The sequence below is a fragment of the Microbulbifer okhotskensis genome (assembly GCF_023895975.1).
Lineage (GTDB): Bacteria > Pseudomonadota > Gammaproteobacteria > Pseudomonadales > Cellvibrionaceae > Microbulbifer > Microbulbifer okhotskensis.
This window is the reverse complement of record NZ_JALBWM010000007.1, coordinates 1-57,671: the sequence shown is the minus strand read 5'-3', so window position 1 is coordinate 57,671 and position 57,671 is coordinate 1. Positions and strand designations below refer to the sequence as shown.

The 57,671-nt window shown below is 50.4% G+C and carries 52 protein-coding genes and 1 tRNA gene (1 of these 53 running past the window's edge); 16 read left to right on the top strand and 37 right to left on the bottom strand.

Annotation, left to right across the window (positions count from 1 at the left end; translation table 11 throughout):
* Nucleotides 1–398 carry the beginning of an efflux RND transporter periplasmic adaptor subunit gene (locus tag MO867_RS03065; RefSeq protein ID WP_252464505.1) on the bottom strand. It extends 667 nt beyond the left edge of the window, so the window shows 398 of its 1,065 coding nt (coding positions 1–398); it begins with the start codon at nucleotides 396–398; the stop codon falls past the left edge of the window.
* Nucleotides 399–437: 39 nt separating this feature from the next.
* Nucleotides 438–965 carry a TetR/AcrR family transcriptional regulator gene (locus MO867_RS23770; RefSeq protein ID WP_252464503.1) on the bottom strand — a complete coding sequence of 176 codons (528 nt, stop codon included), beginning with the start codon at nucleotides 963–965 and terminating at the stop codon, nucleotides 438–440.
* A gap of 152 nt (nucleotides 966–1,117) precedes the next feature.
* Here MO867_RS23770 and MO867_RS03055 point away from each other — a divergent pair, with 152 nt between their 5' ends.
* Nucleotides 1,118–1,498 carry a YchJ family protein gene (locus tag MO867_RS03055; protein WP_252464501.1) on the top strand — a complete coding sequence of 127 codons (381 nt, stop codon included), beginning with the start codon at nucleotides 1,118–1,120 and terminating at the stop codon, nucleotides 1,496–1,498.
* 358 nt (nucleotides 1,499–1,856) lie between these two features.
* Here MO867_RS03055 and MO867_RS03050 read toward each other — a convergent pair whose 3' ends face one another.
* Nucleotides 1,857–3,065: an RtcB family protein gene (locus tag MO867_RS03050; protein ID WP_252464499.1), complete on the bottom strand. Its 1,209-nt coding sequence runs from the start codon at nucleotides 3,063–3,065 to the stop codon at nucleotides 1,857–1,859.
* 432 nt (nucleotides 3,066–3,497) lie between these two features.
* Between MO867_RS03050 and MO867_RS03045 the strand changes: the two genes are divergently transcribed.
* A complete protein-coding gene (locus tag MO867_RS03045; RefSeq protein WP_252464497.1) occupies nucleotides 3,498–4,229 on the top strand; it encodes a pseudouridine synthase in 732 nt (243 codons plus the stop codon).
* A gap of 63 nt (nucleotides 4,230–4,292) precedes the next feature.
* Here the strand turns inward: MO867_RS03045 and MO867_RS03040 are convergent, their stop codons facing one another.
* The 7 genes from MO867_RS03040 to MO867_RS03010 form a co-directional block, all read right to left on the bottom strand.
* Nucleotides 4,293–5,603 carry a polysaccharide lyase gene (locus MO867_RS03040; protein ID WP_252464496.1) on the bottom strand — a complete coding sequence of 437 codons (1,311 nt, stop codon included), beginning with the start codon at nucleotides 5,601–5,603 and terminating at the stop codon, nucleotides 4,293–4,295.
* A 271-nt stretch (nucleotides 5,604–5,874) separates the two neighbouring features.
* The gene (locus MO867_RS03035; protein WP_252464494.1) at nucleotides 5,875–7,137 is read right to left on the bottom strand and encodes a patatin-like phospholipase family protein; all 1,263 of its coding nucleotides are present in this window, start codon (nucleotides 7,135–7,137) and stop codon (nucleotides 5,875–5,877) included.
* Between the two features lie 159 nt (nucleotides 7,138–7,296).
* The gene (locus MO867_RS03030; RefSeq protein WP_252464493.1) at nucleotides 7,297–8,310 is read right to left on the bottom strand and encodes a YhdH/YhfP family quinone oxidoreductase; all 1,014 of its coding nucleotides are present in this window, start codon (nucleotides 8,308–8,310) and stop codon (nucleotides 7,297–7,299) included.
* Between the two features lie 33 nt (nucleotides 8,311–8,343).
* Nucleotides 8,344–9,489: a protease SohB gene (gene sohB, locus MO867_RS03025; RefSeq protein ID WP_252464491.1), complete on the bottom strand. Its 1,146-nt coding sequence runs from the start codon at nucleotides 9,487–9,489 to the stop codon at nucleotides 8,344–8,346.
* A 49-nt stretch (nucleotides 9,490–9,538) separates the two neighbouring features.
* Complete coding sequence (locus MO867_RS03020; RefSeq protein WP_252464490.1) at nucleotides 9,539–10,189, bottom strand: cation/multidrug efflux pump; 651 nt, start codon at nucleotides 10,187–10,189, stop codon at nucleotides 9,539–9,541.
* Nucleotides 10,190–10,237: 48 nt separating this feature from the next.
* On the bottom strand, nucleotides 10,238–11,050 hold the full coding sequence (nudC, locus tag MO867_RS03015; RefSeq protein WP_252464488.1) for an NAD(+) diphosphatase: 813 nt from the start codon (nucleotides 11,048–11,050) through the stop codon (nucleotides 10,238–10,240).
* A 14-nt stretch (nucleotides 11,051–11,064) separates the two neighbouring features.
* Nucleotides 11,065–12,771 carry a FimL-related protein gene (locus MO867_RS03010; RefSeq protein ID WP_252464486.1) on the bottom strand — a complete coding sequence of 569 codons (1,707 nt, stop codon included), beginning with the start codon at nucleotides 12,769–12,771 and terminating at the stop codon, nucleotides 11,065–11,067.
* Between the two features lie 380 nt (nucleotides 12,772–13,151).
* Between MO867_RS03010 and nhaB the strand changes: the two genes are divergently transcribed.
* Nucleotides 13,152–14,687 (top strand): sodium/proton antiporter NhaB, encoded by a 1,536-nt coding sequence (nhaB, locus tag MO867_RS03005; protein ID WP_252464553.1) that lies wholly within the window; start codon nucleotides 13,152–13,154, stop codon nucleotides 14,685–14,687.
* Between the two features lie 243 nt (nucleotides 14,688–14,930).
* Here the strand turns inward: nhaB and dnaQ are convergent, their stop codons facing one another.
* The 3 genes from dnaQ to MO867_RS02990 are packed head-to-tail and all read right to left on the bottom strand — an operon-like array spanning nucleotide 14,931 to nucleotide 16,951.
* Nucleotides 14,931–15,659 carry a DNA polymerase III subunit epsilon gene (gene dnaQ, locus MO867_RS03000; RefSeq protein WP_252464484.1) on the bottom strand — a complete coding sequence of 243 codons (729 nt, stop codon included), beginning with the start codon at nucleotides 15,657–15,659 and terminating at the stop codon, nucleotides 14,931–14,933.
* A gap of 14 nt (nucleotides 15,660–15,673) precedes the next feature.
* On the bottom strand, nucleotides 15,674–16,111 hold the full coding sequence (gene rnhA / locus MO867_RS02995; protein ID WP_252464482.1) for a ribonuclease HI: 438 nt from the start codon (nucleotides 16,109–16,111) through the stop codon (nucleotides 15,674–15,676).
* Between the two features lie 51 nt (nucleotides 16,112–16,162).
* On the bottom strand, nucleotides 16,163–16,951 hold the full coding sequence (locus MO867_RS02990; protein ID WP_252464480.1) for a class I SAM-dependent methyltransferase: 789 nt from the start codon (nucleotides 16,949–16,951) through the stop codon (nucleotides 16,163–16,165).
* Between the two features lie 134 nt (nucleotides 16,952–17,085).
* On the opposite strand from MO867_RS02990, the gene gloB reads away from it, so the two are divergent.
* Together gloB and MO867_RS02980 are read left to right on the top strand one after the other, a co-directional pair.
* Nucleotides 17,086–17,868, top strand: a complete 783-nt coding sequence (gene gloB / locus MO867_RS02985) for a hydroxyacylglutathione hydrolase (protein ID WP_252464479.1) — start codon at nucleotides 17,086–17,088, stop codon at nucleotides 17,866–17,868.
* Nucleotides 17,869–18,060: 192 nt separating this feature from the next.
* On the top strand, nucleotides 18,061–19,620 hold the full coding sequence (locus tag MO867_RS02980; protein ID WP_252464478.1) for a LysM peptidoglycan-binding domain-containing protein: 1,560 nt from the start codon (nucleotides 18,061–18,063) through the stop codon (nucleotides 19,618–19,620).
* A 75-nt stretch (nucleotides 19,621–19,695) separates the two neighbouring features.
* Here MO867_RS02980 and MO867_RS02975 read toward each other — a convergent pair whose 3' ends face one another.
* The 11 genes from MO867_RS02975 to MO867_RS02925 form a co-directional block, all read right to left on the bottom strand.
* A complete protein-coding gene (locus MO867_RS02975) occupies nucleotides 19,696–21,573 on the bottom strand; it encodes a SurA N-terminal domain-containing protein (protein ID WP_252464476.1) in 1,878 nt (625 codons plus the stop codon).
* Between the two features lie 120 nt (nucleotides 21,574–21,693).
* Nucleotides 21,694–22,023 (bottom strand): non-specific DNA-binding protein Hbs, encoded by a 330-nt coding sequence (hbs, locus tag MO867_RS02970; RefSeq protein ID WP_256473716.1) that lies wholly within the window; start codon nucleotides 22,021–22,023, stop codon nucleotides 21,694–21,696.
* Nucleotides 22,024–22,222: 199 nt separating this feature from the next.
* Nucleotides 22,223–24,628, bottom strand: a complete 2,406-nt coding sequence (gene lon / locus MO867_RS02965; RefSeq protein WP_252464475.1) for an endopeptidase La — start codon at nucleotides 24,626–24,628, stop codon at nucleotides 22,223–22,225.
* Between the two features lie 267 nt (nucleotides 24,629–24,895).
* The gene (clpX, locus tag MO867_RS02960; protein WP_252464473.1) at nucleotides 24,896–26,182 is read right to left on the bottom strand and encodes an ATP-dependent Clp protease ATP-binding subunit ClpX; all 1,287 of its coding nucleotides are present in this window, start codon (nucleotides 26,180–26,182) and stop codon (nucleotides 24,896–24,898) included.
* 159 nt (nucleotides 26,183–26,341) lie between these two features.
* Complete coding sequence (clpP, locus tag MO867_RS02955) at nucleotides 26,342–26,983, bottom strand: ATP-dependent Clp endopeptidase proteolytic subunit ClpP (protein WP_252464472.1); 642 nt, start codon at nucleotides 26,981–26,983, stop codon at nucleotides 26,342–26,344.
* A gap of 186 nt (nucleotides 26,984–27,169) precedes the next feature.
* Nucleotides 27,170–28,483, bottom strand: a complete 1,314-nt coding sequence (gene tig / locus MO867_RS02950; RefSeq protein ID WP_252464470.1) for a trigger factor — start codon at nucleotides 28,481–28,483, stop codon at nucleotides 27,170–27,172.
* A 190-nt stretch (nucleotides 28,484–28,673) separates the two neighbouring features.
* A tRNA-Leu gene (locus MO867_RS02945) sits at nucleotides 28,674–28,758 on the bottom strand.
* A gap of 187 nt (nucleotides 28,759–28,945) precedes the next feature.
* Nucleotides 28,946–30,121, bottom strand: a complete 1,176-nt coding sequence (gene fadA / locus MO867_RS02940) for an acetyl-CoA C-acyltransferase FadA (RefSeq protein ID WP_252464469.1) — start codon at nucleotides 30,119–30,121, stop codon at nucleotides 28,946–28,948.
* An 11-nt stretch (nucleotides 30,122–30,132) separates the two neighbouring features.
* Complete coding sequence (gene fadB / locus MO867_RS02935) at nucleotides 30,133–32,289, bottom strand: fatty acid oxidation complex subunit alpha FadB (protein ID WP_252464468.1); 2,157 nt, start codon at nucleotides 32,287–32,289, stop codon at nucleotides 30,133–30,135.
* Nucleotides 32,290–32,566: 277 nt separating this feature from the next.
* Entirely contained in the window at nucleotides 32,567–33,166 is a 600-nt protein-coding gene (locus MO867_RS02930; protein WP_252464466.1) for a helix-turn-helix domain-containing protein, read from the bottom strand.
* 87 nt (nucleotides 33,167–33,253) lie between these two features.
* Nucleotides 33,254–35,110: a beta-ketoacyl synthase gene (locus MO867_RS02925; RefSeq protein WP_252464464.1), complete on the bottom strand. Its 1,857-nt coding sequence runs from the start codon at nucleotides 35,108–35,110 to the stop codon at nucleotides 33,254–33,256.
* Between the two features lie 140 nt (nucleotides 35,111–35,250).
* Between MO867_RS02925 and MO867_RS02920 the strand changes: the two genes are divergently transcribed.
* On the top strand, nucleotides 35,251–36,237 hold the full coding sequence (locus MO867_RS02920; protein WP_252464463.1) for a GlxA family transcriptional regulator: 987 nt from the start codon (nucleotides 35,251–35,253) through the stop codon (nucleotides 36,235–36,237).
* Here the strand turns inward: MO867_RS02920 and MO867_RS02915 are convergent.
* Together MO867_RS02915 and MO867_RS02910 are read right to left on the bottom strand one after the other, a co-directional pair.
* Nucleotides 36,217–36,870 (bottom strand): class I SAM-dependent methyltransferase, encoded by a 654-nt coding sequence (locus tag MO867_RS02915; RefSeq protein ID WP_252464461.1) that lies wholly within the window; start codon nucleotides 36,868–36,870, stop codon nucleotides 36,217–36,219. The genes MO867_RS02920 and MO867_RS02915 overlap by 21 nt on opposite strands.
* A gap of 1 nt (nucleotide 36,871) precedes the next feature.
* Nucleotides 36,872–37,348 (bottom strand): Hsp20 family protein, encoded by a 477-nt coding sequence (locus tag MO867_RS02910; RefSeq protein ID WP_252464459.1) that lies wholly within the window; start codon nucleotides 37,346–37,348, stop codon nucleotides 36,872–36,874.
* Between the two features lie 145 nt (nucleotides 37,349–37,493).
* Between MO867_RS02910 and thpR the strand changes: the two genes are divergently transcribed.
* Nucleotides 37,494–38,072, top strand: coding sequence for an RNA 2',3'-cyclic phosphodiesterase (gene thpR, locus MO867_RS02905; protein WP_252464458.1), 579 nt, complete (start codon nucleotides 37,494–37,496; stop codon nucleotides 38,070–38,072).
* Nucleotides 38,073–38,241: 169 nt separating this feature from the next.
* Here thpR and MO867_RS02900 read toward each other — a convergent pair whose 3' ends face one another.
* Entirely contained in the window at nucleotides 38,242–39,237 is a 996-nt protein-coding gene (locus MO867_RS02900) for an HlyD family secretion protein (RefSeq protein ID WP_252464456.1), read from the bottom strand.
* A 479-nt stretch (nucleotides 39,238–39,716) separates the two neighbouring features.
* Between MO867_RS02900 and MO867_RS02895 the strand changes: the two genes are divergently transcribed.
* Nucleotides 39,717–40,085 carry an HPF/RaiA family ribosome-associated protein gene (locus tag MO867_RS02895; protein WP_252464455.1) on the top strand — a complete coding sequence of 123 codons (369 nt, stop codon included), beginning with the start codon at nucleotides 39,717–39,719 and terminating at the stop codon, nucleotides 40,083–40,085.
* 101 nt (nucleotides 40,086–40,186) lie between these two features.
* On the opposite strand, the gene gorA is transcribed toward MO867_RS02895, so the two are convergent.
* On the bottom strand, nucleotides 40,187–41,545 hold the full coding sequence (gene gorA, locus MO867_RS02890) for a glutathione-disulfide reductase (RefSeq protein ID WP_252464453.1): 1,359 nt from the start codon (nucleotides 41,543–41,545) through the stop codon (nucleotides 40,187–40,189).
* Between the two features lie 244 nt (nucleotides 41,546–41,789).
* Between gorA and MO867_RS02885 the strand changes: the two genes are divergently transcribed.
* Nucleotides 41,790–42,290, top strand: coding sequence for a hypothetical protein (locus MO867_RS02885; protein WP_252464452.1), 501 nt, complete (start codon nucleotides 41,790–41,792; stop codon nucleotides 42,288–42,290).
* Between the two features lie 35 nt (nucleotides 42,291–42,325).
* On the opposite strand, the gene MO867_RS02880 is transcribed toward MO867_RS02885, so the two are convergent.
* The 4 genes from MO867_RS02880 to MO867_RS02865 form a co-directional block, all read right to left on the bottom strand.
* Complete coding sequence (locus tag MO867_RS02880; protein ID WP_252464450.1) at nucleotides 42,326–43,450, bottom strand: YcjF family protein; 1,125 nt, start codon at nucleotides 43,448–43,450, stop codon at nucleotides 42,326–42,328.
* The gene (locus MO867_RS02875; RefSeq protein WP_252464448.1) at nucleotides 43,447–44,916 is read right to left on the bottom strand and encodes a YcjX family protein; all 1,470 of its coding nucleotides are present in this window, start codon (nucleotides 44,914–44,916) and stop codon (nucleotides 43,447–43,449) included. The genes MO867_RS02880 and MO867_RS02875 overlap by 4 nt, the downstream gene beginning before the upstream one ends.
* Nucleotides 44,917–45,030: 114 nt before the next feature.
* Nucleotides 45,031–45,840, bottom strand: a complete 810-nt coding sequence (locus tag MO867_RS02870) for a GIN domain-containing protein (protein WP_252464446.1) — start codon at nucleotides 45,838–45,840, stop codon at nucleotides 45,031–45,033.
* A gap of 135 nt (nucleotides 45,841–45,975) precedes the next feature.
* Nucleotides 45,976–46,398: an HIT family protein gene (locus MO867_RS02865; protein ID WP_252464444.1), complete on the bottom strand. Its 423-nt coding sequence runs from the start codon at nucleotides 46,396–46,398 to the stop codon at nucleotides 45,976–45,978.
* A 337-nt stretch (nucleotides 46,399–46,735) separates the two neighbouring features.
* Between MO867_RS02865 and MO867_RS02860 the strand changes: the two genes are divergently transcribed.
* From MO867_RS02860 to tcdA, 4 genes are all read left to right on the top strand, one after another.
* On the top strand, nucleotides 46,736–47,095 hold the full coding sequence (locus MO867_RS02860) for a hypothetical protein (protein WP_252464443.1): 360 nt from the start codon (nucleotides 46,736–46,738) through the stop codon (nucleotides 47,093–47,095).
* A gap of 135 nt (nucleotides 47,096–47,230) precedes the next feature.
* On the top strand, nucleotides 47,231–47,695 hold the full coding sequence (locus MO867_RS02855; RefSeq protein WP_252464441.1) for an FKBP-type peptidyl-prolyl cis-trans isomerase: 465 nt from the start codon (nucleotides 47,231–47,233) through the stop codon (nucleotides 47,693–47,695).
* Nucleotides 47,696–47,743: 48 nt separating this feature from the next.
* A complete protein-coding gene (locus MO867_RS02850) occupies nucleotides 47,744–48,205 on the top strand; it encodes a thiol-disulfide oxidoreductase DCC family protein (protein WP_252464439.1) in 462 nt (153 codons plus the stop codon).
* Nucleotides 48,192–48,992 (top strand): tRNA cyclic N6-threonylcarbamoyladenosine(37) synthase TcdA, encoded by an 801-nt coding sequence (gene tcdA, locus MO867_RS02845; protein ID WP_252464438.1) that lies wholly within the window; start codon nucleotides 48,192–48,194, stop codon nucleotides 48,990–48,992. Before MO867_RS02850 ends, tcdA begins: the two co-directional genes overlap by 14 nt.
* Here the strand turns inward: tcdA and MO867_RS02840 are convergent.
* Entirely contained in the window at nucleotides 48,989–49,846 is an 858-nt protein-coding gene (locus MO867_RS02840) for a LytR/AlgR family response regulator transcription factor (protein ID WP_252464437.1), read from the bottom strand. The two genes, tcdA and MO867_RS02840, sit on opposite strands and share 4 nt — an antisense overlap.
* A gap of 166 nt (nucleotides 49,847–50,012) precedes the next feature.
* Between MO867_RS02840 and MO867_RS02835 the strand changes: the two genes are divergently transcribed.
* Nucleotides 50,013–51,206 (top strand): acyltransferase family protein, encoded by a 1,194-nt coding sequence (locus MO867_RS02835; protein ID WP_252464436.1) that lies wholly within the window; start codon nucleotides 50,013–50,015, stop codon nucleotides 51,204–51,206.
* 1 nt (nucleotide 51,207) lies between these two features.
* On the opposite strand, the gene MO867_RS02830 is transcribed toward MO867_RS02835, so the two are convergent.
* Entirely contained in the window at nucleotides 51,208–52,878 is a 1,671-nt protein-coding gene (locus MO867_RS02830) for an aminotransferase class V-fold PLP-dependent enzyme (RefSeq protein WP_252464435.1), read from the bottom strand.
* Entirely contained in the window at nucleotides 52,875–53,663 is a 789-nt protein-coding gene (locus MO867_RS02825; protein WP_252464434.1) for a TatD family hydrolase, read from the bottom strand. The genes MO867_RS02830 and MO867_RS02825 overlap by 4 nt, the downstream gene beginning before the upstream one ends.
* A 60-nt stretch (nucleotides 53,664–53,723) precedes the next feature.
* On the opposite strand from MO867_RS02825, the gene MO867_RS02820 reads away from it, so the two are divergent.
* Nucleotides 53,724–54,323: a LysE family translocator gene (locus MO867_RS02820; protein ID WP_252464433.1), complete on the top strand. Its 600-nt coding sequence runs from the start codon at nucleotides 53,724–53,726 to the stop codon at nucleotides 54,321–54,323.
* A gap of 119 nt (nucleotides 54,324–54,442) precedes the next feature.
* On the opposite strand, the gene MO867_RS02815 is transcribed toward MO867_RS02820, so the two are convergent.
* The gene (locus MO867_RS02815) at nucleotides 54,443–54,925 is read right to left on the bottom strand and encodes a hypothetical protein (protein WP_252464432.1); all 483 of its coding nucleotides are present in this window, start codon (nucleotides 54,923–54,925) and stop codon (nucleotides 54,443–54,445) included.
* A 508-nt stretch (nucleotides 54,926–55,433) separates the two neighbouring features.
* Here MO867_RS02815 and MO867_RS02810 point away from each other — a divergent pair.
* Nucleotides 55,434–56,558 carry a M14 family metallopeptidase gene (locus MO867_RS02810; protein WP_252464431.1) on the top strand — a complete coding sequence of 375 codons (1,125 nt, stop codon included), beginning with the start codon at nucleotides 55,434–55,436 and terminating at the stop codon, nucleotides 56,556–56,558.
* A gap of 372 nt (nucleotides 56,559–56,930) precedes the next feature.
* On the opposite strand, the gene MO867_RS02805 is transcribed toward MO867_RS02810, so the two are convergent.
* Entirely contained in the window at nucleotides 56,931–57,527 is a 597-nt protein-coding gene (locus MO867_RS02805) for a hypothetical protein (RefSeq protein ID WP_252464430.1), read from the bottom strand.
* Nucleotides 57,528–57,671 lie beyond the last annotated feature (144 nt).

The following is a 57,671-nucleotide window of genomic DNA, read 5'->3' as shown; positions in this document are numbered from 1 at the left end:
TGTGAAATCACCTTTGAGCCTGCAAGGGAGCTCTGGCGACTCAGGGTTTTCTCCAGTAGCTCCACATTTACCCGAGCCTCTTTTACTCTACGCTGGTAATCCCGATCATCAAGCTCAGCGATCAATGTTCCTTTAGGAATAATCTCACCTTCACGAATACTGAGCTTGGCGAGCTTGCCCCCGACCTGGAATGACAGGTCGACACTCTGAACCGCTTTAACGCGACCGGCAAACTGACGATCTTTTATTTCACCGCTGTTAACAACGCTAGCAACCTTTACCGGCCACTGGCGCTCTGCCTTCTGTTGCTCCGGCGTCGACTCGGAGCAACCAACAAGAATCGTGACTGCAGCCACCAAAAAAGCCAGTGATAAACGGGGACTTACCGATTGTTTCATTTTCATCATCCACAAAATTGATTAACTGGAGGCCAACATTCACGCGAGATCGGCGGAGAGCGCCAGTAAACGTCCCTGCAAACGTTCAATGATGGGATCTTCAGGCTCAACGACACCCAACACACGCCCCAGGAACATGCCCTGTGCCGCCAGAATCAGCAGCTCAGCCATTTCCGGGTCACTGTACACATCGCATATGTTACGACGTCGCTGTACCTCTTTATCTTTTACGGGTTCCAGCAGTGCAGGATCTTCAGCTACCGCCGCAATCAGCGAACGGGGTAGACCTTCGTCATCTTCCATCAACTCAAAAATACACTTGAGGCGGGAAACCAAAAGACTATCTCCCAATGAAACGTATGCTGAGACGCTGCCATCCTCTCGAGCGATCGCAGCCTCCAACATGGCTTTCAGGAGTGACTGCTTGGTTCTAAAGTGGTGGATCAAACCGCCCTTACTCAACCCACACTGCGCCGCAACAGCATCTAGGGTGAGCTTATGCGCCCCCCTATCTCTAACCACCTCTTCTGCTGCACGCACAATGGCAGCTTTATCGACTCTCGACACATGACCTCCCGGACTTCACCCAGCAAAACCAACCAGTTGGTCGGTATACTAACGCGAGCAGATAAAACGTCAAGCTATGCTACGATTCTTCGGCGCAAAGTTCGGTTAAAAAGTGTTACGTGAGCGCTTAGCTCAACCTATAGGAATGATTTATGACGGATCAACTGTGTCCCTGCGGCTCTGGCAAGCCTCTTAACAGCTGTTGCGGACTCTACTTGTCAGGAAAAACCTACCCAACTACCGCCGAACGAGTGATGCGCAGTCGATACACCGCTTTTGCAATGGGCAATATTCAGTACCTGCACAAAACCTGGCACCCAGACACCTGTCCCGATCTACAAGCCGAGGATATCGAGACTCAGTGGACACGTTTGGAAGTGGTTAAAAGCAAGGCTGGCTTGAAGAGATCCGTGGTCGAATTTAAGGCGTGGTATACGGAAAATAATCAGGAGCACCTGATTCATGAGGTTTCACTGTTTAAACTCTATAAGAGACGCTGGGTATACGTGGAAGCCCTTCCCAGCTGGCCGTAAAGGTGTAAGCGGAACCAAGGAGTGGGGCTGATTAGCAGAAGACGGGCAATACAAAAGCCATAAAGATAGACCCACCGGAGCGAGAGTCTTTCAACTCCCGCACCTCTTTGCGAAGCTTCTGCTTACTTGAAAATCGAACAGAAGACTTGGCCTTTACGTGAGGCCCACCTTTCCTGAGCAACGGATTCCTTGCTACATAACTACGCAGCTTTTCATTCTTTGTCTCTCTCTTCACCTGAGATTACCTGATCATTGTTAATAAAGGGTTGATTTGCCAAAACACGACGCTTTAGTCAAAAATTACATTGATGCCTCCCCCCGCACAATTGGCTAGTAGCATTGTAATTGAAATAATAAATCAGCCCTTAATACAGACTACCTGGCGTAGGGTATGCACAACCTCCACTAGATCAGACTGATTTTCCATTACTGTATCGATGTCTTTATAAGCAGCTGGAATTTCATCTAAAACCCCACTGTCTTTTCTGCACTGAATGCCTCGAGTTTGCTCCTCAAGATCTCTCCGCGAAAACCTCTGGCGCGCTGCCGAGCGGCTCATTTTACGCCCGGCTCCGTGAGCACAAGAGCAAAAAGATTCCGGATTACCGAGACCCCGCACCACAAATGACTTAGCCCCCATTGAGCCTGGAATGATTCCCAGTTGATCCCTCTGAGCACTGATTGCCCCTTTCCGTGTTACAAACACATCCCGAGCAAAGTGGTTCTCACGAACTACATAATTGTGATGGCAGTTAATAGCCTCAGAAGTCAGCGTAAATGCTGGCAATTGCACCCTCAAGCACGCGAGAACTAACTTCATCATTTCCTGACGATTCAGTCTCGCATACTCCTGCGCCCAATTAACTGCTTCAATATACTCTTCAAAGTTTTCACACCCCTCAGAAAAATAGGCCAGATCCTTATCCGGAAGATTGTGCATATGGCCCGACATATCACGGCGAGCCTTTTGAATAAAATACTGCCCAATAGCATTGCCAATACCTCGACTTCCCGAGTGTAACATCACCCATACCGCACCACTTTCATCAAGGCAAAGTTCGATAAAATGATTACCGCCACCCAGAGTACCCATTTGGGTTACCCAGGTTTTTTGTGGCTGACGTAGCTTTTTCATCAGCCCGGGATGCTTTGAAAACAACCTATCCACACCGGGAGCTAAATTTTTGCAGGCAGATTCCCTGGCGCTGATCAGTTTATGTCGTCTCTGACCAACCGGCACTTTCACCTCAATGGCATCCCGCAATGCTCTTAGATTGTCTGGCAACTGATGGGCAAATAACGATGTACGCACCGCATTCATTCCGCAACCGATATCCACCCCAACGGCGGCAGGAATAATCGCACTGACCGTTGGAATTACAGAACCTACTGTCGCCCCCTTACCCAAATGCACATCAGGCATTGCGGCAATATGGGAATGCACAATAGGTAGCTGCGCTATGTTTTTTAACTGCTGAAGCGCTGCAGGCTCAATATCCTCAGCGTAAATTTTCACTGGGACTGTACCAGGCGGCGCATTTCCATTTAGCAAAGTCTTTACAGGCATAATAAATCCCTGGATTAATCCACTAGATTAAAACGGCATTCCAAGCCCCGAAACGAAAAAGCCCCGGCAATTGCCAGGGCTTTAAAGAGGTCTGGCTTGGAAAGCAAATTCACTCTCCAAGCGCAAGCACATGAAAAGCGACTAAACGAACAATGTCTTAGTATTTACACTTCGCATTTCACGGCTCCTTAGTGGGTGCGACCCATATCGAAAAATCTTACCAGTTAGAATGTTACTCCAAAAAATGGAGCAACAATGAAATTCACATGCAGTTTATGCTTCTACCACATCATGTCAAGCCAATTCTAACGGGATCCTTAAAAAAATATACTGACAGCAACCGGATATTTTTTTATCTCGAATATAGCCCCAGTTCATTCCATGCAATAAAATCCCCCTCAGCAACATCAAACTGGCGACGAACACAACATAATGACGACCAATGAGCCACGAATTCTCTTTGAAGACGACTACCTACTTGCAGCCTACAAACCAGAGGGATGGCTAGTCCATCGCTCAGACATCGATCGCCATGAACAGAAAATTCTTCTGCAATATCTGCGCAACCAGTGTGGAGGTTTTCTATATCCGGTACACCGGTTAGACAAACCAACCTCGGGCGTTATTATATTTGCTAAGAGTGGAGATATCGCCGCCCAACTCCAGAAACAACTTGAAAGTGATTTATCGGTTAAAAAATACATTGCCGTATGCAGGGGCTATTGCTCAGAGGGGGGAACCATAGACCATGCATTAGCGCCAGTAGCAGACTTTAAACATCAGAGAAAGCGCCCAAAAGCAGACTTGCCTCGGCAACCAGCCACGACCCTTTTTAAGAGACTAAAAACGATTGAACTTCCCTATGAAGTTGATCGCTACCCGACAAGTAGATATTCATTAGTCGAAGTACAACTAAAAACCGGACGGCGACATCAGATTAGAAGGCACTTCAAACATATACAGCACCCACTAATCGGATGCCCTAAATACGGAAAATCCACGCACAATCGTTTTTTTGCCAACCGTCTGGGGTGTTCCCGTCTACTGCTACATGCCTTGGAGTTGGTACTAAAGCACCCCAAATACAATACTAAGCTGAGAATTGAAAGTGCTATTCGTGGTGAATTTTCACTACTATTAAAGCAGCTCAAGTGGGAATTGTAGCTAGATTAATTTTGAAACAACCACAATCTGACGCAACTCTTCTGGCCGCCACCTTGAAAAAGCCTACAGAACGCAGGGCGCCATTTGGTCGGGATAAGAACACAGAGGCGCTGAATTAAGGATTTCAGAGGTACAACAAGCTTCACTCTCACCATTCAATTGGCCGCACCCCGCTCCTCCGCAGGCACCACATAGACTGGAACAACAGGCCCCAACTCCACTATAAATACCATTATTCTTACTCTCACACTCAAATCCTTTCAGTCCATATATTTTTCGCCCTTCACGCACAGAGATATTATCAAAGTAGGCATAAACATTTTTTGTGGGAGACCACAGTGTAGAACTGCCCCCATGAAAAGTATTAAACTTAAATTTATTAATGGCTACTCGGTTATCACCGGTGAGTCGCAACCCACTCTTCTCAACGACTTTGGCTCCATTAATAAACAATTCAATATAGCCATCTGCATTATTGGAGTCACTATTCAATTTCACAAACAACTCCACTCTATACCAGGTATCCAACTCAAATTTGAAACTGCTATCCCCCCGATATCCATCACCACAGCGCTCCACTCTATCCTGATGATAAGCATAAAGGCTTACACTACCTTCGACCCCAAAAATAACTCGAACACTCCAGCTTTTGGGATCAACTGGCAGACATCCAGAAGCCTGCCCCCCTCCCCCAAGGCCATGCAGTTTCCCTCCATATACAAACTCAAAATCATGATCAAATTTAACATCATATGACAGCGTCGCCTCGGCTACCGACCTGGACAACTGGACAGATTTAACAATTCGCTCAGAACCTTTCACAAAAGGGATATATCTCGCTTTTAATGCATAATTCCCTGCGGACAATGAAACAAGATTTAAGTAATTATCATCGAATGTAACAGCGGGTTTTGTATTAAGGTTTCTACGCAGCAACGTGCTGTCCGTATACCTCATATAGGGAATTCCCACTCTGTATTTTCCTGAGCGCATAAGTCGGCGACCTGTGCCTTCAGTAACAGAAATGCCATAAACATAAATTTTTTTTCTTACATAACGCTGCATCTCCTCATAATTCAAGTAGAAATGATAGCGATGAGAAGTTATATGGGTGCCGCACAAATTTCTGATGGAATCCCCAGAAACTCGACTTGCTTTTGTTCTTTTAACTGGGTATTGACCTCTCTCCATTGACCCACCCAGATAAAGACTGACACTAAGTGGCTTATTATAACCTTTTTGACAAGCCCACCCTGAAATTACCAGCCCTCCACCGGAATATTCAACTCGGTCAATCTCGCCAACCACTCGGCCTAAATCATGGCTGCTCGCGCCAAACGAAAAAAAAGTCACGAGTACTAACGCTGAAAACATCTCGTATAAACGCCCAGTAAAACTAATACCTCTATCAAATATAGAGCCTCACTCCATTAAGGCAAAAAAATCAACTAATTTCTTAAATCTGTCGTTCTGATAAATAGCGCTATAAAAATTACTTTTTATTCATATTCAAATGACATGAAAATGCAGCATCCTGCAGTATTTCACGCCCCGCGAGGAATCTGCATTGGACGGAAACGGCAGCACCCCGCACAACACGTGTGACTGGATTTTTTAAGACAGATTCCAACAAGAACCGGCATATTCAGCTTTGCGAATTATCCTGAGACGCCTCTTCCTGAGATTTACCGCGCATCCCAAATAGCCCTCTGCGCTCAACTTTACCTTCTGGTGCCGGCTGCAGGAAACTACGCAACTTATCCTTCTCCCACATAGCATCTTGATAGCCGAGATCAATAAGCTCTTCAATATAAGGTTTTTCAAACAATAGATAACTGGCGGCTGATGCACCACCTTCTGGATTAGTTGCACCCGTTGAACGAAACAACCAGCGAAGTGCCGGGGGAAGGTGGCCAAGCTTGCGACCACTAAGGCGCCCCAAGCTCTGCGAAGGCTCAATTACTACAGATTCGACAGGGCGCAAGAGTTTAAGGTCAGCGTGATCTGACTGATCGGCGTAATCGAGTAGCATATTGACTCGATCCAAATGCTCCAAATCAGCTTCCAAGCTATCAATAAATGCCGCATTAAAAAGCTGAGCCGCAATCTGTGCCATGGAAGGAGAGCGCATCGGTGCAGGACTGTTACGGCTCCCCCAGTGCACAGGGGAGCGATTGTCGGAAACACCCACCACAAAAACACGCTTGGCCCCCAAGTGCAAAGCGGGGCTGATTGGCGCCATCAGGCGGATAGCACCATCACAGAAATAGGCTCCATCCAACTTCACTGCCGGAAAAATTGCCGGAATAGCTGCAGACGCCAGCAGATGATCGGATGTCAGTCGAGTCGGAACACCAAAACGACGAAATCGTTGCCACCCATTCACATCTTCAGCACCTTGAAAAAAGCTAACTGACTGACCTTCGCTATAGGAGAGCGCATTCACACTGGTTGCGCGTAAATGTCCTGCGTCTATATTTTTTTGGATATTATTAAAATCAATAACCCCCTCTACCAATTCGCGCAAAGGGCTATTATCCAACAGAGCTAACGGTTTCTGCCGGCCAACACCCTGATTTAATAACGATCGGCTGATGGAAAACAAATTCCCCAGCAGGCTGCGCCAGCTAGTGCAATACACCTGCTCCACACTGAGACCCAACCAAACCGAGCACATCCTGTCGACAGCTTCTTTAAAAGTGCCAGTATGAGAAGCGAGAAGCATCGCATTCATAGCTCCGGCGGAAGTACCGCAGATTATTTGAAATGGGCGCGGATTATCTTCCGGTACTAATTCAGAAAGGGCCCGCAATACTCCTGCCTGATACGCCGCACGCGCACCCCCTCCAGAAAGCACCAGAGCGTTACGCTGGTCTGAGATCGTACTTTCGTCATTACCTGTCGACAAAGTCTTCTTCCAATACAACAAGCCCGCAAACAGCAGAGTCCGTTTAAAGGCTACTGAGAAAAATGCCCATGCACAAATACGTTTTTAAATAGCGAGGGCTCTTTGATATGGTGATATAAATCTATCAATTAGGTTTATTATTCTAAAATAAAGAACGCACTAGAGTGACATATCAACTACATAGCGGCCAATTCCATGGCCTCGATTCAGGCGAGCGAGGAATTCAGGGGCCTGCTCAAGGCCAATATTCTCAGCGATAATGCCGAGCTTGTTACCGATATACCATTGACCTGCAAGTTTTCTCCATATCTCCGCCTTTTTATCAATAGGCAAAACGGCACTGTCCACGCCCAGCAGACTGATACCTCGAAGTATAAAAGGGAACACATTGGCATGAAATTGCGCGCCTGAGGCCATTCCACAAGCGGCAACCCCTCCACCATAGCGGAGCGACTTGATGACATTAAACAGCGTCTCCCCGCCAACCGTATCTATCGCCCAGGCCCATAGCGGTTTTGCCATTGCCTTACTGGCAAAAGGTGCCAAGGTATCCCGGTCCAACACCTTCCAGGCCCCCAAACTAGCCAAATAATCTGCAGACTCAAGCTTTCCCGTGACTGCAGCAACGCGAAAACCAAGCTTGGCCAGCAAAGCAACGGCTATTGACCCTACACCACCGGTAGATCCCGTCACCACAACCTCGCCGTCTTCCGGCAATGCGCCTGACTCCAGCAGTTTTTCAACACATAGCGCTGCGGTAAATCCCGCTGTACCGAGAGCCATAGATTCCCATGCAGTTAACCCCTCAGGCAGCGGTAGGGCCCACTCCGAGGGTACTGCAATGCGCTCGGCCAGGCCGCCGGCAGTATTCATCCCCAGATCGTAGCCATTGACTAACAATTCAGCGCCGGGAATGAAGGTTTTAGTTCGGTCAAAAACCACTCTGCCCACAGCATCGATCCCGGGTGTGTGAGGATAATCGCTAGTGATGCCACGGTTACCAAAGGCAGAAAGTGAATCCTTAAAGTTAAGGGATGAATAACTGACATCGAGTAACAACGGGTTATCAGGAAGCTCTGAGAGGTAACGCTCAACTATAGATTGGTCGAACTTTCCCGAAGCCACTTCCCTAACCTGAATTGCACGAAACAGCTCATCCTTAACAATTTCCATGATTCACTCCACGCAACACTGTCAATTTTTTACTTATTGAGCTTGGTGTCGAAGAGCGGCCAAGCGGGAAAAGAGACGAGTGATTGCCGATTCCACACTGGCCTCAGCTGCCAGCCCTATTTTCTTCGCGATATTTTTCCGCTCTTTATACTCCACTTGATAAAGATCCGAATCCTGAGCGCAGCTCGTCAGGTATTCATCTGAGGTCATAAGCTCGTCAACCAGCCCCATGGTCAGCGCTTTTTGTCCAAACCATACCTCACCGGTGGCCACTTTATCTGTATCTAGTCCCGGTCGATATTCACCAACAAAATGCTGAAATAAAACATGAATTTCATTCAGGTCGTCTTGAAACTTCTGCTTACCTTCCTCTGTATTCTCTCCGAACATAGTAACTGTGCGCTTGTATTGACCAGCGGTAAACAGTTCATAATCTATATCGTTGCGCTTGAGCAAACGATTAAAATTGGGTATCTGGGCTAGAACTCCTATCGAGCCCAACATGGCGAAAGGTGCCGCTAGAATACGATCGGCAACGCAAGCCATCATGTAGCCGCCGCTCGCTGCTACCTTGTCAACAGCGATAGTCAATTGGATACCAGCGCTGCGAATACGGGTTAATTGACTGGCGGCAAGACCATAGTTTGCAACCATGCCACCAGGGCTTTCGAGACAGAGCAAGACCTCATCATCGGCCTTGGCCACTTGAAGAATAGCGGTGACCTCCTCGCGCAGATGAGAGAGAGCACTGGCTTTAATATCCCCATTAAACTGCATCACAAATACACGCTTACGCTCGGAGCTTGTTGCTGCGACGGCACTTTTTCCTTTGGCCTGCTCATCAGCCTGAGAGGCATTTTCAGAATTGTCAGAATTTTTCTCAGGCTTCTTTTTGGCTTCGGCTTTGTATTTTTTGGCCAGGGCCTTTTCCTGGGATTTTTTCTCTTTAGCCTGCTGTTTTTTGCGTTTGGCAAATTCGTGTTTGTCCATCACCACTTCAAGTAATGTTTCCTTGAACAGCTCATAACGGTCGTTGAGATGAGTAACTGTGATATGCCCTTGAACCCGCTCTTTGAGCTGCTCTCTATTTGCAAAAATAAAACCAATCAGCACCATCAAGGCTACGACGACCGTAACAATCTTCGCTAGAAACAGGCCGTATTCAATTAGAAATTCCACTTAAACTCCAGTTTGCCGTCTTAATTGCTTTTGTTAGTTTGATTTCACACTATTGCCAACCATCAAGGGCCGTGGTGGCCTGCTGATTGAGAGGGCGCGCCAACAAGCCACTTTGACTCATACGTACATCATAAACAGCCCCATCTTCCATGGGTAGGAAAGTCGCACTTCCATAAACTGCGTCAACAAAGGGCAACCTCTGCTCTATATTGCGTACAAATCGCCACACATCCACACCGTAATTGGCTCCACTTATCTCATGCACGGAACGCTCGCGAGTTCTCTCATCCTGCAGCGTCAGGTAACGACCGCTCAGCCGATCCAAGCGGTACGCAGGTTGGATACCCCAACGGGCCAAGGGCCCTTGCCACTTCAACATACGTGCATCCAATTGCCATTGATCGCCGAGCAATTCGAATTTTTGCGCTATTCCATCTTCATCTGCAAACTTTACTTCAAACTGTTGTTCAGTAATTTTGCGGAAGGATACCACTCCCACGCTGTGTTCTACTGCCAGGTTTCTGTAGCTGTAAACATCCGCCGCCACCAAGACAACCCATAGGGCAGCAGCAAAAAGCAAAAGCCCCATAGAACCGCGGAGAAAACCCAGGAACCAACTTCCCCCCAGCAGTACACGCGCCCCCCAAAATACGAACAATAAGGCCAAAATTGCTATAAAAAAAGTAATAGCTATGTACATATTAATTTCAACTCCCTGATACTACCTGACCTCTATGAACTCAGCCGGCTAACGACGTTTCGCTGCCACCATCTCGGCAAAAGTATGAATCAAACGACCGGACAGGGTTTGCACCGGGGGTATGGCCGGCAGGGAGAGATAGTGAAACCACTCCGCCTCTTCAATTTCATTCGGATCGAGGCACAAGTCCCCGCCTTGCCACTCCGCCAAATACCCTATCATCAGTTGCCCGGGAAAAGGCCAGGACTGACTACCAACGTATTTAAGCTCCCCCACACTCAGGCCTACCTCCTCTTGTACCTCACGTGCCAGCGCCTGCTCCGCACTCTCACCAGGCTCAATAAACCCAGCCAAAGCGGTATACATTGCGTTACGGTGAGACGCATGACGAGCCAAAAGACATTCTTGCCCTCTGGTTACCAGCATGATTACACAGGGAGAGATTCGAGGGTAAACGGTGAGATCACAGGCGGAGCAAGTGCGAGCGCGATCACTGGGGTGATAAATTGTTGGTGTGCCACAGCGGCCACAAAACTGGTGCTGACCATCCCAGTGGGATATCTGCAGTGCGCGCCCCGCCAGTGCAAATAGAGACTCTTCAACCCGCGTGAGCAAACTGCGTAAGTTGCGCCACTCGTATCCGACAATTTCAATCTGTCGAGAAACAACATGCACGCCGCAGGCTTGACCACTCAACTCCCCCAAGTAATGGCTGGACCGAACGGCTTCAGAGGCCAAGACCTCGGTATTATGTAAAAAAAGATCGTCACGGCAGAGTATCAGCCCCTCAGCAATAATAATATGCTGCGCAAACTCTGGGACGGCCCAAACATTCCCTGCTGGGACAAATCTGTCGGCCAAGTGGCTCTCCTTAATTACGCTGCCTCTACCGGGTAGCCGAGAGCGGCCAAACTTTCTACTGCCAAACTCAGAGACTGAATATCTGTCTGCCGGTGCAATTTAACCTCTCCAAGATAGTACTCGAGGCTGATAATGGCATCGGCAAAAATATCCAGCGATTGCTCAACTTCGGGGCCGGCATCATGCCGCTCAATGACCCTCTCGACAAAACTCAACAGCCCCTCGACCACCGACGCCGCACGGCTGAGATTGAGAACAATCAAACCTCCGCGCACAGAGTTCAATGTGGTCGAAACATTACGAATATGACCATGATCAAAATCTGACTCAGCATAGGCCGCCAAAGCTCTCTTGATCAGAGCCAAGCCTGCCTCCGCCTCCTTGAGCACAGCGACTTCTGCTTCAGCCAACTGACTGTGCTCAAATGCGATGTCCGCATGACCATATTCGTCCAAGTCGATCGAGGTGCTCTGCTTGAGCGCCCGAATAGTGCTGTCCACCATGAGTACCTGGCCGGTCAATTTCTGTAGTGCATTATCAGCAATAGAGCCGCCGGCACCAGCGGCACTTTGGTATTCGGCCACTGCAGTTCGCAAACTTTCTCCTACCCGCTTGAAATTGAGCATTTGCAAAGTGCCGGCAACTTTTTGCAGAGATGACCCCAGGCCATCTTCATCCCCAAGACTGGAGACTCCGATCAACTCAACATCATCCAGCATCCGGCGCACCCCCGATAGCTCATCTTCAAGAGCATTAGCCACCGCAGTAATCGCCGTAGCTCCGGGACCACCAAGACTAGTACGCTCGCGCTCAAGCTCCTCCTCGCTGTAATCCAGAGGTTCAGCAGAGAAGGCCTCCAATAATTTTGCTCCAAAACCTTCCGGGCGTGAGAGGGCTAGCCAGTAAATACACTCCTTCAGCAAAATTGGCGGCGCGGGTTGATCCAATGCCGTATCACATTCTTTCTGCAAAGCCCGCAACCAGCGATCAAACATGCTAAAAACCATCACTCGCGAACGGCTGATGCGCATTTCCCGGGTCGCCATACCAGCAAGAGCAGCACCTGCTACCACCCATAAACGGCCATTTGGGCGGCCCATGGTGATGCTCGCGATTCGCTCAAGAGCCCGTGACATCATGGTGTAGGCGGGACTACGAGGTTTGCCGCGCAACAGAGCCAGTAAACCGACCTGGTACATATGACGAAAACGGCGCACAAAACTTTTCAAATCTTCGGACATTACTGCAGAGGCGCCAGTTCCTGGTACGCTGGCGTCTAAATTACAACGGAAAAAGTGGCTTTCAGGCACTGGAGGCTGCGAACGCGCGGCCCGCAAATTATTGATGTAGGGGATTAGCAATTCCGGGCGGGCAATCGCGCGGCTCTGTACAAAGTCCAGATAGCGCCCCATCACATAGAAGCCCATCCCTAACGCCTCCATCAACTCCTCGGAAGCCTGTTGACGCTCCTCTAAAACCTCAGTCAGTGCTTTAATTTTTTCTTGGGCGAGGAGTTCGGCAGCGTGTAATTGAACCATCTGTAACACCCCGCTCACCTGCCTAAGTGCCATTAAGCATTGTTCAAGAGGCTGCTTTTGAGCGATATCCGCAGCAAATTTATCCAAATGCGATGCGGCATTATCTATGGTAGCTACCAACTCATCCTTCACTACATTGACAGAAGTGATATTGATCTTGCGCAATTCAGTCTTTGCCTGCACCGCTGCACTCTTCCTATATTCGAACAAAAAACAACCAGATCGGGATGATACTGGCCTTATAAAGGGCAATTTACCCCAATATCTAAAAGAGTCCACCTTTCGGCAAACAATTTCCACCGAATAATCGACAAATCAACTGCCCACAACCCGGAACCCCCTAAATTACTTGAATTTTCCGGAAAACCCAGTAGCGTTTGCTACTTTCAAGTTTAAAGCTGTACTTTTTTTGTGTTATCGAACAAAAACCAATCGATCAGTACACAATAAACCCGGGGAAGCACCGCTGCGATATTGCATTCAAGTAGCCATTTCGCACATACCGCTTGATTCCCAAGATTCCATTTTGACCCACCTTGATGGGTTAACCAGGGAAGTAAATGATGAACACCTACAACAATACAATGGCCACTTCCGGCAATGGCTTTGGTCGGGCCTTTGCCGAGAATTTTTTAGGCGAAGCGCCAGATTGGTACAAATTAACCATTGCCGCCTTTCTACTCCTCAACCCACTGGTACTCTATGTCAGTGGACCTTTCGTAACAGGCTGGGTACTTATTGGGGAGTTTATTTTTACACTGGCCATGGCTCTTAAGTGCTACCCACTGCAACCTGGCGGACTGCTCGCAATCGAAGCCGTCCTGATGGGAATGACAAGCACTGATGCGGTGTATCACGAAGTCGTAGAGAACATTGAAGTTATCCTGCTTCTTATGTTTATGGTGGCAGGCATTTACTTTATGAAGAGCCTGCTACTGTTTGTGTTCACTAAAATTCTGCTCAATGTGAACTCTAAAATACTGCTATCAATGTTATTTTGTGCAGTGGCTGCAGTTCTCTCCGCCTTTTTGGATGCCTTGACTGTTACTGCCGTACTTATCGCTGTGGCGGTTGGATTTTACTCTGTTTATCATCGGGTCGCCTCTCAGCAATCCCACCATCACCACGACCATGACCACTCCAACGATGAGCAGGTTGTAGAGTATCATCGGGAGGATCTGGATCAGTTCAGGGCCTACCTGCGCAGCCTGATAATGCACGGTGCCATTGGCACCGCTCTCGGTGGCGTCTGTACCCTGGTTGGCGAACCTCAAAACCTTCTGATTGCAGAGAAGGCTGGATGGGAGTTTGTCCAATTCTTTCTACAGATGGCCCCAGTCACTATCCCAACTCTTTTTGCTGGACTAGCTACCTGCGCCCTTCTGGAAAAAATAAAACTGTTTGGCTACGGTGCTCAATTGCCCGTCGCGGTTCGCGAAGTGCTGGTCAAATTCTCAAAGGAAGAAGAAAAAAAGCGCACTTCCGCACAAATTGCCGAACTTTGGGTTCAGGGTATCGTGGCCTTGCTCCTGGTGCTGGCGCTGGCATTTCACGTTGCCGAAGTAGGCATTATTGGCCTAATGATTATTGTACTGCTGACTTCTTTTAACGGCATCGTCCAAGAAGCGCGCATCGGCCACGCATTTGAGGAAGCTCTCCCCTTTACGGCATTGCTGGTGGTTTTCTTCGCGATTGTTGCGGTTATTCATCAGCAACATCTTTTTGAGCCAGTAACCAATTTCGTACTCTCACAAAAACCAGAGCAGCAACCCGGATTACTTTTCCTGGCTAACGGTATTTTGTCGATGATCAGCGATAACGTATTTGTGGCGACTGTTTATATCAATGAAATCAAAGCAGCCCTCACCGCCGGTGACATCACCAGAGAGCATTTCGACAAGTTGGCCATCGCCATTAACACCGGGACAAACCTGCCCAGCGTTGCTACCCCCAATGGCCAGGCTGCGTTTCTATTCCTGCTGACATCGGCCCTTGCCCCCTTGATACGCTTGTCTTACGGCCGCATGGTTATTATGGCTCTGCCTTACACCATAGTCCTGAGTATTGTGGCTCTGATTTGCGTGGTGTATGCGATCTAGAGAAAGGTAAGCAAAAGAAAGTCCTGGGTGGGGGGGAGGCAACCCCAGTCGCACCCAGGGCGTGGTTTGGCAGGCAGCTGAATCAATGTTTTTCGAGGGCCTGATAACATAGGCAAAGATATTCAGGCCGTAGATCAAGCCTTTGGGCGCTCGATCTGTATTGAAGGGTTTGTGGGCATGGACAGTAAAACAGGCTGATAAAGACCCGACAAGGCCATTGCCAGCAACCTGTTAGCGCAGCCACTACCAGAAGTGCTTACCCGCAGACTTTTCCAGCAGTTCCAGCATAGATTGGTGAGCCTCCCTCTCCAGTGGAGTAGCCCGGGGCACAACAAGGGGTTTTCTGCTAGCAGCCAACCGGCGAATAGCCGTAGTAGCCACCTCGCTCTGTGCCTTCTCACCGTCTTCACCGCCCTGCCCGTCGCTACCTTGAGCCAGAACCAAATCGGTCTGACCACCGGTCATCATCAAGTAGACGTCGGAGAGAATCTCCGCATCCAACAAGGCCCCGTGCAAATCCCGCTGTGAGTTATCTACGAAATAACGCTTACACAACGCATCGAGGTTATTCTTCTGTCCCGGGTGCTTCCCCCGTGCAAGTGCCAGGGTATCAAGCACGCTGCAGTGAGCGCTCACACTGCGCCAACGCGGACTACCCAATAACCTTAATTCGGCATTAATAAACCCAACATCAAAAGGCGCATTATGAATAACAAGCTCAGCCCCTTCACAAAAGCTCATAAAGTCATCGGCGATTTGAGCAAATACCGGCTTGTCAACGAGAAATTCATTGGTAATCCCATGAACTTCCATTGCACCATCTTCAACCTGTCGTTGCGGGTTGATGTACTGGTGGTAATGTCTTCCGGTCAGCTTGCGGTTAACCAGCTCTACGCATCCGATTTCAATAATTCTATGGCCGCTTTTCGGGTCGAGACCTGTGGTCTCAGTATCGAGAACTACCTGTCGCACTATGTATTTCCCCTTCAGGATTCCAGTTCATCAACACCGCGGTTTGCCAGCTGATCGGCCCTCTCATTGCCCGGGTGGCCCGCATGCCCTTTCACCCAGTGCCATTGCACTTCATGAGAGCCAATACTCTCATCCAGCTGCCGCCATAGATCCGCATTCTTGACGGGTTTCTTACTGGCTGTCTTCCAGCCATTCTTCTTCCAATTATTAATCCAGCCGGTGATACCCTGCCGCAAGTATTGTGAGTCGGTATGGAGGTCAATGTTACAGGGCTGCTTCAATGCCTCTAGTGCCTTTATCGCAGCGAGTAATTCCATACGGTTATTGGTGGTATGAGACTCTCCACCAAATAGTTCTTTCTCCGTATCACCATAAACCAAAAGAGCACCCCAGCCCCCCGGGCCTGGGTTTCCGCGACAAGCGCCATCTGTGTAGATAGTAATTTGTTTCAAAACTAACGCCAAAAATAGAAATTGGACCGACCCCCGGGGCTCCCGGTGAAATCAGCGTTTTTGATGTCTCCCGCGCGCAGCAACGCGGGGACTCGAAGGGGTGGCGATCAGAGAGGGCTTTCTCTCAGTACGCCAGTTAATTTTAATAGTGCGAACACGCGCCACTTCTTTGCGCGCGACTATGATGTAAAAGCCCCCCCAAGGCAAGTGCAAGCGGGAGCCCAGACGTTCCATCCAGGCGGTCTTGGAGAGAAGGTCCTGCTGCTGTAAAGGCAGGCGGAAGAACCCCCTATCAACCCTGCCTGCCTGCAAATCGAGCAAATTCATCCAGTCAGCGACACGCGCTGCGCGCAGCTGATTACCACGTTGATAAACCCCCCTGGAAAATAAAAACCGGGACAGACCGAGCATGGAAAACGGATTGAAACCGATCAACAACATATGACCCCCAGGTATTAATACCCTTGCCGCTTCTCGCAACACCTGATGAGGGTGGCTGGCGAAATCCAGGAGATGATGTAGCAGCACCACATCGATTGACTCTGATGGTAGAGGCAACTGTTCGAATTCTACGATCGCAGCTCCACCCTGCTCTTGACTGGCCCCCAGACGGAAACGGTGATTGATCCTACTGGAAGCAGCAAAGTCCACTTTTTGGGTGACACTGGCCTGAAGCAGGTGATAGCCGAAAAAGCCTTCGATCATTGGTTGAGCGAGTGCCAATTGCTGAGAGAGTATTTCTTCTCCCAAAGCACTCGAGAACCAGTGGGACAGCGCTGGACAGGCCTTCCCCAGAGGAGATAACTCTTCTTCACTCGCGGACCTGAACTTACCGGTCATCGTATCTCCTAAGTCAATTTGACTGAGCCGCTCCAATTCTACACTCAGGCAAGCGCGCTTTCTTAACCCCAACCCATACCACGCCATACCTTACATGATATTGTTCTCCCAACCAGCAAGAAGACACGTCGATTATGCTTTCCATTACGCCAATACCAGCCTTCAATGACAACTACATTTGGCACCTGCAGGAAGGCGGGCAACATTGGGTCGTCGACCCGGGTGATTTCACTCCCGTGGAGCGAGCCCTGAAGGGAAAAAAGTTGTCGGGCATCCTCATCACCCATCACCATCTCGATCATACCGGCGGTATCGATGCCCTCTATCAGCGATATCAATGCCCGGTCTACGGCCCGCGAGGCATTGCTGGAATCACACATCCACTTGCCGATGGAGACTCCGTGAAAGTCCTCGGCATGTCCCTCACCGTGCAGGCTGTTCCAGGCCACACTCTAGACCACCTAGCTTTTGTTTTGAATGAAACCACAGCCAGCACCGAGGAACAATTACACCTATTTTGTGGTGACACCCTTTTTGCGGCTGGTTGTGGGCGACTATTCGAAGGTACACCTGAACAGATGTACCTCTCGCTGTTAAAACTCAGTAAACTGCCACCTTCAACCCACGTTTACTGCACCCATGAATATACCCTTGCCAATCTGAGGTTTGCGCAAACTGTGGAAGCAACAAATCCTATAATTGCTGAAAGAATCGCTCACTGTGAAAAATTAAGAGCTGACAACAAGGCGACTCTGCCATCTACGATTGGACTGGAGCTCGATAGCAACCCCTTCTTGCGCTGTCACCTTCCACAAATCGCAAAAAGCGTTGCTGCCCATGGCGCGCACAGCAAGCAGCAGAGAGACAGTGCTGTGAATGTTTTTGCCGGCCTGCGCGGCTGGAAAGATCAGTGCTGAACAACGAACTTCACCAGCGCCGTTAAGTTAGCAGGTGACAAATTGTCTGTTTTTCACCCAGCCACATTGACCGAAACTAATTAGCTTAATTAGAATCAAAGACTATCTATCAAATGCTTGGCGCGTTCATTAATAATAGTTCTGGTATGCGCCAGGGACAGGAATTACAAAAAAGACTCGCGGATATCTAACATGGTTCACAAGAATTTTGCCGTAGCGTTGTTAGCGGCTACGGTTGGAGCCTGCTCACAACTCCCAGAACAAGGTTCAGCGCCGGAAAGTGAAAACATCCAAGCGGAGGAAATTTCTCCCGCGAGCGATCCTGCTGCCAAAAGCCACGAACCTGCTGAAGCGCCCCCCACACCCGTTGATATTTGGGGTCGCCTGCACCAAGGATTCGCACTTGACCACCGTACTAGCGACCCCAAGGTAAAGGAATATATTGCCTACTTTGCCCGAAATGAAGGCTATATGGCGCGAGTAACTGAGCGCTCACGCCGCTATATTTTTCATGTGACCGAGCAGCTGGAGCAAGCAAACCTGCCCCTCGAGTTGGCCCTACTGCCGATAGTGGAAAGTGCCTACGATCCGTTCGCCTACTCTCATGCACGTGCATCCGGTATGTGGCAATTTATACCCGCCACTGGCCGCTCATTCGGTCTTCAGCAAAACTGGTGGTATGACGGCCGACGGGATGTCCATGAATCCACCCAAGCTGCGGTGAAATATTTCAACTATCTCCACGATCGCTTTGACGGGGACTGGGAGCTGGCGCTAGCGGCATATAATGCCGGGGAAGGCACAGTGCGCAGGGCCGTGGAACGAAACCGTCGCAAAGGTCTTGGCACCAGTTACTGGGACCTCAAGCTTCCCAGGGAAACTAAAAGCTACATTCCCCAATTGCTGGCTCTGGCTGAAGTTGTCTCACGTCCCGACCACTACAAGATCCCTCTGCACGATGTCGCCAATGAGCCCTATTACGCTCGCGTTGATGTCGGTAGCCAAATAGACCTGGCTCAAGCAGCAGATCTCGCCGAAATCGAAATCGAAGAGCTTTACCTGCTCAATCCGGGCTACAACCGCTGGGCAACAGACCCGAACGGCAACCATAAGCTGCTCATACCAGTGGGGACCCAGGAAAAATTCGAGAGTGCTTTAGAGCAACTACCCAAAGAGCAGAGAGTTAGCTGGCAGCGCTATAAAATCGCACGGGGAGATACCCTGTCTACGATTGCGCGCCGCTATCAGACAACCGTGGATGCGATACGCGAGACCAATAAACTCCGCAACAATAGTATCCGCGCTGGTAGCACCCTGCTAATCCCCAGCGCATCGGGACCTGCGGGCCAATATGCCTACGCTCTCGACCAACGTGTTAAGAAGCGCCAATCCTCTGGGCGCGGCGAAAAAGTCAATTATACGGTTCGCCCTGGAGACAGCCTTTGGGTTATCTCCCGCAAGCTCAATGTGAGTGTGCGGCAATTGGCCAGCTGGAACAGTATGGCACCGGCGGACACCCTACGTCCTGGGCGAACCCTCGTTGCCTACAGCGGCTCTCCAGCAACAGAGAACAGCCGCACCAGGCGCAAAGTGTCTTACCGGGTTCGCAGCGGCGATTCACTTTATCGAATCGCCAATAAATTCAGTATCGAAATTAGTGACATTTTGCGCTGGAACAAAATCAGCAAGTCAAAGTACTTGCAACCCGGCCAACATCTCACGCTTTTTGTAGACAGTGCCAATAGGAGCTAGCAGCTTTTCTCTCAGCACCAATAAAAAAACCCGGCTGCTGCCGGGTTTTTTTATTTCCTAAAGAGTGGAAATTATTTATTCAGCTGAGGACTCCAGGTCAACTTTGGCCTGATCAGACAAGAAGCGCTGAATCGCAGCCAACTCAGCACCACCATTGACAGAAGCCAGCTGTTGCATCAGCGCCTGGCGCTGCTCTTTGCTCTGCTGGGACAACTGTCCGGGGCGCACCCCACGTAAGTCGAGTACAACCAAGTCGCCATTAGTCGTGGCAAAAGTTGTCAGTTCCTCGGAGCCTGTAGCCGGAGCAGGCAGTGAAAACGCCTTTGCGTTGATCTCTCCACGCTGTGCGAATCCACCGCGACGGGTCTTCTCGCTGGTCTCAAGAGTCAGCCCCTCTTGCCCGGCAAGTTCTGCAAAGCTACCACCAGCAGAAAACTTCTCTTTAAATGCTTCCGCTTGCTTGGCCAACTGTTCACTTGCTTTATCGCGCTTCAGTCGCGCTACGATTTGCTGGCGAACCTCTTCCAGCGGATAGGTACCTGCCGGCTTGGAATCAGTAACTCGCAATACCACTGAATGCTCATTATTCAGGTTGATCACATCAGAGGTATTTCCATCTTCCTTTACTTCCGCAGAGAAAGCAGCTTCTACCACCTGGCCATTGGACAACACCCCTGAGCCACTCTGACGCGAGAAAAGGCCTTCGACCTTTAGGGGAACGCCCAAGGCTTCTGCTGGCTCTGCCAGGCTGTCCGCGTTATAGGCCAAGTCTGCCAAGCGAGTCAGGGCATCCACAAATTCACGTTCAGCTACCGCCGCACGCAATTGATCCTCAATGGCCGCTTGTCGCTCCTCAAAGCTCGGGGCCTTACTCTCTTCGACTTCGAGCAACTTGATAAAATGTGTACCACTGTCGGTAGTAACAGGCACAGACACTTGCCCTACCTCAAGGGATGCCAGAGCCCTCTCAAAGGCTTCAGGGAATACATCGCCCTCGGTATAGCCCAGATCACCGCCCTCATCCGAGGAGCCGACATCTTGTGAGTAAGTCTTGGCCAGCTCAGCAAAATCCTCACCCGCATCTATTTTACTTTGAACTTCAGTAACTTTATCTGCATCCTCAAGCAGGATATGCGCGGCTCGACGACGAAGCTCTGAAGAAAACCCCTTTAACTCCTGCGCGTATTGAGCACGCACGTCGCCTTCAGAGATATCAACGTTGTTCGCAAAAACTTGCGGTGTAAGCTCAATATACTCAACAGCTACCTGCTCCGGTCGCTGGTACTGCCCTTGGTTTTCTTGGTAGTACTGCTCAACTTCCGTATCACTGACTTCTACTTCAGCCAGCATGCCTTCAACGGGCATCACCACATAATCAAAGTCACGCTCCTCCATAGAGGCTGCAACGATTTGCTCTGCATCAGCCTGAGTTGTAAAAGCGCTTTCAACAACACTATTAGCGTATTGCTGCAAGGCCAAATCATTTTCCATAATCTGGCGGAAACCTGTAGCGCTATAACCCATACGACGCAAGGCATCACGGTACATTTGCGGATCAAAACTTCCGTTTACCTGGAAGGCAGGAATTTCCACAATGGCTTTATCGACGGCTACTGAACTCATCACCATTCCACTCTCTTGTGCCGCCTGGCGCATCACTGAGCTGGAGATAAGTTGACGTAGCACCGGCTCACGCAATTGCTCGTCGCTAATTAAATCAACCGGGACATCTTCACCGTACTGACTAATGATCATATTCCGGCGATTTTGAATTGCGCGCTGCAAATCCAGATTTGTTATTTTCTCGCCATTAACCTCGGCCACCGCATCGGTAGCACCTCCACTGGCACCGGTAAAGAAATCAACTCCCCCGATGACCATAATAAAACCAAAAAAGGCTGCGACAATGATCGCAGCTGTCCCTTTCAGGTTGTCACGCATGGACTGAAGCATGCTCAGCTCCGAAATTTAGTTTTAATTAATTGCTACCAGATACAAAAAAGGCGTATCCCAACTGACACGCCTCCTTGACACTCGGACTCTTTTTACAAAGTCTCAAAGCCCACTGAAATTTTAGTTGACCGCGTCTTTCAGGGCTTTACCAGCCTTGAAGTTAGGAATCTTCGCTGCTGCGATTTCAATTGGATCGCCCGTGCGGGGGTTGCGGCCTGTCCGAGCGGCACGCTCTTTTACTGCAAAAGTGCCGAATCCTACGAGGGCAACCTGATCACCTTTCTTAAGAGCATCAGTGATGCTATCAACCATTGCGTCCAAAGCACGGCCAGCAGCTGCTTTCGGAATATCTGCAGATGCGGCAATCGCTTCAATCAGTTCGGACTTATTCACGCTTAATCCCTCTGTTCTTTTTAAATATGCTTCGGGCGCCTCATGGAAGACACCCATACTTTTAAATTTTTTAGCCGTCGGCAATTTACGCGCCGGGCAATAAGCCCCGTTTTATACCAACTGCCCAGTAGCGGGTCAAGGAACCATGCGGGTTTCCAAGCAGTTGCATACTTTTTAGGCAGCGCAGATTAAATTAACGGCGAAGTTTTGGCCTTGCAACTTGTTACGGGACGACAAAAGCCGCCCCGCACAAGAATCAGTGAGTCTGGATTGAGCGCTGAGAACGTTCCTCTGCCTGCTTCTGCAGGGCAGAATACTCTTCGTCAGACAGGGATTCGGGCTTATGCTCAAGCGCCAGCTCAAGCACCTGATCAATCCATTTTACCGGCTTAACCACTAAGTCCTGGAGGATGTTTTCAGGGATATCCTTCAAGTCTCGCTCGTTATCAGCAGGTATCAGTACGGTTTTTATACCGCCCCGATGCGCCGCCAACAACTTCTCCTTGAGACCACCAATTCGCAGAACTTCTCCCCGAAGAGTGATTTCTCCGGTCATCGCTACATCTGAGCGAACAGGAATATCTGTCAGAACCGACACCAAGGCCGTACACATGGCAATACCCGCCGATGGGCCATCCTTAGGTGTGGCGCCCTCTGGTACGTGGATATGTATATCACGGGTTTCATGGAAGTCTGGACCTATTCCAAGCGCCTGAGAGCGTGAGCGGACCACGGTTAGCGCAGCCTGGATGGACTCTTGCATCACATCGCCGAGAGACCCAGTTTTGATCATGCGTCCTTTACCTGGTACAGCAGAAGCTTCGATATTAAGAAGCTCACCACCTACTTCAGTCCAGGCAAGACCAGTAACAATGCCGATTTTATCCTCATCTTCGGCGCGGCCGAAGTCAAACTTGCGCACACCCAAAAGCTCTTCCAGCTGTTCCGGCTGGATTACGGCTTTTTGTTCCGAAGGATTACGAACATGCTCTGTAACAACTTTACGACAGATTTTTGCAATTTCCCGATCAACCCCACGCACCCCGGCTTCACGAGTGTAGTAACGCACGATGTCGCGGATACTATCATCGGAAAGCTCCAGCTCATTTTCCTTGAGACCGTTGGCCTTGCGCTGTTTGGGTACCAGATAGCGCTGGGCAATATTCAGTTTCTCGTCCTCGGTATAACCAGGGATTCGAATGACTTCCATGCGGTCGAGCAGCGGGCCGGGAATATTCATTGAGTTGGAGGTGCAAACAAACATTACATCGGACAGATCGTAATCCACTTCCAGGTAATGATCGTTGAAGGTTTTGTTTTGCTCCGGATCCAAAACCTCCAGTAACGCTGATGCCGGATCCCCACGCTGATCCATACCCATCTTATCCACTTCATCAAGCAGGAACAGCGGGTTTTTAACTCCAACTTTGGAGATCTTCTGAACCAACTTACCGGGTAGAGAACCGATATAGGTACGTCGGTGCCCACGAATTTCAGCCTCGTCGCGCACGCCACCCAGAGCCATACGAACATACTGTCGATTGGTAGCTCGGGCAATGGATTGACCGAGTGATGTCTTACCAACCCCAGGGGGGCCGACAAGACATAGAATCGGACCTTTTACCTTTTTTACCCGCTTCTGAACAGCGAGGTACTCAAGAATGCGCTCTTTAACTTCCTCCAGACCGTAATGCTCTTTTTCAAGAATTTCTTCGGCCTTCTGCAGGTCATGCCTTACTCTGCTGGCTTTTTTCCAGGGCAAACTCAACATCCAATCAATGTAGCTGCGTAAAACCGAGGCTTCTGCAGACATTGGAGACATCATTTTCAATTTGCCAAGTTCGGCGCGGGTTTTCTTTTCCGCTTCCGCACTCATACCAGAATCGGCGATCTTGTTTTCTAGCTCTTCTATTTCGTTGGGCTCTTCAGTGATTTCACCCAGCTCCTTCTGAATCGCCTTCATCTGCTCATTCAAATAGTATTCGCGCTGACTCTTTTCCATCTGCTTCTTCACGCGGCCACGAATCCGTTTCTCAACCTGAATCAGGTCGATCTCAGCATCCATCAGACCCAGCAAATGTTCGAGACGCTCCTTGACGCTAGTCGTCTCAAGAAGCTCCTGCTTCTGTGCCAACTCCAGGGACATGTGAGCAGAAATCGTATCCGCCAAACGCCCCGGTTCATCAATGCCCGATAGGGAGGTAATCACCTCGTTGGGCACCTTCTTACTCACAGACACGTATTGCTCGAACTGGGACATTACGGAACGCACCAAAGCGTCCGCCTCTCCTTCGGGCAGTTCTACGGTTTGCAATGATTCTACCGTAGCCTCAAAGTGATTTTCTCTCTCCATCACTTCGAGAATGTTCACGCGCTCCCCCCCCTCAACGAGTACTTTGACCGTACCATCGGGAAGTTTGAGCAGCTGCAAAACACTGGCAATAGTGCCAATCCGATAAATATCATCAGCACCCGGATCATCCTCAGATGCCTTTCTCTGCGCCACAAGCAGTACTTGCTTATCACGGCGCATGGCTTCTTCCAGTGCCTCAATGGACTTTTCCCTACCAACGAACAGCGGGATCACCATATGGGGGTAAACAACAACATCGCGCAATGGCAACAACGGATATTCAAGTGTGGTGTCGGATGACTGATCCATAGAACTCCTCTCGGCCCTATCACTGGGTATTTGGCGCGGCATCATGCTGCTGTTGGAATTGACAGCTTAATCTGGGCCACCGCCCTTCAGATGCTAGTAATGGGGGGGAAGGGCCCGAAATACAAGTCTAATCTCACGACCAATTTGTGCCGAGTTCGCAGCGCTAATCAGGCCAGAAATGCCCAGACAGGCAGTTGCACGCCAAAGTAATCAGGAAATGCTATAAAAAAAGCCCCAATAATGGGGCCTTTCAGGAGGGGCTATAGGCTATTCTTCCGGCGCAGCCTTCTGTGGTTGAGACTCACTCTCATACACCAGAAGCGGAGCTGATTCACCCTTGATGACCGCGTCGTCAATGACCACCTTCACCACGTTATCGCTAGAAGGGATGTCGTACATGGTTTCCAGCAATACGGACTCCATGATTGAACGCAGACCTCGGGCTCCGGTTTTTCGCTCCATTGCCCTGATAGCAACTGCATCAAGTGCATCCGGGCGGAAATCCAGCTCGACATCCTCCATCTCAAAAAGCTTCGCATACTGCTTAGTCAAAGCATTTCGCGGTTCGGTAAGAATCTGTACCAGGGCCTCACGGTCAAGCTCTTCCAGGGTCGCAGTAACCGGCAAGCGGCCTACGAATTCCGGAATCAAACCGTAACGGACCAAATCTTCAGGCTCCAGATCGCGGAGGATCTCGCCAAAATTACTGGCACCGTCTTTTGATTTAACCTCGGCATTAAAGCCAATTCCACCCTTCTCTGAGCGATCGCGGATCACCTTGTCGAGACCGGCGAAAGCGCCGCCGCAGATAAACAGGATGTTAGAGGTATCGACCTGCAGGAATTCCTGCTGAGGATGCTTGCGCCCCCCTTGAGGAGGCACAGAAGCAACGGTACCCTCAATCAGCTTCAGGAGGGCCTGCTGCACACCTTCGCCAGATACATCCCGAGTGATTGACGGATTATCGGACTTGCGTGAAATCTTATCGATCTCATCGATATAAACGATGCCCTGCTGGGCTTTTTCTACATCGTAATCACACTTCTGCAGAAGCTTCTGGATGATATTCTCAACATCTTCGCCCACATAACCCGCTTCGGTGAGCGTGGTCGCATCGGCAATGGTGAAGGGCACATTCAGCAGGCGCGCCAAAGTTTCAGCCAGGAGCGTTTTACCGCTACCGGTAGGGCCAACTAGCAAAATATTAGACTTGCTAAGCTCTACTTCGTCCTTACTTTTTACTCCGGCCTTAGTACGTAACCGCTTGTAATGATTGTAAACAGCAACAGCCAGCACACGCTTGGCCCTTTCCTGCCCAATTACATATTGATCGAGGATCTCAGTAATCTCTCGGGGTGTTGGCAGACGCCCTTCAGGCCCCTCCGCAGTCTCCTGCACCTCTTCACGAATAATGTCAGTGCAAAGCTCGACACACTCATCGCAGATAAAGACTGACGGCCCAGCGATTAACTTCCGCACTTCCTGCTGGCTTTTACCACAGAAAGAGCAGTACAGCAGTTTTCCGCTGTCTTCTCCGCTGCTTTTGTCGGTCATCAAAATACTCCGTCGTCACTGGCCGGCCAGGGCCTAAAAATTCAGCTTATCCAGCAAGATGCTGCCTTTTGGCATGATTTTCAAGCCCCTACGAAAGCCAGCACCAAAAAAACTAACTTTCGAAAAAACCGCCTTTAGCAATTTTTTTTGTCGCAGAATCTACTTATCGAGCGCCTGTCGACGCGACAGTACATCGTCGACCAAGCCGTACTCTTTGGCCTCATCTGCGTTCATAAAGTTATCGCGTTCAGTGTCTCTCTCAATATCACTGACTGGACGTCCAGAATGATGCGCCATCAATTCATTTAAACGATGGCGGATTTTGAGAATTTCCTGCGCGTGAATATGAATATCACTCGCCTGTCCCTGAGCTCCACCACTTGGCTGGTGAATCATTACACGGGAATTGGGCGTCACAAAGCGCTTACCCTCCGCCCCGGCAGTCAAAAGAAACGCCCCCATACTACAAGCCTGCCCAATACACATAGTGCTGACATCCGGCTTGATAAATTGCATGGTGTCATAAATTGACATACCCGCCGTGACAGACCCCCCAGGGGAGTTGATATACAGGTGGATATCCTTATCGGGGTTCTCAGCTTCAAGAAACAGCAGCTGAGCAACCACCAGGTTAGCCATATGATCTTCTACCGGCCCAACCAGGAAAATCACACGCTCTTTCAGGAGGCGGGAGTAAATATCAAAGGAACGCTCACCTCGAGCGGTTTGCTCCACCACCATGGGAACTAAACCGGATGCTGAGGGCTCCATCGAAGCTTTTGGAAAATCGATTCGTGCCATAGGTACCATTGCTTCCTTTTGTGGCGTATTCGGCAGGCCAGCGAACAGACATCAAATGCCTATGCTGAAATTTGGTTTTCAGAGCTTAACCGGTCAGACAGGAGAAAGCCAGCCGGTAAAAAGGAAGGAGATGTAGAGGTGCCCAACTGAGCGAGCACGCCTCTACACCTGATAGAAGCGAGGAAATCAGCTTTGTTTTTGCGGCTTAATCACTTCATCGTAGCTGCTTTCAACTTCTGAAAGCTTGGCAGCACTGAGAACGTGATCCACAACCTGATCTTCAAGCACAACAGACTCAACACCAGACAGTAATTCGCGATTGCTGTAGTAATAATCAACAACTTCCTGCGGCTGCTGGTAAGTTGAAGCCAGCTCTTCAACTTTTACTTTGACCCGGTCGGCATCGACAGAAATTTCATTCTGCTTGACGATTTCACCCACGACCAGCCCAAGAACAACACGGCGCTTAGCCTGCTCTTCAAACATGGTATCAGGGAGCATACGCTCTGCGTCTTCGGCCTTAATTTGTCCACCGAACTGCTGAACCATTTGGCCGCGCAGGGTGGTCACTTCACTGGCAACCAGCGCTGAAGGCAACTCTACCGGGTGCTTTTCGAACAACTGGTCCATGATCTGAGTCTTGACCTTGTTCAGGGCAGCATTTTTCAGTTCGCGCTGCATGTTGTTACGAACTTCTTCGTGGAACGTCTCTTCACCACCTTCCTGAACACCGTAAGCCTTAAAGAACTCTTCGTTCAGCTCGGGCAGTTCAGGCTTCTCTGAAGAGATCACCTTAATATTAAAAGTAACCGCAGCGCCGCGAAGCTCCTCAGCCTGATAATCTTCAGGGAAGGTCAGGTCCAAATCTTTTTCTTCGCCGGGCTTCATGCCCAGGATGCCATCTTCAAAACCGGGGATCATCTGGCCGGAATCGAGTACCAACTGGTGCCCTTCAGCTTTGCCGCCCTCAAACTCCTCGCCATCTTTACGGCCCAAGAAGTCGATAACAACACGGTCACCCTTTTGCGCTTTGCGCTTGGTCTCTTTCCAGGATGACTGCTGCTTACGCAGAACGTCGATCATGTTTTTGACGTCAGCATCAGTAACTTCTGCAACCGGGCGCTCTACCGCAACTTCGGCTAGATCGGCGAGCTCAACTTCAGGATAAACTTCGAAGGTAGCGATATACTCGAGGTTCTCACCAGCTCCAGCTTGCTTGGCCTCAATGCTCGGCTGGCCAGCAGGTTTTACTTGTTCTTTCTGAACCGCCTCATAGAAAGATCGGCTCATAACCTCACCCAACACTTCCTGACGAACACCGGCACCAAAGCGCTGGCGAACAACTTTCATGGGCACCTTACCTTTACGGAAGCCGTTGACGCGGACAGTCTTAGCAGCCTGCTGAAGGCGCTTATCCACTTCTTTATCGACGATTTCCGCCGGTAAATTAACTGTTAAACGACGCTCCAGACCGGAAGTAGTTTCGATGGAAACCTGCATGTTTATCCTCGTGAGACTATCTCTTTTTATCGCGCCGCAGCGCCAACGAATACCGGGCGCCGGGACTCGGCCGGCAGCCTCGTTTGGCAGCGCCGCATCAGCTCTAAGTGACTGCGGGCTCATGCCAAATACAAGAAGCCCGCACTTACCCCTTCAGGGCAAGCCATGCGGACTCCTGAGTTTTTTGATTTGGTGGGGACGGGGAGACTCGAACTCCCACACCTTTCGGCACCAGAACCTAAATCTGGCGTGTCTACCAATTTCACCACGTCCCCAAACCGGCCCTATCGCTAACTCTTTGATATTTAAGCGCTTTCGCACCCTTTAAAGAGTCCATCGCGACAAGGGGTGCAGATTGTGCCACAGCATTTTGAGGGCTTCAATACTTTACTGGGCACATTCCTCACAAAATAAAAAAAGGCGCCGCGAAGGCGCCCTTTTCGGGGGGCAAAAATAAAAAATCTAGACCCGCTCTACAACAGTAGTAATGCCCTGCCCCAAGCCAATACACATTGTGGACACACCCAGGTTGCCGCCTTCATTTTGCATAACGCTCAGAAGGGTACCCGTGATACGTACACCGGAACAACCAAAGGGGTGACCCAAGGCGATGGCGCCACCGTACAGGTTGACCTTCTCATCCATCTTGTCCAGCAGATCGAGGTCTTTAAGCACTGGCAACGCCTGCGCCGCAAAAGCCTCATTCAGCTCAACCTTATCGATATCTCCAGTAGTCAGACCCGCCCTCTTAAGCGCCTTCTTGGTAGAGGGCACAGGACCATAGCCCATGATAGACGGATCAACACCTGCCAACGCCATTTCCTTCACGCGGGCAATTGGGGTCATACCCAGTGCCTGAGCCCGCTCAGCAGACATCACCAACATGACAGAAGCCCCGTCGGTAATCTGGGAGGAGGTGCCTGCAGTTACCTGGCCATGCTTTGGATCAAATGCCGGTCTCAGCTGAGCTAAGCCTTCGACAGTAGTATCCGGTCGAATAGTTTGATCAGTCTCGACCAGTAAGGGGACGCCGTCATCGTCGTGACCTTCAATGGCGATTATTTCGCGATTGAATTTACCCGCTTTGGTAGCCTCGGCCGCACACTGGTGAGAGCGTGCCCCAAATTCATCCATCTGTTGGCGCTGGATGCCGTGCATCATTGCCAAGTATTCAGCCGTCATGCCCATGGAGCCAGCGGCCTTGGCCATGTAACGACCCAGCATCGGATTGGGGCTAACGTGTTCCATCATATTCAAGTGACCCATATGCTCGACGCCACCCACAACATACACGTCGCCTACGCCAGCCTGAATGTTGGCCGCAGCGGTATGCAGGGAAGACATGGAGGAACCACACAGACGGTTCACGGTTTGCGCCGGAATAGTGTGCGGAAGGCCGGCACGCAACAGGATAAAACGAGCTACGTTAAAGCCCTGCTCGTCGCGCTGCATGACACAACCCCAAATGAGATCGTCGATCTCAGCGGGATCCAGCTTTTCATTGCGCTGCAGGAATTTTTTCAGCAGCTCTGCGGACATATCGTCGGCGCGAACATGGCGATAAACACCATTTTTCGAGCGACCCATCGCCGTGCGCGCGTAGTCGACGATTACGGCATCTCTAGGATTTAAACTCATCGCTATTCTCCTTACTTGTCGCCGTAGTAGGTTTTGCCACTTGCGGCCATTTCACGCATGCGATCGGTCGGCTTATAAAGCTCACCCAGGTCGGCATACTTATCGGCAATTTTCACAAATTCATCCAGGCCAATATTATCCAGCCAAGCGAAAATACCGCCGCGGAACGGTGGGAAACCAATACCATAGATAAGGGCCATATCAGCTTCAGCCGGGGAGTCGACGATACCCTCTTCCAGGCAGCGAGCCAGCTCAGTTGCCATCGGCACCATCATGCGCTCGATGATCTCGTCTTTCTCGAACTCACAACGCTCTGCGACATGCGGTTTGAGCAATTCATAGGACTCTTCAGTAGCCACCTTCTTCGGCCGCCCTTTCTTGTCCTGCTCGTAGCTGTAGAAGCCCTTACCGTTTTTCTGGCCGTAACGACCCGCCTTGTACATCACGTCGGACGCCGCGGTGAAGGTTTTACCCATACGTTCTGGGAAGCCTTCAGCCATTACCCCCTCAGCATGAACACCGGTATCAATACCAACAACGTCCATCAGGTAGGCGGGACCCATCGGCCAACCCCAGCGCTCCATAACCTTATCGACAGCCTGGAAGTCAGCGCCATCACGTACCAGCATTGAGAAGCCGGCAAAATAAGGGAAGAGTACGCGGTTTACCAAAAATCCTGGGCAGTCGCGCACAACGATAGCCTTTTTGCCCATCTTGTTTGCATAAGCGACAACACGAGCCACAGCGAAGTCAGAAGTCTTCTCACCTCGAATCACCTCTACCAGCGGCATTTTGTGCACCGGGTTAAAGAAGTGCATTCCCAGGAAGTTTTCCGGGCGAGAAAGCGGCTCAGCCAGGTGATTAATAGAAATAGTAGAGGTGTTGGAAGCGATTACAGTATCTTCGCTCACCTTGGTTTCTACTTCTTTAAGCACCGCATGCTTTACTTTCGGGTTTTCGACGACGGCTTCCACAATAACGTCGATATCGCCGAAATCATCGTAGCTCAGGGTAGGCTCAATACGGTTGAGCACTTCACCCATTTTTACTGGAGTCAGGCGCTTGCGATCAACCAACTTGGATAGCAGCTTGTTCGCTTCATCCAGACCAAGGTCGATACCCTTCTGGTCGATATCCTTCATCTTGATCGGAGTGCCTTTATAGGCTGACTGGTAAGCGATACCGCCGCCCATAATACCAGCGCCCAGCACTGCCGCGCGTTCAATGGGCTTGTCGACTTTCTTTTCCCAACCCTTGGCAACTTTACCAATCGCCTGATCCGCAAGGAACAGCCCCACCAATGATTTGGCGGTGCCCGTCTGGGCACAGAAGACAAACTTCTCCTGCTCGATTTTCAGCGCCTCATCGCGGGTCAGCTTATAACCCTGCTCAATAGACTCTACTGCGGCAACGGGAGACGGGTAGTTCTTACCCGCTTGCTGACCTACAAATGCCTTGGTAGTAAAGAAGGCCATCAGGGCTTCGGTATCATTCAGCGGAATTGGAGATTTCTTAGTCTCGCGGCTGATTTTGTAATCCAGCTCACCACTGATCGCGCGCTCCAGCAACTTGATAGCCGCGTCTTTGAGCTTATCCGTAGGCACTACGGTATCGACGGCGTGCGCCTCCAGCGCGGCGGCCGGCTTCTGCTCTTTACCGGCAGCAATCCACTCAACTGCAACATCAACACCCACAACCCGCGGCAGTCGCACAGTACCACCCCAACCAGGGATAAGGCCCAGTTTGACTTCAGGCAAGCCAACTTTGGCTTCCTCGCCCATCAGGCGGAAATCACAGCCCAGGCACACTTCAAAGCCACCGCCCAGCGCGTAGCCATTGATGGCTACTGCGGTCGGTACCGGCAGGTCTTCCAAGCGGCTGATATTTTCGTTGTTCTGATTCATCAAATCAGCAACGCCCTCAGCACCTACGGAGAAAGCATCACCAAATTCGGTAATATCAGCACCAACAATAAAGACGCTTTTACCGCTGGTCAGCAGCACGCCTTTTACGCCATCGGCTGCTTCAATAGCATCCAGCGCTTGAGAAAATTCAGAAACCGTCTGACGGTTAAACTTATTGACGGATTCGCCTTGCAGGTCGAATTTGAGCTCGGCGATGCCGTTATCCAGCATCTGTACCGTGAGCGCTTTGCCACTAAATAACATTGATTGACCTCTTTTATTCTGGGCCCCAATCCTGGACCCGGGGTCGGAATTTTTGTGCAACCATAGGCCGCCCCGCAGGGTGCGGTGACACTTGGGCCCAATATGGTCAGCCGTAGTATAGCCAGATTCAAACGATTGTTTGAATACTATTTCTTACAAATGGAGTGGCACCAGGGGTGCCAAAGTACAGGAATTCACCGGCCTGGTGAATAGGTAGAGGTTAAAGGGAGGTTAGTCTATCTCGGTTTACATTGACTTATCAGCCATATGGCGTGAATCACCTTTTATCCTCTTCCGCAGGGGAGTCATCCGTACCGGGCTGTTTATATGCCGGAGTGATCGCACTGACAACAACACAGTCGCGATTGCCAGTATTGCGGAACCGGTGAGGGCGCCGAGCATTAAAGTAATAGCCATCGCCAGTATTCAATAGAGCGACATCCGAGCCAATTGTCACCTCCAAATTACCGGCAACAACCACTCCGCCCACCTCACCTTGTGCGGCCTCTAACGAAAAGCTGGAGTTTTGCCCAACCGGAAACACTTTCCAAAGGAGTGACATCTCCGACCGCCGTTCTAAATCGCCAAACAGCCGGCAAGAGATCCGCCCGCGTCCGATGTCTGGCATATCACCCCCACGGAAAAAGATCTGTTTTGGCTCGGACAACTCCAAAGAAAAAAAATCAGGTAATGACATGGACACCGCACCCAGGATCTTACTGAGCGAACTTACCGACGGACTGACCCGACCCTGCTCAATAAAAGAAATCGTCGCATTTGTTACGCCGGCGCGCCTGGCTAACTCTCGCTGCGATATGCCGTATAACTGCCGCACCACCTTTAGACGGACACCGACATCTCCTTCGGGATCATCCATGTTTTCCCATCGCTCCTGCTCTGCAATGTTCCTGACGGCAAAACAATATCGACTACTGTCAGCCCCCAAGTATTAACCGAATTATAATCACACCATATCTTCGAATGGATTGCTATTTGGAAGCTTTACTGGGGGTAAGCCAGGCAGGCGCACCTCTTCCTGTGTCACCTTAATTTCACCCTCATCAATCAACCCTTCACCGAACCGATAAATTGCATCCAATTCACCGCGAGACGCTTTGGCATCATATTTTCCAGCCTTTTCTGCAACAGCTTCATTCAGCGCCTTACAACAGCTTATCGCTCGCTTACCATGGCGTTTTTCCATCATCGCTTCGGTAATTTTCGGCGACAGAATCGTTGCCGTAGCGTTATTGCCCCCAAACCCCTTGGAGTTCAAGAAAGCAAGATCGAGCGAGTGCGAATCCCGCTCAACATGCTCAAGGGAAATATCCAAATGATCGCGATGCACATCATCGGCAATACGATCAACAGTCGTGATTCCCGGAAGTACGCCTCGCGCAAAGACTCCCAGTGCCGTCACTAATTGGTCCCCACTCGCGGAAGCCACGGTATGGCCCAAATAGGCCTTGACCGCACAAATGGGCCAACGTTCTATCCCAAAAGCGCCGGCTAAGCGATCGAGAATTGCGGACTCGGTCACCCTGTTTTGCGGAGTACTAGATCCATGCGCCTGGACAAAACTGCGGCGCCGTAAACTTTTTTCACCAACAATCGCCCGAGCCTCCGCCATCGCGCTACCCATCGTTAAATAATTACCAGGGCCCGGTGCAGAAATTGACTTTTTGGTGCCATCGGCATTAGTGAACACACCAGCTACAGAACCATAAACCGTAGCCCCAAGCTCAAGTGCCAAAGCATCATCCATCAGAATCACCCACTGGGTACCTTCGCCCAGAGTGAAACCACAGTTCTCCCCAAAAGGCCTGCTGGTACGCCGATAATCGACCTCCCCAGGGAAAAGTTTGCGCAGATTCTCGGTGCTGGCAAGGGCGCCCATTGTCGAATAGCCATCCACAATCTCCGGCACCAAGGGCGCCTCCGATGCGCCAACCACCGCCACCCGGGCACGACCGGAGCGGATATCATCTACCCCTGCGCGCAGGTTGTATAAAAACGTGGCACAAGCACCCGTAACAGCCCCAGTGGAACCCACATTGCCCAATACGTACGCATTGACAAAGTCCGCTGGCATACTGTTTAGACCCAGGGCCAGCTGCTTGGATGTGACCCGCCCCCCACGCAAGCGGGACTGCATCAGCCCGCCATTACCATATGAATCCAGCTGACTCATTGCGGAGGCCGCATACACAGAGATCGCTCCCGGGCCTGCTGCACTTATCACGGCCTCCCAATCAACCCCCAAAGACTGCACAGCATCAGATGCACCGAGCAGGGCCAGTTGCAGACCCCTGGGGTGAAAGCGTGAGTTATATTGCTCGCCAGGCTCAAACCCTGTTGGCAGCTGGCCAGCAGCAGCCACAGAAATTTCTCTGAAACTGTCCATCATTACCGACAAACTGCACGCAGTTACCCGAACCTTCCCCCCAGGAATAGGTTCCAGTTGCCAATCTGCCGGCACCGGCTGTGGAAGCTGTCGGGTGGATATTTCAAATGTCAGGCCCCCGGAGCTGGCCAGGTGGGCAGCTTGGTGAAAATGGCACTTGCGGTAATCGTAGTACCGGCCCTCGAGCTCCCGAACCAAAGTTCCATCGAGCACCTTTTGCTGCAATTGCCGATCCAAAGGGCCGGTGGCCTCACTGCCCGCACGCAACCCCATTAGAGCTGCCAGATCAGAGAGTGTGTTATCGCGCTCCTTTTTGCCCAATTTGTCCAAGACGAGGCGAGAATAACCCCGATGGAAAGAGCTTCGTCCAGCAGGATTGAATCCACCGAAAGCGGTGATTACGGGAAGGCGCTGCATCCTGACCTCCAGCCAAGTACTTAACACTACAAAAATAAGAGATAGGGAGTGTAGGGGGTGGTGATTCCGTTCAGTTATGGGCATACTGGCCAGCAAAATTGAGTGTTTTGGCCAATAGCGCAAATGCGCATAGATGTGTAATGCGAACAGTAACCTTTCTTCTTATCGATCAGATGCTGGCAACCGGCACTGTACTTCCACTTGAGATGCTCCGAGGTGCAGAAAGCCGCGCCCGAGTCGAGGGCATTAATGGCACCCTGAAATTAATGACTGTGAGTCTGGATGGGTCACCCGTTAAAACCAGCTGCGGATTCACCCTTCAACCTGACGCAGCCCTGAGTGAAGCATCGGACTGCGATCTCATTTACATCCCGGCGATGTGGCGCAACCCTCGCCCCACGCTTAAACGAAGCGGTAAATTACTTGAATGGTTGCGTCAACAGGCAAAAAAAGGATCGGCCATCAGTGCCGTCGGCACTGGCGTTTGTTTCCTCGCGGAAGCCGGGCTTCTTAACGGCAAACCGGCCACAACACACTGGCATTACTTTGATCAATTCAGCAGCGATTACCCTGAGGTTCAACTCAAGCGCCAATATTTCATCACCCAAGCCGATAAGCTATTTTGCGCAGCCAGCGTAAATGCTCTCGCCGATGTCACCGTGCATATGATTCGGCAGCTATACGGACCGGCTATTGCAAGCCACGTTGAGCGTAATTTCTCCCATGAAATTCGCCGCCCCTTTGATGAGATTGCATACTCTGAAGGGTCGGTGCAGCTACATCCCGACGAAGATATTGTTCAAGCTCAAGCTTGGCTCAAAGAGCATTGCTATACCGAAGTACGCCTGAGTGAAGTCGCACATTTGTTTGAAATGAGCGTGCGCTCATTTAATCGTCGCTTCAAACTCGCCACCGGGCAGACCCCCTTACAATACCTGCAAAATGTCAGAGTCGACATGGCGCGTGAACTACTACAATCCAGCAATCTATCCGTAAACGAAATCGCAGAGAAGGTTGGCTATCAGGATATGGGGCACTTCACTGCGCTATTTAAAAAATTCCTGTCAACCACTCCCAGTGAGTATCGCACCACGGTGAGAGCAAAATTATTCCGGGTGAACACATAATTTGCGCAGAAAAATAACATCATCCTGGGCAAAATAAAGCTCAGCCCCCAGTGACTGGGCCAACCAGTGAAATGTTTCAACACTAAAAAAGCAGATGTGCGTCGGATCCCGTATATAGTGCCAGCAGGCAAAGCGTTCAACAGAAATTACCAGCTTTGTCATTAACGCCATGACACCTCCGACGCGCAGCCTCCGCCACAAAGACTCCAACTCAAGGCCGGGCCTGGACAGATGTTCGATCACTTCTGTCGCTACAATAAAATCATAATCTTTATCAAGCGTCTCTTTGGCGGGGAAATAATAGTGGTCATATAACGCCAACTTATGTCCACTCTCAGCAAGAATCCTAGCAAGTAACGGTGCAGGTCCACAGCCAAAGTCTAACCCTTCCTGCACGCCTTTTAGCTCATTCAAAAGGGGCAGAGCACAGCGACTAAGGAATCGCCTATAGCCATCATCCTCTATCGAATTTTCGTGGAGATCGTAATAGGCCCGCTCTTCCTCAGCCGTCAAATGAAATTCTGAAGGCACAAATACTAGCGCACAGCGATCACATTGGTGATAGCTGCGGTACTTGTTCTTATGGTAAAACTGCACCGCCGCATGGCGGCACAGAGGGCATTGAAATGACAAATCAAGCTACTGCTGTGTTGGTGCTAACCTCATTTTCAGTATGCCGCAGCATATTATCTTCGCTGATTGCTATTTTTCGAGGCTTCATTGCTTCAGGTATTTCACGTACTAAATCAACATGTAAAAGACCGTTTACTAGCTTTGCTCCGGTTACTTTTACATGGTCGGCAAGCTGAAAGCGGCGCTCGAAATTTCTTGCCGCAATTCCTCGGTGCAAGTAATTCCCTTGACTGTCATTTCCCGGCTTGGTGCCATTAATCAGCAAGCGATTCTGCTCGACCTGTATATCGAGTTCTGATTGTTCAAATCCAGCCACAGCCATAGTAATCCGATAACTGTCATCCCCCGTCAGCTCTATATCATAGGGTGGATAAGAAGGCTGTTTTTGCTCACTGGAAGACATCGCATCCAACAAATTGGCCATGCGGTCAAAACCAATGGCTGAACGGTACAGTGGAGAAAAATCAAAATTACGCATTGTTATATCCTCAATTCAGAGCAATATTAAGTTGTGCCCGTCAGTTGACCAGGTCTGTATCAGAAGGCACTTCTCGTTGAAGCTGCCTGCTGTATAAAATAGATATGGGCAAGCGTCTATTAATCAAGGGCAGGGAGTGAAATTCATGGCCAATATAATTGACAGCCCCTATTCGAGGCTTTTTATTGGGGTTCAACCCGACCAAGCCGCACAGGATTTTTTAGACAAACTAGTTGATCGCTTGGGGGCCCAGCCATCCGTACAGAGGACTACAAGTACACACTGGACGATGCGCACAAACCGACACATCACCCTTTGTTTTCTCGGACAAACTCCCAACCAGTTAATTCCGGCACTAAAAACTGGATTAGCGGCCATTAGCCACTCCAATAAAGAATCCCTCGAGGTGGCATCCAGCCTCGATGCATTCCCCGGAAATGAATCCAATTTAATTGCGGCTGAATTAGTCGCCAGCGAGCAACTAAAAGCTCTTAATCAATCATGTAGCGCACTGGTAAAAAAATTGGGCATAGAAACAAAAAGTCGCCTCTTCCGCCCGCACATCACCTTAGCCAGAAACAAGGACGGTTTCGGAGACTTTATCCCGATCAAACTCAATCACAAAATAAACCTGAACAATATCGTTTTGTACCAAAGCGAGCCAGTCATTGATGGAAGCAGCCTCTATACCCAACTGCAGAAAACCCGCCTGCAAGTGCCGTAAGTTCTGAGTACCCTCTCCATTCAATTCTCAGAAGCCTCTGGACAAGCTTGAGCAGTACAACTGCTAAACGATTGCCACAGGAAAAAGTTAAAACCTCAGCACTAGATTACCGAAAACAAAAAAACGAGCCTCAGGCTCGCTTTTCTGTACATCCCCGAATAGCAGCAGACTAATTTAAACCCGCCAGCACATATTCCGGATACATCACCAGTCTCGGCCGAGACAGACGTCGTGCGTCAAAAATAAATACGTAACGGGTACCATCATCCTCCGTAGGGATAGTCCGACGGAATTTCCAAGTATTAATCTTATAGGTCTGGCGGCCCGCCTCCACCGTGGCAATAGCCCGATATTGGTTTTTACCCAGGAATTCAAACGGCAAACGCTCGCCACCTACCGGTCTCAACTCCAAGTTGCGGAAAGTCTGCCGCTCATTACTTTCTTCATCGGCCAGCAACGTATTCAGGCGCGCTTGTTCACGCGTGACATAGGCTAGCAACTCTGGATCAATGTCACGCGTTGCTACCGGCTTCGGTTTCTCTGGGGCGACTCGTTTCGGCGACTCCTTGACCACCTGCGCACGAATCTTGGGCGGCTTCGGTTTTTCAGCAGATGCGGCAGCTCTTGCTAAGGCCGCTCTTCTTTCAGAAGCTTCAGCCTTAGCCAGCATCGTCTCTACCATATTGCTGATTTTGTCTTGCTGAGCGGAGATTTTTGTCTTGGTTTCAGCTATCGCCTGTTTCTCTTCCCGCAATTTTTGCTGGAGCTCTTTGTGATTCGCCTGAATAAACTCAAGACGTCGCGAGCGACTATCCACCCCCCTCTCCGCCATGGCGAAACCATGCTTGGCCTTGGTTAGACGACGCTCCGCGTCGGAACTGGCATCAGACTCATAACCACGACGAGCCTGATCCAACTCCTGTCGACTCGCCTCATACTCCAATCTCAGGTCATCAAGAGACTTCTGTGCCTGCTCAAGTTTATATTCGTAGGAGAGCAATTCATTCTCGATATCCTCGAGTTCCACACTCCTGTTCTCAAGAGCCTGCTCCAGCCGCGCCAAGCGGTTTTTCTCCGCCGTGAGGGGTGTCTGCGCTTGCGCCGCTACCCCACCAAAAACTACTAAGCCCGCAAAAAGAAGCGAGCAATACCGCTTTACCACCATCGTCCAGAACCCATTTCTCGATTTGATGTGTTTCGTAACTTGGGATCACAGCCACTCTTGGCACTGAAATGTACCAAAGCTACCGTGCAATATGGTCAATTTTACGCAGGCCGCGACCTGACGGCAATGACCTTGCGTCCACCCGACCCAGCAACTCGCCAATAAACCTTAATTTTTACTGATATTGGTCAGGAGAATGGCATCACACCGAAATTCATATGAAATTTTTCAGCGATAGCGCTTGATTTTTTTTCTAGCGGAAGCATTATGGATACCAGGGAGAAGATCGCTGGACTCAGTGGAAGCCCGACCCGGACGTAAAACACCTGAAGCTGCTTTGTCAGCAAACAATCGTTGCGATTCCGGCAGCTCGGTGCTCCAAACTACAGGCCCGATCCCTCCCCCTAGGGCGCCCTACCTTCTTACAGCAAACCGCAACTGCGGCCTGCATGGTTTCTTTTAACCGGAGGTATTTGCCCATGAAATCAACGCCTAACGATAACATTGTGTTCCGCGATATCGATAAGTCTGCCGCCCTGGCTACTACCGTATGTAAAAAGCTACATAAGCTGGAACGTTATTGTGGCGACATTATACATAGTCGCGTCGTCCTCGAAGCTCCCCATCAACACAAAACCAAAGGCAGACACTTCAGAGCGTCCCTAGAGCTTGCGATTAGTGGCAATTCCGTGACTATTAGTAGTGAGCACGAATCAATTCACCGCGCGGTTAATGATACTTTTGCCTCTGCCGAGCGCTGCCTAAAACAACGCGGTGAACGCAAGAAAACCCGGCGGCATCAAGCGCTGCATGAACATGAATCGGAAATTGCAGAAGAGCTGAACTGATCGCTGAACCATGAGAAAAGGCGACATAAATGTCGCCTTTTCTCGCTTTAACCCCAAATGAACCGCCCCAATGCCACCTTCTCGGCCGCAATTTTTCCAACCTAGCCCTCCACGGGAGTCCGCATCGTCACAAACTCTTCGGCAGCCGTTGGGTGGATTCCTATGGTTTCGTCAAAGGTTTTCTTGCTGGCGCCCGCTTTGAGAGCCACAGCCATCCCCTGAATGATCTCTCCTGCATCATCACCTACCATATGCACACCAATAACCTTATCAGTAGAAGAATCAACGACCAGCTTCATAAGCGTCCGCTCAGTATTACCGCTTACGGTATGGCGCATAGGGCGGAATTCCGATTTGAAGACGGTGACATTCAGCCCTGAATTCCTGGCCTCCTCCTCAGACAAACCCACTGTGCCAATATTGGGCTGGCAAAAAACGGCGGTGGGTATATTGTTGTAATCAATATCAGCAGTCTCTCCCGTGCGCCAGTGTTTCACCAGGGCCATCGCCTCCGCTAAAGCAACCGGCGTTAGCTGGGGCTCCCCTGTAACATCACCGAGAGCATAAATTGAACGTATATTGGTCCTGAAATTGTCGTCTACTGAGATTGTTCCATCCCGATGAAGAACAACCCCCTGCTCCTCCACCCCCAAACCACTGGTATTAGCGACGCGCCCAGTTGCGTAAAGAACCATGTCAACATTGATGCTAGAGCCATCATCGGCGTAAACAAGAAGACTACCGTCCTGCAACTTCTCAATAGATGCGACATTGTGGTTAAACTTCAACTCGATATTTTTCTTCAGCATTTCATCGCGCACAAAAGATCGGATATCGCGGTCAAATCCTCGCAGGAACAAGTCCCTCCGGTAGGAGAGGTGCACATCTGCACCCAGGCCAGCAAAAATACCGGCAAACTCAACAGCAATGTACCCTCCCCCAACAACCAGCACCCGCTTGGGCAAGGTCTCCATAGAGAAGACCTCATTGGAGGTCAATACGAATTCGCGACCTGGAATCTCCGGTATAAATGGCCACCCTCCTGTCGCCACCAGAATACGCTCCGCAGTCATTTGATCGCCATTTACCGATACCGAGTGCGGACCAGTAACATTCGCCCTGCCGTTCAGGATCTTTACACCAGAGCCCTCTAGCAAGCTCCGGTATATGCCATTGAGCCGCGCAACTTCCTTGGCATTGTTATCGCGTAGTGTCGGCCAATCGAATTCAACATCGGAACGACTCCACCCATATGCACCGGCATCTGAAAAATCTGCTTGGTAACCGCTTGCGTAGACAAATAACTTCTTGGGAACGCAGCCAACATTTACGCAAGTTCCCCCCATGTAGCGATCTTCAGCCACTACCACTTTCATGCCTTGCGCAGCAGCCATACGGGCTGCCCGCACACCACCGGAACCAGCCCCAATAACAAAAAGGTCAAAATCATACTCAGCCACAACACATTCCCTCTCAACCATATTTTCGAATATTATTTGGGCAACCCGACAAAGAAGACCACCCTGCACAACCATCTCAAGCTGACATTTCTTACTTAATAATCATTGACACTTGACTTTGCATTGGATATTCATGTGACTAGTATCACAGATCTCAGTCCACCTAAGGAAATTACAAAACAAAAAAAATCTTAGGCGGATAAAATAACAGCTATTAATAAGAGCAAACCCTATGGGCAACAACATGAACGTCTTTAATACAGTGATTCAGCGCGCCCTATTGCTTGCCTGTTTACTACTCATCAGCAATTTAAGCAATGCAAAATCCCATCCTTCTTACCTTTCAGATAAATACTGCAGTGATGTAGTGGAGCAATTTGTCAACACCGGAATGCGCAGCCTCGATAAATACATCAATGAGCATTTCAACCCTGAGTATAAAGGGGGAATTCGCAACACCATTCAATTCCTGGAGCAGAGGCTGGACTGGCTAAACGAGTGTAATAGCTACCTGACGGATACAACGCAAAGCTCGGTATTCCACAACAAGGGCGATACGCAGAAAATTTTCAATGCCATCAAAGAGCTGGCCAAAGAACTTCAACATGTCCGCTCTGGGGTTGAATATCAGGATGAATCGGGAAACAACGACCCCTCCCCATTTATCAAGCGTCGCTACCAAACCCTGGCACAGCTAGTCGACCGACACCACACCCGAATGCTCATGAAAAAACAGTTTCAATAGTTACAGCCCGGGCCTTGAGTATTTGCCAGACAAAGTCACTCTGAGCTTGGTCGACGAATTTTACCTTCTCTGCGCTGACCAAACCTTGCAACAGAAAATATCTCCGGCATGCGCTCTTTCAGGCCGGCTCCAATGCGAGCCATAACTGAGCGCAGACGCGGACGCTGCTTCTCTGTAAAAGGGATTGGACGGCAGCTCTGTATCGTGGCCAACCCTATACGCGCAATAAACAGGCTCGCTCCCACGCCTTGCCCCAACCGAGCCGAAACTGTACTTAACACACTGTCACCGACAAGTTCAGGCCACATTTCCGTGATTGCGTATTCGCTGGCCCCACTGTAGGCGACCAATGACAGAACTTTCTTAAACAAGCGCCAGCGCACCACAAGCGACGGGCGTACTCCGTAAATTTGGGCGATATCGTCAATCATCTGCAACGACTGTCGTAAGGCCACCAGAATATCAATACTCGCGAAAGGGCTTAGACCTACCAAGGCTCCAGTCGCAGTTGAGTGGCGCACAATTCTCCTCAGCGCTTCCTGATCCAAGGCATTTAAAAAGGTGACCTCCAGATGCTGTAGCAGCTCACTGCTGTCGTAGTAATCGGCAGCTTCATCCAAAACCCGATTGAGTAATACCCCTTGGGGTTTACCGGTAAAGTGTTCCTGCAAACTGCGCCTGAATGCCTGCGCCTCCTGATGACTTCGACAGTCACGGATTTCAGCAGCCATTGCCTGGGTTTTTTGCAACTTGCTGATCGGACGCCCAGCGTTAAAGAATTCCCATACTGAACCGCCAATAGCTCCGACAACTCCGGCGATGAGCAACCCTACAAGAGCCCCCAGCCCCCAGTGTTTATCCGCCGCCCATTGATACAGGCCGTGAAATTCCCAGGCAATAACAGCCACAACCACCGCGAGAGCAGAAAAGATTGCTGGCTTTAACCACTTAAACCTAAACACAGGCAAACGTAATTCGGAGAAGGCAATCCGGTCCGGCAATGACTCACCGGTGGTGATTGATCTGGGGATTTCTACTGCCTCATCGCTGAGAGACTCAACATGTGTGGCATCCCTTTCTGAGTCCTCTCGATTCGGTTCCTCTAAAGATTCGATACGGGTTTCGCGTCGATATTCCGTACTCTTTTCATTCTCAATCACACTTTATCTCCCAACAGCAGGTTCAATAGCGCATCGACCCGGATATGGGGAACATGGCCAGACTCCATCCCCAACGGGGGCCTCAACTGTGGGGGGGCAGCCCCCTCGTAATGCTGCCAACCCTGATCCTCATACGGCAGCTGGGCAAAAATTTCTGCATTCTCGAAGCCCAAGTAGTGCCCGCCCAGATCGTGCCCCATTAATAGTCGCCGCCCATTCCTCTGCCCTTCTCTAGAGCAGCGAACTGCCGCAATCGCTTCACTAAAAACCGGCAAGCCCCGAAGTCGAGCATCCGAGAAAGTCTGTTGTAGTTGCTGTCCGAGGAGTTGGCGCAGAACATCATGATCCGCAGCGAGTACCTGATCCACCTTAGTCGCAGCAAACAGCAATCGGTTCACTCGTGGCCGCCAGAGCTTACTGATCAGCCCTGACTCACCATAGTGAAATGTGTCAGCGATATGGGCAAATGCCAATCGCATATCTTCCAGAGCCTGTTCACCAGCGAACAAAGTGCCAATCATATCAACCAGTACTAGCTGTCGATCCAAATGATGAAAGTGGCTTTCGACAAAGGGGCGGACCTGCGTTTGCACATAGGCGTTATAATAGCTCTGTAAAACTTTGTAGACACAGGTCTCAGGCAACGCGGCGAGCTGCGCTGAATCCAGTCCGCGCAAATCTAGTAACGGTAAGACCCCATAATCTTCGTCTTTGAGTAGAGCTCTACCGGGCTGTAAATAGCTGAGCTTACATTGTGCCCTACAATCCAGCAGGAAGCTGCGATACTCCCCCCAGAGGGCCATCAAATCTACTTCACCCGAGTCCGCCTGCGGAGAAAGTGCCGCCAACTTGGCGATTAGCTGTGGCGCCAGTGTCGAACGAGTATCTGTACCAATGAGGTGGGCCTGATGACGACACCACTCGGTATAATCCATACGTAAGAGCGGCAAATCCATCAACCACTCTCCCGGATAGTCGCGCAACTCCAATATCAGGGTTCTGGTACCCTCTCCCCTGAAGCGACGGCGACTACGCAGATGGATGTGCAATTCCATCGCCGACGCATCTCGGGTACTTTGCGGCCAGCGTGGAGGGTTTGCCAGTAACGCGGCTAGACAGCCTTCATAATCAAAAGGTGGCAACCCCGAATCCAATGCGGGCCGCAGCTCCGCACCCAATAAATCCCCATTCAGGGCTGGCGCAAAACCGGGCAATTGGGACTTCTGCGGGTGACTGAGCTGATAGATCAAACTGGTTAAAAGTGTTGACTTGCCCGCGCCACTGAGTCCCGTAACCCCAACACAGACTCGCCGATCCATCAGGCGTTCAGCCGCCCAGTGGGATTTGTCCTGGGCCTCCCGTCCCCAGCGACGCAACTTATCTTTCAAGCGGGGACGGGATTGGTTTTTTGTATCTGCAGAGTCCGCGTGTGCGCGAGGCTCGCACTCTATCAACTGGGGTTTCATAGAAAAGCAGCTTCCGGGAAGGTAAGGCAGAGATCTGAGGAGAACACTCTCACAAAGGTAAGCGCGCTTCCTCTTGGGCAGCGCGCAAAATAGATTAAGTGATAGTACTGCGGATTAGTCGACCAGCGCGATGTCTCCTGACCCAACTACGGAAAATGAATCGCTCCCTGGTCGCTTCAAAACAATATCGCCGGAGCCCATCACGGACCCACTGGCGCTGTCTGCGCGAAGACTGCGGCCAGAAAAATCTCCCGATCCCATTACCCGAATATTCACAGTGGCAACACGCCCTCCAACTACCATATCGCCAGAACCTTTGATCTCAGCAGACAGACTTTCCCCTGTGATATTGCCGATATTCATGTCTCCAGAACCGGTAACGGCTACCTCACCGCTGACGGCCAGTGCCTTCTCTAAAAATAGATCACCGGAACCGGTGATGTAAGCTTTAAGGTTCTCTGAGGCCACCTTGTCGACATCGATGGTGCCAGAGCCCGTCACCGCCAAATCGAGGCTTTCGCTCTCAATACTGGCAGACCTGGCCTCGCCCGAACCAGTTACCCTCAGGGCGTCTATTTTTGGCATAGTCACAGTAAAGTTGACCTCCTGTCCCTGCCCCCGCGAGATTGTGACAAACCCCAACCAGTTCTGGGTGTTTTCATCCACCGACAACTCAAGCGTCCTCCCTTTTACTTCTACCTTTACGTAGGGCATTGTGCTGGTGGGACCAGCAGCGACCACGGTAAAGCTATCGCCCTGTATCAGCTCCAGGTGCGAATTTCCCTTCAGGGACACCTGTGTAAACCCTTTAACATCGAAGTGTTTGGTTTCCATTTCTTCAGCCTGGATAGAGGCACCATAAGCTGCAAGCATGGCCCAAACTGCCAGCAGCGGAGTAAAAAGAGCTTTCTTCAAGGTCATCATTGGGGGAATCTCATCGTTGTTACCATTTCTTAGCAATAGACTACCTGAGGTCCGGGTTCGGATGCAGTGGCCTCCACAAATTTCCTGAAGAACACTCAGGTGACCCCGTAGTCAGAATCAATTCAATAGCAAAATTTAAGCGCTCTCCGCCTCGTTAAAGCCACACTCCCGCAGCGCCTCGCGGACCTTTTCAGCTTCTTGTGCCAACTGCTCTGGCGCAGCGGGATTCTGCTTTGAAAAATCAAAATCTGACAATTCGTTGACCGGTATCAGATGGATGTGAGTATGAGGCACCTCCAACCCTGCAATCATGACGCCAACGCGCTTTGGCGAATATACGGCCTTGAGCCCTTTCGCCACTTTCTGTGCAACCAACATCAAGTGGGCAGCAAGATCCACTGGGACATCATCCCAGTGATTAATTTCTTCGATTGGAATAACTAAACAATGGCCAGTTTTAATGGGGGAAATCGTCAAAATGGCCACAACTTTATCATCGCGCCAAATAAAATTTCCGGGCAATTCGCCATTTATTATTTGAGTGAAAATACTTGCCATAATTTGTCTCAACCTGTTGAAAATTTATAATTTGGTGCAAGCGTGCAGTTTAACACCAACAAACAAAAGTAAAGTGTAAAGCTTAAGAAAACACTTGCGCAAACGTCATTTTTCCTCATGGCGGATATAAGGCCTCTATATATGACAACCTGTCGAACCGAATGACAATTTTCTTAAAGCAAGTTGGCATAGCGAATGAATATGTCTTACGCTCGTCAGCAATTAATGCTGTACCGCCATTGAGCCAACGCACCTTGTGCTTTTAACTAACAAAATATTTTTTCGGCTCTGCGGATAACTTTTTAATCAGTGCCAACTGCTCACCGGGGGGAGAGATATGGAAAGCCTGTTGGATCAGGTTGGGGGTGCTAAATTTGTCAACCGTACAGTGAGTGAATTTTACGGTGCCATTAGCCATCACCTTTCAACCTACGAAACCTGCGATTTCCGCAAACAATTAAGTCGCCAAGCTCAATTTCTTAACCACGCACTATCAACCACACCGGAGCCCGATCGGACCAGCCGGGCAAGTTTTCTGGCCAGAGGATTAAACCCCGAGTTATTCGATGCGATGCTGGATTATTTTGAAGGGCAGCTATTGGAACTTGGCTATCCGTCAGAACTCTGCAGTCACCTTGTCTCCACCGCAAGCGGCCTCTACGGAGGGTGTGAGCAGGACCTATCCATAGCCTGTTGATCAACTTGGCGTGCCCGCACATGTTGCGGCGCGCCTGCCCTCTCAATACAATTGCGTCTCGCAGCTATTACCCCCCGTTTTTTAGCACAGCGGTAAGCGCTTGTTCATATATTCTTACACAGTCAGAGATTATTCATGAAGATTTCCAACCACACAGTTGTGGAGATCCACTACACCCTGAAAGACGCCGACGGAGCAGTCATTGACTCCTCGGCCAACGGAGAGCCGCTCAAGTTTCTACAGGGGGTCGGCAACATCATTCCTGGCCTGGAGCGGGAAATGCTGGAAAAGGAACCAGGTGACAAATTTACCGCTGTTATTGCGTCTGAAAATGGCTATGGTGAGCAAAACCCGGAACTGATCCAAACCATGCCCCGCAGTGCTTTCGGCGGCGTAGAGGAACTGACTGTAGGTATGGCTTTCCGCGCTGAGAGCACTGAAGGTCACCCTATCGAAGTTGAAGTTATCGACATCGACGGCGATGAAGTGACCATTAACGGCAATCATCCCCTTGCCGGTGTTGAACTGCATTTTGATGTCGAAGTTGTCTCCGTGCGAGAGGCAACGCCCGAAGAGGTTGATCACGGCCACGTGCACTGATCCTTTGAATCGAGCGCCGGGTCCATTGCGCCGGCCCGGCGCTCCCCTATGACTATGCCATCCTCAACACCCCCAAATATCGTACTTTTTGACAGTCTTTGCCACCTTTGCAATGGCTGGAGCCGCTTGCTACTCAATTGCGACAGAGAGCACTTTTTTGCCCTTTGCCGGGTTCAGTCACCGGCCGGTCTGTATTACCTCGAACGCCTGAATCTCCCTTTAGATACTTACGAAACTATGATCCTGCTGGAACGCCACGGGGACAATTTCCAGCAGTTTACGAAGAGCGAAGCCGCCCTAAAAATTGCCAGTCACCTGTCTGGGCCCTGGCGCCTACTGACGGTTTTACGCTACATTCCCCGCCCGATACGCGACTGGTTCTACGACTTGGTAGCCCGCAACCGCTACCGCTGGTTTGGTCGACGCAACCGATGTCTGCTGCCGAATGAAGATGATAAACAGCGCTTTTTAGAAGATGTACCTGAAGAGATCCCGGATGAGCCTGTCTGACCAATATATACAGCGATTTGGTGGCGTCGCTCGCCTGTATGGCGATAAAGCCCTGGAACTTTTGTCCAACGCGCACATGTTAGTGATCGGCATTGGCGGTGTCGGCAGTTGGACGGCTGAAGCGCTGGCCCGTAGCGGCGTGGGTAGACTAAGTCTGATCGACCTGGACGACGTCTGTATCACCAACACTAACCGCCAAAGTCATGCGCTGGCAGACACTGTCGGCCGTATAAAAGTCGAAGTCATGGCGGAGCGATTGCGACAAATAAATCCAGAAATAAAGATTCGCACAGAAGAGGACTTTATCATCAGCGATAATCTGGCGGAACTGATCAATCCGGACGAGCACCCCATCGATGTCGTTATCGATGCGATTGATGCGGCACGAATAAAGGCCGCCCTGATTGCCTATTGTAAAGCGCGCAAGATTCGCTTGATTACCGTCGGCTCTGCAGGTGGCAAGCGCTCCCTTTACCGGATTGAATGTACCGATCTCGGCCGCACAGTGAACGACCCTCTGCTGGCCAAAGTGCGGCAGCACTTGTATCGCTTCCACAATTTTCAGAAGAGCCACAAACGGCAGTTTGGGATCGATGCCATATTCTCTACTGAGGCCATGGTCTACCCCCAACCAGACGGACAGGTTTGCCAGCAAAAAAGATCAATGCAGGATGGGGTAAAGCTGGACTGCAGCAGCGGTTTTGGTGCCGCCACCATGGTTACAGGCACCTTTGGTTTTGCCGCCGCCTCCAGAGCGATTGAACGACTACTTCAATCCAAAGGTTAGGCTGGTACTAACTGGGCCCGGAGCTGATCGCGGTATCGCCGGCTCACGGGCACCAGCTGTCCATTTACCAAATGAAGACGCGCGTCGCCGCTTTCCAAAGGCTCAATCTCCGCAACAGAATCCAGCCGCACAATATAGGAACGGTGCACACGTACAAAGGACTCTGGGTCCAGGCGCTTCAACAGCTTTGTCATAGTATCCCGAAGCGGGTAGATCCTATCGCCCAAATGCAAGTTCACATAATTGCCAGCAGCCTCCACCCACTCAATATCGCGCACATTAACCAAGAACTCCTTACCCAACTTTTTCACCAGAAGCCGCTCCGGCCTCTCTACCGGTTCGACCGGCTCCCCTTCATCCGGGCTCTCCAGCATGCGTGCCTCTCCCTGCATACGCATCAATAAGAAGCGATAGAGATAAACCGAACTCAACAGAGCCGCATAAGTACGGAAGTCTTTGAGATATTCATAGAAAAATTCGACGGCCCAGTTACCAAAGTTATAGGAGCCACCATCCAGGTAGTAAATGACAGACCGCATTGCCACCATGCCAACAACATGTAATAGCGACCAAGGCAGGGTAAACAATAGATGTAGGAATAGATTGCGCCTGACCTCCCCTTTGCACAAAGGGAATCGGTGATCCCAAACCAATATCATTGGGAATAAGATCGCAATCACCAGAATGCTACTCCCCTCCCACACCAGAAACTCCCACGATTGAAAGGTCGACTCCCAACGCTGATGGTCAAGGTAGGCCACCGTAAACTGAACCAACCACTGCACTATAAAAAATAGCGCCCAGAATCCCACTTCAAACCGCCGCCTGCGTGCCAGGTACATCTGCACCGTCATCTATCCCAAGCCTGTATGAAATTTAGCCACCAGTCTACCCGCTATTCACCCTCAAAAACCACCATTGGTACCTGAAACCGTGCTACTCAGCCCTTTCCGGTAGCCGGCGGAGTATCACAGGAAGGAGCATAGCGGTAACCGGTCTCAAATCTAAATGAAGGAAACTATGCACAAGAATACACAACGCCGCCACGATATCGATGCCCTGCGCGTGCTGGCCTTTGGTCTGCTGATCTTGTATCACCTGGGAATGGCCTACGTAGCCGAGTGGGGCTGGCATGTCAAAAGCGACCACCAAAGCGAATCACTGCAACTGCTTATGCTGGCAGTGAACCAGTGGCGCATGCCGTTGCTTTTCCTGATCTCGGGCGCTGCAAGCTATTTCCTGTATCACAAATTAGGCACCGGTGGCTTTCTGCTACGAAGGCTAAAGCAGCTACTGATCCCCTTAATCTTCGGAATGCTGGTTATCATTCCCCCGCAGGCTTACTTCGAGGCATTAAGTAACGGTATCGTAGAGCCAGGGTACCTCTCCTTCTTGCAGAAATATTTCTCTTTTTATCCCTGGCCACAAGATGCATTTGCCGGCAGCTATGCCGGCCTCACCTGGAACCATCTCTGGTACCTTCCTTACCTGGCTTGCTACACGCTCGCCATTGCCCCTATCGCAGTCGGATTAAAGCAATCACAGTGGCTCGAACCAATGATGGCTCGCGTTAAGACCTGGCATCTATTGATCCTGCCCATTGTGCCTATGGTGCTATACGGTTTATTGCTCTATCCACGATTTGGAGGGATCAACCATGCCGTAATAGGCGATTGGTACACCCATGCACGATTCTTTACTTACTTCCTATTTGGATACTTATTGGTCAACAGCCCTACCCCCTGGCAACTTCTCGCCAAGCTTCGCCGCCAACTTCTTATGGCTGCACCAGTATCCTTCGCCGCCTTTCTACTGCTTGACCGAACTCTTCCCGACAATAGCTTCCCCGCTCAAGAACTATTGCACTCTATCGTTATCTTTTCGAATCGTTGGCTCTGGCTTTTGTTAGTTCTCGCTTATGGGCATCGCTTTCTGAACAAAAAACTGTCATGGCTACCCTATGCCACAGAAGCCGTTTACCCCTGGTATATTCTTCACCAGACAATCATCGTTATCGCGGTCTATCAACTGAGCCAGCTATCCCTGGGACCCATATTGGAGCCACTCCTCGCTTTGACGATCACGGTTAGCGGCTGCTGGCTTTTACATGAATTTGTAATTCGAAGAACCCCACTACTACGACTGCTATTTGGCTTAAAGCCTCTTTCAAGCGCAAAGAATGCACCGGAGAGCAGCCTTATCCGTAGTACTTAAGTCACTGGGAGAGTGACGAACCTACCTGATCAACTTGATCGAGTGCCCGCCGCAGCAATGCATAAAAGCCATTGCTGCGCGACTCACTCAAGTGCTTGCCAAGACCCAGTTCAATAAAAGTGCGGGAGAGATCCAGCTGCTGGATCTCCTCAGTGGTACGACCATCAATTTGTGATAACAGTAATGCACCCAAACCTTTCACCACACGGCTATCACTATCCAGGCCAAAGTAATGCCGCCCCTTCTCTTCCCTGTGAGCCAGCCAGGCCTCGGATTCACATCCGTACACCAAATTTTCTTCGCAGCGAATTCCCGGCTTTCGGCTTATGGTCTTACTCCAGAGCAATAACTCCCGATAGCGTCCCTGCCAATTGCGCTGAGAAACCAAGCGCTCAAACAACAAAGGGGAAAAATCATCTTGCGACCAATCATCGCCTTCTACTCCAGCAGCCATGGAGGTCAGATGCTGGACCTCACAATAATCCTCTAGCGCCTGTAGAAAGGTCTGAACGTCTTTGTGCGTGTTATAAGCCGCTACAGAAGCGCGAACGGTGACCAAGTCACCGCTTTCTTTACCCAGCAACTGAGCACAATGGTGCCCTACCCTTACAGCAATATCGCGCCCGTCCAGCCAGTGCATCAAATCCGCTGCACTACTGTGCACCGGTATAAAAGAGACAATCCCCAAGTTGTGCCGCACCTGACTGATAACTCGGAAATTGGGTGAAGCCATAAGCTCACGGTGCATCCAGCGCACCAGTTTTTGCTCATGCTGAGCCATTGCTTTTCTATCTTGTTGCCCGAGAAACTCAATCGCGGCACCGAGGCCCGCTATAGCAGAAAGAGGAGAGGTCCCCGCCTCAAATTTGTGTGGAAGACCAGCGTAGTGGCTCGCTTCAAGTTCAACGTTCGTAATCATCTCTCCACCACCTAGCCAAGGCGGCATTGATTCAAGCAGCACCTCACGCCCGTACAAAAAACCAACGCCCGAAGGCCCATAAAATTTATGGGCCGAACACACAAAAAAATCACAGCCAATTTTTTGTACATCGATAATATCGTGGGCTGCCAACTGGGCCCCATCTACGATCCACATAATATGCATTCGCCGCAGCAATTGCCGCACAACCGCGAGATCCGGTCGCAACCCCAAGGCGTTAGAGCCGCCAGTCAGCGATACAATTCTTGTGCGCTCATTTAAAACCTCCCCGAGACGATCAAATTGGGGGATACCCGCCATATGCGGCACATACCGCAAGATCAGATTGAAACGCTTGGCAGCCATCTGCCAAGGCACAATATTTGCGTGATGCTCAGCGGTTGAAATAACAATTTCATCACCCGCCTGCAAATTACCACAGAGGCATTGTGCCAATAGGTTCAATGCCTCTGTGGCCCCCCGACAAAATACAATTTCCCGCGTGCTAGCAGCATTAATAAATTGCATCGCCTCACGGCGTACTCGCTCTACCATCTCGGTAGCCCTGCGTGCAAGTCGGTGACTGGATCGATGAGTATTGGCATTACTGTGCACATAATAATCGCGCACGGCATTAATTACCGACTCAGGCTTTTGTGTCGTCGCGGCATTATCCAGGTAGACCAGTCCTTTATTCTCTTCCTGCTCAAAGAGAGGAAACTGCTTCCTGAACGATTCTGCAGAAAAACTCATAGGGAAAATAATTTCTCAGTATTTCGGTAGGTCACATCAGCCACTACTTTTACAGGAACTCCCCGTAAATCAGCCAGCTCTTGTGCAATTCCAGAAAGGTTTTCCGGGCTGTTGCGCTTCCCTTGGTGGCCAGATAAGGGCATATCTGGAGCATCTGATTCCAGCAATAAACTTTCCAGTGGCACCTGAGAGAATGTTCGTCGTGTCTTCACCGCACGGGAATAAGTAATCGTGCCTCCCACGCCGAGATAAAAACCACGTTTCCAATACTCCAGCGCCATTTGCTCACTACCGCTGAAGGCATGTATTACACCTCCTCGCGGGAGTTTATATTGATTCAAAAGTCGTAGAAGTTCATTGTGGGCGCGATGGACATGCAATATCACCGGCAGGTTCTGGCCAGAGGCAACTTCAAGCTGTATTCTCAAAATAGCCTCCTGTGCCGCCAGACTCGCATTCGTCGAAGCGTCCAGTCCGCATTCGCCGACCGCAACACAGGAATGTCGAATCAAGCTCGCCGCCAGGCTGTCTTTTAGTTGCTTCAACTTGGACTTGGAAAAACTATCCTCCTGCAATTTTCCCACCCACCAAGGGTGAACACCAGCTGCCATCAACCAACCCTGCCGCCCCGCCACTAAATCCCCTAGGCTTAGCCATTGCTCCTCACAAACACCAGGGATAATTACCCGATCAATCCCGATATCGATACACCTTTGCCAAATCTGATCGCGATCCGGTGAAAAAATATCGAAATCAAAGTGGCAATGGCTGTCAATAAATTTCACTTGTCGCACCTGGCAGTTACACGCATATTAACATGAGTCGATTTTACTTCTGGTACATCTGTGATAGAAACTCTAGTGCCCATTGCTCTATTCGTATTTTCCACCAGCATTACCCCTGGCCCTAACAACCTGATGATTATGTCCTCTGGGCTCAATCACGGCGCCAGCCGTTCTACTCCCCATCTACTGGGGATTTGGCTGGGCTTTCCCGCCATGATTATTGCTATCGGTTTGGGCATGGGAGCAATCTTCAACCGACTTCCATTTCTACATGAAATAATTCGCTGGGTAGGGGTCGTTTATCTGCTGTATCTCGCATGGTTAATCGGCACTGCCCGGAAAATGGATTCAGAGGGGGCCGGCCATCCCCTGAGTTTTACACAAGCCATCGCATTTCAGTGGGTCAACCCCAAAGGTTGGATTATGGCAACAGGTGCCCTGGCGGCGTTCACGACTCCTGGAGCAGAAATGTGGGCGGGCGTTGCCAAGGTGGCACTCGCATTCATCGCCATTGGCGGACCTTGTGTCGCAGTCTGGTTATTCTTTGGCCTTGGACTCAAACGCTTTTTGACAGAACCCAGCTATTTGCGCGGCTTCAATATCGCCATGGCGACTGTTGCTCGCTGCAAGTATCATCCCCATGGTATTAGAAGGTGTTAGCAAATTTGGACGCGCTATTTAACCAGCCATCAGAAGTTCCAGGGCAACCACTCCTGAAAGCTAGGTAGTAGCTAATGCGCAGTACTCAGCCGACTGAAATTATCCTAAATCGGCGAAAACTAGCGAGCAGCGGTCTGAAAAACTGTTGCCGTGCGAAACTCAGCTAAATCCCGCAGCCAAATAATGTCCTCGGCATTAACCTGACGCCCTGAGACACCCGATAACCGAGCACTGAGCACTTCAAGCTGGGTGCTGTCGTACTCTGCCTTGTTCAGAGGGAACCTGAGCCAAACCTGCCCATTTTCGTCGACCACTGTTTCAGCGCTATCCTCCGTGACCCCGGTCACATGTCGGTCGAGCACAGAACGGTTGCCGGCAGGCAGGTAAATGGTGCCATTGGTAATATCAACTGCAAATGCCACTAATCCTGGTATTAAGCCAAATAACAGCGCAGCACTATCCAAAATCACTACCGCAGGATCAACCCTGCCACCAGCTTGGCCCTTTCGCTCTGGATATAAAAAGTACCCACAAGCACTCAGATTCATCACCGTCACAAATATCGCCGTCGTCGCGATACCGCGCTTAAAACTTCTTTTCATGGTAAAACCTCTCAAGACTACTATCCCTCCAGGGGCTGTTATCTGCTGACCGCTGAGCGACTCCGAAACCAAGCCGGTGCGCTCCACCTGTGCAAAATCATCACAGAAACCGCTCAGACCGAAAGATCCGTAAATTTACGCCGAAGAGTACGATGGTACAACACTGAACCACAACAATTGCCTAAACTTTAACCAGCACTTGCTGCGGAATGTTATGGAGAATTTCTAATTTCTGACAGTGTGGAGTGACGCACTTGTGATCTGACCGGGCAGTAAGCAGTCGCCTGGGGTATGACACCGGAAATTTCAGGGAGCAGTAGTCGTAGCAGGTGCCGCCAGGGACTGGCTAAAGCACGGTATCCCCTTCGATACCGTGCTTTTCTATTGCCCAACAGGTAGTGCGTTCCCGCCCAATTGCACTCGAAAGTGGCGATATACCCCGCCTCCCCCTGAAAAATTCCCTCTACCGCTGTATCCTGCGCTCAAGAACAAGAGTGGAGCTCCCTAAATGTATATAACCAGCGCCTTTGACAGCGGTAATATCGAAGTTATCAACACCGACAGCAACCCTATTGAGTTGGCCATCCGCCAGGATAACAACTCTGACTTCTACCAGTGGTTTCACTTTCGCCTGGAAGGCGACATCGGTACCAGCTATCCGCTACGAATAGTCAACGCCGGTAAGTCCGCCTACCCCGAAGGCTGGAACAACTATCGAGTATGCGCCTCTTACGACCGCCAAAATTGGTTCCGGGTCGGCGGCAACTACGACGGGAACAGCCTGGATTTCACCATAATCTTGGATGAGCCAAGTATTTACCTAGCCTATTTCGCGCCCTACTCCTGGGAGCGTCACTTGGATCTGCTCGCTTGGGCGCAAAGTCATGACCTGGTCAAGCTCCAGACCCTGGGGAAAACCCTCGATGAGCGTGATATGACCATGCTCACTGTCGGCAATACCGATACCGCCAAGCATCGAGTCTGGATGATTGCTCGCCAGCATCCCGGTGAGACCATGGCCGAGTGGTTTGTGGAAGGTTTCCTTGAAGCTTTGCTCGACGACGCTAATCCCTCAGCCCAGTGCCTACTGGCAGATACCGTCTTTTACGTCATCCCCAATATGAACCCCGATGGCAGTGTTCGGGGGAATCTACGCACTAATGCTGCAGGTGCCAACCTGAACCGTGAGTGGCTCAACCCTTCAATGGAACGCAGCCCGGAAGTTTTCCTGGTGCGGGAAAAAATGCTGGCGCTTGGGGGGGATATCTTCTTGGATATTCACGGTGATGAGGCCCTGCCCTACAACTTTGTCGCCGCTTGCGAGGGAATCCCGGGCTATGACGAGCGTCATGCGAAGCTGGAGGAAACCTTTAAACAAGCCTATGAGGCGATCAGCCCCGACTTTCAAACTGAGCACGGCTACGAACTGGACAAACCTGGTGAAGCCAACCTCACTATTGGTACCGCCTGGGCAGGCCACCAGTTCCGAGCCCTGGCTCTCACTTTAGAAATGCCGTTTAAAGACAATGACGATTTGCCCGACCTGATCGAGGGCTGGTCACCTGCACGCAGTCAACAGCTTGCCCGCGATATCCTGTTTCCGATTCGCGAAACATTGAAATCCCTGGCTTAACCCCTCGGTTTTTCTAGCCCCCGGCCAATGCAGCCTGGGGGCTCTCTCAATAAAACACCTGCGCCTTGAAGCTCAGTCAACAAACTTTTGTACATACCAGGAGAACTCTGAAGCACTAAGCTGCTGAAGAGCAATCTCACTCCCTTCTAAATCCAACCACATCAATTCCACCCTTCCCGAAGGGCCCATTTTAACTCCCCAAATGACACTATTACCTGCAAATGATTTATTGTTAAGGCTCAAAAGAATCCTGGAAGCGAGGGGTTTCAGCAATTGCGCAATTACTTCACCCGCTGGCGAAATATGAATAAAGGTCGGCACGATCTGTTCGAGCCCAATAGCTGATACCTCCCCTTTTACATTTCTCCCAGATTACTCTGACCAGCCAAGCCGTACCGATTGCCCGCTCCGCACAGCATCCAGTAACAACGCCTTTTCACCACTGATTGCTACGCCAGCCTGATCATGCTGAAAAACCATTTCCCAGATTTTCCTGGGCGGTGTAGTGAAGCACCAAACCGTGTGGACGCGATCTTGATTGACCATTTCAGAGTGCTCAAAGCGTCCGAGCAGGACACCCCGACTATCCAGTAAACCGTGCCACCGCCCAAACTCAGCCGAAAGCTCTACCTTTTCCTCCTCAACCCTTGGTATCTGTCTGTGCACCGACTGCACCTTAGTCGCCACTTCCCCAGACACAACACTGGTGAACTGTGCATCAGACCAATGAGTAAGGTCAGGCTGTTTATTTCCAGTGAAGTCCAGATCCCAACCTACCCGCATCGGCGTACCGCTAAGGGCAACTTTAGCCAATTCCCTTTTAGATCCAGCTACCACCATGCCATCAAAATCCACTTCCAATATAGGATCAGCACAATACGCCAACTGCTGGGCGCTAACCTCAACTGAGCCTCCCAATAAGAAACCGATAGTAATTTTTTTATATTTATCATTATTAGCACCAAACACTCTTTAAACTCTAAAATAATGAGCCTCAATTATCGATCGCACGCACCGACCCAATACATTTATACCCTATTAACAAACCCCCACAGTATCAACACTTCGGACAGTTTCATACAGCTATAGCCCCATAGTCACTGTACTGCTCGT

Bases quoted from the DNA above. Each gene is read 5' to 3' on its own strand.
- MO867_RS02990 (WP_252464480.1), bottom strand. From the start codon at position 16,951: ATGACCGGTAAGTTCAGGTCCGCGAGTGAAGAAGAGTTATCTCCTCTG.
- MO867_RS02885 (WP_252464452.1), top strand. From the start codon at position 41,790: ATGAACGTCTTTAATACAGTGATTCAGCGCGCCCTATTGCTTGCCTGT.
- MO867_RS02860 (WP_252464443.1), top strand. From the start codon at position 46,736: ATGGAAAGCCTGTTGGATCAGGTTGGGGGTGCTAAATTTGTCAACCGT.
- hbs (WP_256473716.1), bottom strand. From the start codon at position 22,023: ATGGGTGTCTTCCATGAGGCGCCCGAAGCATATTTAAAAAGAACAGAG.
- MO867_RS02920 (WP_252464463.1), top strand. From the start codon at position 35,251: ATGCGAACAGTAACCTTTCTTCTTATCGATCAGATGCTGGCAACCGGC.
- MO867_RS03020 (WP_252464490.1), bottom strand. From the start codon at position 10,189: ATGTACATAGCTATTACTTTTTTTATAGCAATTTTGGCCTTATTGTTC.
- MO867_RS02855 (WP_252464441.1), top strand. From the start codon at position 47,231: ATGAAGATTTCCAACCACACAGTTGTGGAGATCCACTACACCCTGAAA.
- MO867_RS02875 (WP_252464448.1), bottom strand. From the start codon at position 44,916: ATGAAACCCCAGTTGATAGAGTGCGAGCCTCGCGCACACGCGGACTCT.
- MO867_RS02910 (WP_252464459.1), bottom strand. From the start codon at position 37,348: ATGCGTAATTTTGATTTTTCTCCACTGTACCGTTCAGCCATTGGTTTT.
- MO867_RS02895 (WP_252464455.1), top strand. From the start codon at position 39,717: ATGAAATCAACGCCTAACGATAACATTGTGTTCCGCGATATCGATAAG.
- tcdA (WP_252464438.1), top strand. From the start codon at position 48,192: ATGAGCCTGTCTGACCAATATATACAGCGATTTGGTGGCGTCGCTCGC.
- MO867_RS03045 (WP_252464497.1), top strand. From the start codon at position 3,498: ATGACGACCAATGAGCCACGAATTCTCTTTGAAGACGACTACCTACTT.
- MO867_RS02850 (WP_252464439.1), top strand. From the start codon at position 47,744: ATGACTATGCCATCCTCAACACCCCCAAATATCGTACTTTTTGACAGT.
- tig (WP_252464470.1), bottom strand. From the start codon at position 28,483: ATGCAGGTTTCCATCGAAACTACTTCCGGTCTGGAGCGTCGTTTAACA.
- clpX (WP_252464473.1), bottom strand. From the start codon at position 26,182: ATGACCGACAAAAGCAGCGGAGAAGACAGCGGAAAACTGCTGTACTGC.
- MO867_RS03030 (WP_252464493.1), bottom strand. From the start codon at position 8,310: ATGGAAATTGTTAAGGATGAGCTGTTTCGTGCAATTCAGGTTAGGGAA.
- MO867_RS03050 (WP_252464499.1), bottom strand. From the start codon at position 3,065: ATGCCTGTAAAGACTTTGCTAAATGGAAATGCGCCGCCTGGTACAGTC.
- clpP (WP_252464472.1), bottom strand. From the start codon at position 26,983: ATGGCACGAATCGATTTTCCAAAAGCTTCGATGGAGCCCTCAGCATCC.
- MO867_RS02810 (WP_252464431.1), top strand. From the start codon at position 55,434: ATGTATATAACCAGCGCCTTTGACAGCGGTAATATCGAAGTTATCAAC.
- MO867_RS02835 (WP_252464436.1), top strand. From the start codon at position 50,013: ATGCACAAGAATACACAACGCCGCCACGATATCGATGCCCTGCGCGTG.
- MO867_RS03040 (WP_252464496.1), bottom strand. From the start codon at position 5,603: ATGTTTTCAGCGTTAGTACTCGTGACTTTTTTTTCGTTTGGCGCGAGC.
- MO867_RS02865 (WP_252464444.1), bottom strand. From the start codon at position 46,398: ATGGCAAGTATTTTCACTCAAATAATAAATGGCGAATTGCCCGGAAAT.
- MO867_RS02925 (WP_252464464.1), bottom strand. From the start codon at position 35,110: ATGCAGCGCCTTCCCGTAATCACCGCTTTCGGTGGATTCAATCCTGCT.
- MO867_RS02900 (WP_252464456.1), bottom strand. From the start codon at position 39,237: ATGGTGGTAAAGCGGTATTGCTCGCTTCTTTTTGCGGGCTTAGTAGTT.
- MO867_RS02870 (WP_252464446.1), bottom strand. From the start codon at position 45,840: ATGATGACCTTGAAGAAAGCTCTTTTTACTCCGCTGCTGGCAGTTTGG.
- MO867_RS02840 (WP_252464437.1), bottom strand. From the start codon at position 49,846: ATGACGGTGCAGATGTACCTGGCACGCAGGCGGCGGTTTGAAGTGGGA.
- fadB (WP_252464468.1), bottom strand. From the start codon at position 32,289: ATGTTATTTAGTGGCAAAGCGCTCACGGTACAGATGCTGGATAACGGC.
- MO867_RS03055 (WP_252464501.1), top strand. From the start codon at position 1,118: ATGACGGATCAACTGTGTCCCTGCGGCTCTGGCAAGCCTCTTAACAGC.
- nhaB (WP_252464553.1), top strand. From the start codon at position 13,152: ATGAACACCTACAACAATACAATGGCCACTTCCGGCAATGGCTTTGGT.
- MO867_RS02975 (WP_252464476.1), bottom strand. From the start codon at position 21,573: ATGCTTCAGTCCATGCGTGACAACCTGAAAGGGACAGCTGCGATCATT.
- thpR (WP_252464458.1), top strand. From the start codon at position 37,494: ATGGCCAATATAATTGACAGCCCCTATTCGAGGCTTTTTATTGGGGTT.
- MO867_RS02980 (WP_252464478.1), top strand. From the start codon at position 18,061: ATGGTTCACAAGAATTTTGCCGTAGCGTTGTTAGCGGCTACGGTTGGA.
- MO867_RS02830 (WP_252464435.1), bottom strand. From the start codon at position 52,878: ATGAGTTTTTCTGCAGAATCGTTCAGGAAGCAGTTTCCTCTCTTTGAG.
- MO867_RS02930 (WP_252464466.1), bottom strand. From the start codon at position 33,166: ATGGATGATCCCGAAGGAGATGTCGGTGTCCGTCTAAAGGTGGTGCGG.
- fadA (WP_252464469.1), bottom strand. From the start codon at position 30,121: ATGAGTTTAAATCCTAGAGATGCCGTAATCGTCGACTACGCGCGCACG.
- gloB (WP_252464479.1), top strand. From the start codon at position 17,086: ATGCTTTCCATTACGCCAATACCAGCCTTCAATGACAACTACATTTGG.
- MO867_RS02815 (WP_252464432.1), bottom strand. From the start codon at position 54,925: ATGAAAAGAAGTTTTAAGCGCGGTATCGCGACGACGGCGATATTTGTG.
- lon (WP_252464475.1), bottom strand. From the start codon at position 24,628: ATGGATCAGTCATCCGACACCACACTTGAATATCCGTTGTTGCCATTG.